This window comes from Pseudomonas sp. 9.1(2019), from assembly GCF_009910445.1.
GTDB classification, from domain to species: Bacteria; Pseudomonadota; Gammaproteobacteria; order Pseudomonadales; family Pseudomonadaceae; genus Aquipseudomonas; species Aquipseudomonas paraversuta.
In genome coordinates, this window is record NZ_VBWF01000002.1 from 1 (window position 1) to 56,635 (window position 56,635).

The 56,635-nt window shown below is 58.8% G+C and carries 53 protein-coding genes and 1 pseudogene (1 of these 54 cut by a window edge); 25 read left to right on the top strand and 29 right to left on the bottom strand.

Annotated elements, in window-relative coordinates; genetic code table 11:
• Positions 1 to 195 (top strand): annotated as a pseudogene (locus FEZ21_RS22565) (hypothetical protein); the annotation flags it as partial.
• A gap of 173 nt (positions 196 to 368) precedes the next feature.
• Here FEZ21_RS22565 and FEZ21_RS00750 read toward each other — a convergent pair.
• Positions 369 to 1,862 carry a CoA-acylating methylmalonate-semialdehyde dehydrogenase gene (locus tag FEZ21_RS00750; RefSeq protein ID WP_003439341.1) on the bottom strand — a complete coding sequence of 498 codons (1,494 nt, stop codon included), beginning with the start codon at positions 1,860 to 1,862 and terminating at the stop codon, positions 369 to 371.
• 85 nt (positions 1,863 to 1,947) lie between these two features.
• Positions 1,948 to 3,297: an aspartate aminotransferase family protein gene (locus tag FEZ21_RS00755; protein WP_003439338.1), complete on the bottom strand. Its 1,350-nt coding sequence runs from the start codon at positions 3,295 to 3,297 to the stop codon at positions 1,948 to 1,950.
• 123 nt (positions 3,298 to 3,420) lie between these two features.
• Here FEZ21_RS00755 and FEZ21_RS00760 point away from each other — a divergent pair, with 123 nt between their 5' ends.
• From FEZ21_RS00760 to FEZ21_RS00775, 4 genes are all read left to right on the top strand, one after another.
• On the top strand, positions 3,421 to 4,341 hold the full coding sequence (locus FEZ21_RS00760) for a LysR family transcriptional regulator (protein ID WP_003439335.1): 921 nt from the start codon (positions 3,421 to 3,423) through the stop codon (positions 4,339 to 4,341).
• Between the two features lie 47 nt (positions 4,342 to 4,388).
• A complete protein-coding gene (locus tag FEZ21_RS00765) occupies positions 4,389 to 5,039 on the top strand; it encodes a TetR/AcrR family transcriptional regulator (RefSeq protein ID WP_003439332.1) in 651 nt (216 codons plus the stop codon).
• A 13-nt stretch (positions 5,040 to 5,052) separates the two neighbouring features.
• Positions 5,053 to 5,655 carry a YigZ family protein gene (locus FEZ21_RS00770; RefSeq protein ID WP_003439329.1) on the top strand — a complete coding sequence of 201 codons (603 nt, stop codon included), beginning with the start codon at positions 5,053 to 5,055 and terminating at the stop codon, positions 5,653 to 5,655.
• 481 nt (positions 5,656 to 6,136) lie between these two features.
• The gene (locus FEZ21_RS00775) at positions 6,137 to 6,823 is read left to right on the top strand and encodes an SDR family oxidoreductase (RefSeq protein WP_003439327.1); all 687 of its coding nucleotides are present in this window, start codon (positions 6,137 to 6,139) and stop codon (positions 6,821 to 6,823) included.
• A gap of 43 nt (positions 6,824 to 6,866) precedes the next feature.
• Here the strand turns inward: FEZ21_RS00775 and FEZ21_RS00780 are convergent, their stop codons facing one another.
• Positions 6,867 to 7,952 (bottom strand): calcium:proton antiporter, encoded by a 1,086-nt coding sequence (locus FEZ21_RS00780; RefSeq protein ID WP_003439324.1) that lies wholly within the window; start codon positions 7,950 to 7,952, stop codon positions 6,867 to 6,869.
• 221 nt (positions 7,953 to 8,173) lie between these two features.
• Between FEZ21_RS00780 and FEZ21_RS00785 the strand changes: the two genes are divergently transcribed.
• Positions 8,174 to 9,127 carry an adenosine deaminase gene (locus FEZ21_RS00785; RefSeq protein ID WP_160626262.1) on the top strand — a complete coding sequence of 318 codons (954 nt, stop codon included), beginning with the start codon at positions 8,174 to 8,176 and terminating at the stop codon, positions 9,125 to 9,127.
• Between the two features lie 34 nt (positions 9,128 to 9,161).
• Here the strand turns inward: FEZ21_RS00785 and FEZ21_RS00790 are convergent, their stop codons facing one another.
• A complete protein-coding gene (locus FEZ21_RS00790; protein ID WP_003439319.1) occupies positions 9,162 to 10,079 on the bottom strand; it encodes a LysR family transcriptional regulator in 918 nt (305 codons plus the stop codon).
• 123 nt (positions 10,080 to 10,202) lie between these two features.
• Here FEZ21_RS00790 and FEZ21_RS00795 point away from each other — a divergent pair, with 123 nt between their 5' ends.
• Both FEZ21_RS00795 and FEZ21_RS22450 read left to right on the top strand, forming a co-directional pair.
• A complete protein-coding gene (locus FEZ21_RS00795; protein ID WP_003439317.1) occupies positions 10,203 to 11,216 on the top strand; it encodes a zinc-binding alcohol dehydrogenase family protein in 1,014 nt (337 codons plus the stop codon).
• 123 nt (positions 11,217 to 11,339) lie between these two features.
• Entirely contained in the window at positions 11,340 to 11,510 is a 171-nt protein-coding gene (locus tag FEZ21_RS22450) for a hypothetical protein (RefSeq protein ID WP_003439315.1), read from the top strand.
• A gap of 1 nt (position 11,511) precedes the next feature.
• Here FEZ21_RS22450 and FEZ21_RS00800 read toward each other — a convergent pair whose 3' ends face one another.
• Both FEZ21_RS00800 and FEZ21_RS00805 read right to left on the bottom strand, forming a co-directional pair.
• Positions 11,512 to 12,708 carry a multidrug effflux MFS transporter gene (locus FEZ21_RS00800; protein WP_010656213.1) on the bottom strand — a complete coding sequence of 399 codons (1,197 nt, stop codon included), beginning with the start codon at positions 12,706 to 12,708 and terminating at the stop codon, positions 11,512 to 11,514.
• 145 nt (positions 12,709 to 12,853) lie between these two features.
• Positions 12,854 to 13,054, bottom strand: a complete 201-nt coding sequence (locus tag FEZ21_RS00805) for a heavy-metal-associated domain-containing protein (protein WP_003439311.1) — start codon at positions 13,052 to 13,054, stop codon at positions 12,854 to 12,856.
• A gap of 145 nt (positions 13,055 to 13,199) precedes the next feature.
• On the opposite strand from FEZ21_RS00805, the gene FEZ21_RS00810 reads away from it, so the two are divergent.
• Both FEZ21_RS00810 and cueR read left to right on the top strand, forming a co-directional pair.
• Positions 13,200 to 13,580 (top strand): hypothetical protein, encoded by a 381-nt coding sequence (locus FEZ21_RS00810; RefSeq protein ID WP_003439309.1) that lies wholly within the window; start codon positions 13,200 to 13,202, stop codon positions 13,578 to 13,580.
• A 43-nt stretch (positions 13,581 to 13,623) separates the two neighbouring features.
• Complete coding sequence (gene cueR, locus FEZ21_RS00815; protein ID WP_003439306.1) at positions 13,624 to 14,028, top strand: Cu(I)-responsive transcriptional regulator; 405 nt, start codon at positions 13,624 to 13,626, stop codon at positions 14,026 to 14,028.
• Positions 14,029 to 14,101: 73 nt separating this feature from the next.
• On the opposite strand, the gene FEZ21_RS00820 is transcribed toward cueR, so the two are convergent.
• The 3 genes from FEZ21_RS00820 to FEZ21_RS00830 are packed head-to-tail and all read right to left on the bottom strand — an operon-like array spanning position 14,102 to position 16,860.
• Complete coding sequence (locus FEZ21_RS00820; protein ID WP_003439305.1) at positions 14,102 to 14,905, bottom strand: sulfite exporter TauE/SafE family protein; 804 nt, start codon at positions 14,903 to 14,905, stop codon at positions 14,102 to 14,104.
• 8 nt (positions 14,906 to 14,913) lie between these two features.
• Complete coding sequence (locus tag FEZ21_RS00825; protein ID WP_010656214.1) at positions 14,914 to 16,479, bottom strand: bifunctional protein tyrosine phosphatase family protein/NAD(P)/FAD-dependent oxidoreductase; 1,566 nt, start codon at positions 16,477 to 16,479, stop codon at positions 14,914 to 14,916.
• A 51-nt stretch (positions 16,480 to 16,530) separates the two neighbouring features.
• Positions 16,531 to 16,860, bottom strand: coding sequence for a metalloregulator ArsR/SmtB family transcription factor (locus FEZ21_RS00830; protein ID WP_003439303.1), 330 nt, complete (start codon positions 16,858 to 16,860; stop codon positions 16,531 to 16,533).
• A gap of 92 nt (positions 16,861 to 16,952) precedes the next feature.
• Between FEZ21_RS00830 and FEZ21_RS00835 the strand changes: the two genes are divergently transcribed.
• Positions 16,953 to 17,816 carry an MBL fold metallo-hydrolase gene (locus FEZ21_RS00835; protein ID WP_003439302.1) on the top strand — a complete coding sequence of 288 codons (864 nt, stop codon included), beginning with the start codon at positions 16,953 to 16,955 and terminating at the stop codon, positions 17,814 to 17,816.
• Between the two features lie 86 nt (positions 17,817 to 17,902).
• Here the strand turns inward: FEZ21_RS00835 and FEZ21_RS00840 are convergent, their stop codons facing one another.
• Together FEZ21_RS00840 and FEZ21_RS00845 are read right to left on the bottom strand one after the other, a co-directional pair.
• Positions 17,903 to 18,796, bottom strand: a complete 894-nt coding sequence (locus FEZ21_RS00840; RefSeq protein WP_003439301.1) for a PA4780 family RIO1-like protein kinase — start codon at positions 18,794 to 18,796, stop codon at positions 17,903 to 17,905.
• 270 nt (positions 18,797 to 19,066) lie between these two features.
• Complete coding sequence (locus FEZ21_RS00845; RefSeq protein ID WP_003439300.1) at positions 19,067 to 19,858, bottom strand: helix-turn-helix domain-containing protein; 792 nt, start codon at positions 19,856 to 19,858, stop codon at positions 19,067 to 19,069.
• An 82-nt stretch (positions 19,859 to 19,940) separates the two neighbouring features.
• Between FEZ21_RS00845 and FEZ21_RS00850 the strand changes: the two genes are divergently transcribed.
• On the top strand, positions 19,941 to 20,969 hold the full coding sequence (locus FEZ21_RS00850; protein WP_010656215.1) for a bile acid:sodium symporter family protein: 1,029 nt from the start codon (positions 19,941 to 19,943) through the stop codon (positions 20,967 to 20,969).
• Between the two features lie 48 nt (positions 20,970 to 21,017).
• Here FEZ21_RS00850 and FEZ21_RS00855 read toward each other — a convergent pair whose 3' ends face one another.
• On the bottom strand, positions 21,018 to 22,292 hold the full coding sequence (locus tag FEZ21_RS00855) for an acetyl-CoA C-acetyltransferase (protein ID WP_003439295.1): 1,275 nt from the start codon (positions 22,290 to 22,292) through the stop codon (positions 21,018 to 21,020).
• 122 nt (positions 22,293 to 22,414) lie between these two features.
• On the opposite strand from FEZ21_RS00855, the gene FEZ21_RS00860 reads away from it, so the two are divergent.
• The 7 genes from FEZ21_RS00860 (at position 22,415) to FEZ21_RS00890 (ending at position 29,250) form a co-directional block, all read left to right on the top strand.
• Positions 22,415 to 23,767, top strand: coding sequence for a 3-oxoacyl-ACP reductase (locus tag FEZ21_RS00860; protein ID WP_160626263.1), 1,353 nt, complete (start codon positions 22,415 to 22,417; stop codon positions 23,765 to 23,767).
• 3 nt (positions 23,768 to 23,770) lie between these two features.
• Positions 23,771 to 24,625 (top strand): MaoC/PaaZ C-terminal domain-containing protein, encoded by an 855-nt coding sequence (locus FEZ21_RS00865; RefSeq protein ID WP_010656216.1) that lies wholly within the window; start codon positions 23,771 to 23,773, stop codon positions 24,623 to 24,625.
• 96 nt (positions 24,626 to 24,721) lie between these two features.
• Entirely contained in the window at positions 24,722 to 25,027 is a 306-nt protein-coding gene (locus FEZ21_RS00870; protein WP_003439290.1) for a MazG-like family protein, read from the top strand.
• The gene (locus FEZ21_RS00875) at positions 25,024 to 25,773 is read left to right on the top strand and encodes a methyltransferase (RefSeq protein WP_003439288.1); all 750 of its coding nucleotides are present in this window, start codon (positions 25,024 to 25,026) and stop codon (positions 25,771 to 25,773) included. The genes FEZ21_RS00870 and FEZ21_RS00875 overlap by 4 nt, the downstream gene beginning before the upstream one ends.
• A 22-nt stretch (positions 25,774 to 25,795) precedes the next feature.
• Positions 25,796 to 26,410, top strand: coding sequence for a DUF4136 domain-containing protein (locus tag FEZ21_RS00880; RefSeq protein ID WP_003439287.1), 615 nt, complete (start codon positions 25,796 to 25,798; stop codon positions 26,408 to 26,410).
• A gap of 28 nt (positions 26,411 to 26,438) precedes the next feature.
• Entirely contained in the window at positions 26,439 to 27,023 is a 585-nt protein-coding gene (locus FEZ21_RS00885; protein WP_003439285.1) for a DUF4136 domain-containing protein, read from the top strand.
• 241 nt (positions 27,024 to 27,264) lie between these two features.
• Entirely contained in the window at positions 27,265 to 29,250 is a 1,986-nt protein-coding gene (locus tag FEZ21_RS00890) for a pilus assembly protein TadG-related protein (RefSeq protein WP_127195769.1), read from the top strand.
• 94 nt (positions 29,251 to 29,344) lie between these two features.
• On the opposite strand, the gene FEZ21_RS00895 is transcribed toward FEZ21_RS00890, so the two are convergent.
• Positions 29,345 to 32,101 (bottom strand): ATP-binding protein, encoded by a 2,757-nt coding sequence (locus FEZ21_RS00895; RefSeq protein WP_160626264.1) that lies wholly within the window; start codon positions 32,099 to 32,101, stop codon positions 29,345 to 29,347.
• The gene (locus tag FEZ21_RS00900) at positions 32,098 to 32,541 is read right to left on the bottom strand and encodes a TadE/TadG family type IV pilus assembly protein (RefSeq protein ID WP_010656221.1); all 444 of its coding nucleotides are present in this window, start codon (positions 32,539 to 32,541) and stop codon (positions 32,098 to 32,100) included. The genes FEZ21_RS00895 and FEZ21_RS00900 overlap by 4 nt, the downstream gene beginning before the upstream one ends.
• Positions 32,542 to 32,611: 70 nt before the next feature.
• Between FEZ21_RS00900 and FEZ21_RS00905 the strand changes: the two genes are divergently transcribed.
• Together FEZ21_RS00905 and FEZ21_RS00910 are read left to right on the top strand one after the other, a co-directional pair.
• Complete coding sequence (locus tag FEZ21_RS00905) at positions 32,612 to 33,094, top strand: prepilin peptidase (RefSeq protein ID WP_003439276.1); 483 nt, start codon at positions 32,612 to 32,614, stop codon at positions 33,092 to 33,094.
• A gap of 108 nt (positions 33,095 to 33,202) precedes the next feature.
• A complete protein-coding gene (locus FEZ21_RS00910; RefSeq protein WP_003439273.1) occupies positions 33,203 to 33,991 on the top strand; it encodes a response regulator transcription factor in 789 nt (262 codons plus the stop codon).
• 64 nt (positions 33,992 to 34,055) lie between these two features.
• On the opposite strand, the gene FEZ21_RS00915 is transcribed toward FEZ21_RS00910, so the two are convergent.
• Genes FEZ21_RS00915 through cpaB form a run of 8 tightly spaced genes read right to left on the bottom strand, consistent with a single transcriptional unit; the run spans position 34,056 to position 41,483 of the window.
• Positions 34,056 to 34,322 (bottom strand): DUF3613 domain-containing protein, encoded by a 267-nt coding sequence (locus FEZ21_RS00915; protein WP_003439272.1) that lies wholly within the window; start codon positions 34,320 to 34,322, stop codon positions 34,056 to 34,058.
• Between the two features lie 17 nt (positions 34,323 to 34,339).
• Positions 34,340 to 35,032, bottom strand: a complete 693-nt coding sequence (locus tag FEZ21_RS00920) for a tetratricopeptide repeat protein (protein ID WP_127195757.1) — start codon at positions 35,030 to 35,032, stop codon at positions 34,340 to 34,342.
• 14 nt (positions 35,033 to 35,046) lie between these two features.
• Entirely contained in the window at positions 35,047 to 35,931 is an 885-nt protein-coding gene (locus FEZ21_RS00925) for a type II secretion system F family protein (protein WP_003439262.1), read from the bottom strand.
• A gap of 1 nt (position 35,932) precedes the next feature.
• Positions 35,933 to 36,817, bottom strand: coding sequence for a type II secretion system F family protein (locus tag FEZ21_RS00930; protein WP_127195756.1), 885 nt, complete (start codon positions 36,815 to 36,817; stop codon positions 35,933 to 35,935).
• Between the two features lie 9 nt (positions 36,818 to 36,826).
• Positions 36,827 to 38,101 carry a CpaF family protein gene (locus tag FEZ21_RS00935; RefSeq protein ID WP_003439258.1) on the bottom strand — a complete coding sequence of 425 codons (1,275 nt, stop codon included), beginning with the start codon at positions 38,099 to 38,101 and terminating at the stop codon, positions 36,827 to 36,829.
• Complete coding sequence (locus tag FEZ21_RS00940) at positions 38,098 to 39,297, bottom strand: pilus assembly protein CpaE (RefSeq protein ID WP_003439255.1); 1,200 nt, start codon at positions 39,295 to 39,297, stop codon at positions 38,098 to 38,100. The genes FEZ21_RS00935 and FEZ21_RS00940 overlap by 4 nt, the downstream gene beginning before the upstream one ends.
• Positions 39,294 to 40,520, bottom strand: coding sequence for a type II and III secretion system protein family protein (locus FEZ21_RS00945; protein ID WP_003439253.1), 1,227 nt, complete (start codon positions 40,518 to 40,520; stop codon positions 39,294 to 39,296). Before FEZ21_RS00945 ends, FEZ21_RS00940 begins: the two co-directional genes overlap by 4 nt.
• Before the next feature lie 27 nt (positions 40,521 to 40,547).
• On the bottom strand, positions 40,548 to 41,483 hold the full coding sequence (gene cpaB, locus FEZ21_RS00950) for a Flp pilus assembly protein CpaB (protein ID WP_010656224.1): 936 nt from the start codon (positions 41,481 to 41,483) through the stop codon (positions 40,548 to 40,550).
• A gap of 334 nt (positions 41,484 to 41,817) precedes the next feature.
• Between cpaB and FEZ21_RS00955 the strand changes: the two genes are divergently transcribed.
• Positions 41,818 to 42,042, top strand: coding sequence for a Flp family type IVb pilin (locus FEZ21_RS00955; RefSeq protein WP_003439249.1), 225 nt, complete (start codon positions 41,818 to 41,820; stop codon positions 42,040 to 42,042).
• Between the two features lie 5 nt (positions 42,043 to 42,047).
• A complete protein-coding gene (locus FEZ21_RS00960; protein ID WP_191985160.1) occupies positions 42,048 to 42,437 on the top strand; it encodes a response regulator in 390 nt (129 codons plus the stop codon).
• Positions 42,438 to 42,934: 497 nt separating this feature from the next.
• On the opposite strand, the gene pbpC is transcribed toward FEZ21_RS00960, so the two are convergent.
• Entirely contained in the window at positions 42,935 to 45,250 is a 2,316-nt protein-coding gene (pbpC, locus tag FEZ21_RS00965) for a peptidoglycan glycosyltransferase PbpC (RefSeq protein WP_373683711.1), read from the bottom strand.
• A gap of 113 nt (positions 45,251 to 45,363) precedes the next feature.
• On the opposite strand from pbpC, the gene FEZ21_RS00970 reads away from it, so the two are divergent.
• A complete protein-coding gene (locus FEZ21_RS00970) occupies positions 45,364 to 45,657 on the top strand; it encodes a hypothetical protein (protein ID WP_003439243.1) in 294 nt (97 codons plus the stop codon).
• Positions 45,658 to 45,785: 128 nt separating this feature from the next.
• Here FEZ21_RS00970 and FEZ21_RS00975 read toward each other — a convergent pair whose 3' ends face one another.
• Positions 45,786 to 50,669: an alpha-2-macroglobulin gene (locus tag FEZ21_RS00975; RefSeq protein ID WP_160626266.1), complete on the bottom strand. Its 4,884-nt coding sequence runs from the start codon at positions 50,667 to 50,669 to the stop codon at positions 45,786 to 45,788.
• Between the two features lie 288 nt (positions 50,670 to 50,957).
• Here FEZ21_RS00975 and FEZ21_RS00980 point away from each other — a divergent pair, with 288 nt between their 5' ends.
• Positions 50,958 to 52,304, top strand: a complete 1,347-nt coding sequence (locus FEZ21_RS00980) for an MATE family efflux transporter (RefSeq protein WP_010656227.1) — start codon at positions 50,958 to 50,960, stop codon at positions 52,302 to 52,304.
• A gap of 6 nt (positions 52,305 to 52,310) precedes the next feature.
• Here FEZ21_RS00980 and FEZ21_RS00985 read toward each other — a convergent pair whose 3' ends face one another.
• From FEZ21_RS00985 to FEZ21_RS01005, 5 genes are all read right to left on the bottom strand, one after another.
• Entirely contained in the window at positions 52,311 to 53,177 is an 867-nt protein-coding gene (locus FEZ21_RS00985; protein WP_127195752.1) for an alpha/beta hydrolase, read from the bottom strand.
• 88 nt (positions 53,178 to 53,265) lie between these two features.
• Positions 53,266 to 55,182 (bottom strand): arginine decarboxylase, encoded by a 1,917-nt coding sequence (speA, locus tag FEZ21_RS00990; RefSeq protein ID WP_003439236.1) that lies wholly within the window; start codon positions 55,180 to 55,182, stop codon positions 53,266 to 53,268.
• 195 nt (positions 55,183 to 55,377) lie between these two features.
• Entirely contained in the window at positions 55,378 to 55,749 is a 372-nt protein-coding gene (locus FEZ21_RS00995) for a translation initiation factor Sui1 (RefSeq protein WP_003439233.1), read from the bottom strand.
• Positions 55,750 to 56,007: 258 nt separating this feature from the next.
• Positions 56,008 to 56,547 (bottom strand): NUDIX hydrolase, encoded by a 540-nt coding sequence (locus FEZ21_RS01000; protein WP_160626267.1) that lies wholly within the window; start codon positions 56,545 to 56,547, stop codon positions 56,008 to 56,010.
• A 3-nt stretch (positions 56,548 to 56,550) separates the two neighbouring features.
• Positions 56,551 to 56,635, bottom strand: the 3' end of a protein-coding gene (locus tag FEZ21_RS01005) for a DUF2333 family protein (RefSeq protein ID WP_003439227.1). 986 nt of this gene lie beyond the right edge of the window; only the last 85 of its 1,071 coding nucleotides appear in the window; its start codon lies beyond the right edge, outside the window — the gene reads right to left on this strand; the stop codon is at positions 56,551 to 56,553.

Below are 56,635 nucleotides of genomic sequence, written 5' to 3' on the forward strand. Positions count from 1 at the left end.
ACAGCAGCCTCTGTTGCTGTCAAGTGGTTATTTTCAGATGTTTTCAAAGTTTCCTTTGTAACATCAACCACTTGCGCTTTCGATCTCTCGTTAGCGGGAGGCGAATTCTACAGCGTTACACGCTGCTGTCAACACCTCATTTCCTGCTTCGATGACTTGAAGCTGACACTGCCGAAGAACCGTCCAACTCATTGAAACTCAAGGAGTTTTCCGTTTCGACTGCGCCGGAAGTGGGCGAATTATAGGCCGTTGGAATTCTGGGTCAAGGACTAATTTCACATTAGTGTCATATTGCCTTTAATGCCCCCAAAAGCAGAGGCCAGCCTGGCGGCTGGCCTCTCTTCATCTATATAGCGCTTTCGCGAGTCTTAGAGACTCGGAAATGCAAACTGCGATGCCTCATGGCTAGCGCGTTGCGGCCAACGCTGGGTGATTGCCTTGCGGCGCGTGTAAAAGCGCACACCATCCGGCCCGTACGCATGCAGGTCGCCAAACAGCGAACGTTTCCAGCCGCCAAAGCTGTGGTAAGCCACCGGCACCGGCAGCGGAACGTTAACGCCCACCATCCCCACTTCAATCTCGTCGCAAAACAGACGCGCCGCTTCACCATCACGGGTGAAGATACACGTACCGTTGCCATATTCATGATCGTTGATCAGCTGCATTGCCGCTTCCAGGCTATTAACCCGCACGATGCAAAGTACCGGACCAAAAATCTCTTCTTTATAGATGCGCATCTCGGGGGTCACGCGGTCAAACAGGCAACCACCCAGGAAGAAGCCATCTTCGTGATCCTTGACGCTTAACCCGCGCCCATCAACCACCAGCTCAGCACCTGCCGTCACACCGTCCTGGACATAGCCGCTGACCTTGTCACGGGCCTGACCGGAAACCAGTGGGCCCATATCCAGACCGCACGAAGTACCTGCGCCAATTTTCAACGCCTTGATTTGCGGAACCAACTTGGCCACCAGTGCATCGGCCACCTGATCGCCTACACACACTGCAACCGAAATCGCCATGCAACGCTCGCCGCACGAACCATAGGCAGCGCCCATCAAAGCATTGACCGCGTTATCCAGATCGGCATCCGGCATCAATACCGCATGGTTCTTGGCACCGCCCAAAGCCTGAACGCGCTTGCCGCGCTTAGTGCCCTCGGCATAGATGTATTCGGCAATCGGCGTCGACCCGACAAAACTCAAGGCCTTCACTTCTGGCGCTTCGATCAATGCATCCACAGCGGTCTTGTCACCATGGACCACGTTCATTACGCCTTTAGGCAAACCGGCTTCCTGCAACAACTGGGCAATCAACAGTGTCGAGCTCGGGTCACGTTCCGACGGCTTCAGAATGAAACAGTTACCGCACACAATGGCCAGCGGATACATCCACAGCGGCACCATGGCCGGGAAGTTGAAAGGCGTAATCCCCGCCACCACACCCAATGGCTGGAAGTCCGACCAGGCATCAATGTTCGGTCCTACGTTACGGCTGTATTCGCCCTTCAGGATTTCAGGAGCAGAGCAGGCGTACTCGACGTTCTCGATTCCACGCTTCAACTCACCGGCTGCGTCTTCCAGCGTCTTGCCATGCTCTTCACTGATCAACTGCGAGATGCGTGCTTCGTTCTGTTCCAGAAGTTGCTTGAAACGGAACATCACTTGAGCGCGTTTGGCCGCAGGCGTATTACGCCACACCGGGAATGCAGCTTTGGCGGCATCGATAGCTTGTTGAATAGTCTCGCGACTGGCCAGTGGCACCTGATGAATCACTTTACCGGTCGACGGGTTGTACACATCGGCAGTGCGGCCAGAATCACTTACCATCTCGCCATTGATCAAATGTTGAATCGTGCTCATTGGAGCTCCAAAAAGTTGTCCACAGGCGCGAACAGTGCGCGCCTGTCAAAATTCAAAAAAGTCCCTTCTATATAGATAGAAGAAATCAGTCGATCTGATTCAGCGCTTCGCCGACCGCATCGAACAGGCGATCCAGTTCCTGCGGCTTGCTATTGAAAGTCGGCCCGAATTGCAGAGTGTCACCGCCGTAACGCACGTAGAAGCCGGCCTTCCACAACTTCATCGCGGCATCGAACGGGCGCACAATCGCATCGCCATCGCGCGGAGCAATCTGAATCGCACCGGCCAGGCCGTAGTTGCGAATATCGATGACGTTCTTCACGCCCTTCAGACCATGCAACGCATTCTCGAAATGCGGTGCAACTTGCGCCACGCTCTGCACCAGGTTTTCTTTTTGCAAAAGATCCAGGGCCGCCAGACCCGCAGCACACGCCACCGGATGAGCCGAATAGGTATACCCGTGCGGGAATTCAACCGCGTACTCAGGCGTCGGTTGATTCATGAAGGTGTGATAGATCTCGCTGGTAGCAATCACTGCGCCCATAGGGATCGCACCGTTAGTGACCTGCTTGGCAATACACATCAAGTCTGGCGTCACACCGAAGCTGTCGGCACCGAACATCGAGCCTGTGCGACCAAACCCGGTAATCACCTCATCAAAGACCAGCAGGATGTTGTGCTGATCACAGATTTCACGCAGACGTTTCAGATAACCCTGTGGCGGCACCAGCACACCGGCAGAGCCTGCCATCGGTTCCACAAACACGGCAGCGATGTTCGAAGCGTCATGCAGCTCGATCAACTTGAGCAGTTCATCGGCCAATGCAATCCCGCCCAACTCGGGCATACCGCGAGAGAACGCGTTGCTGGCCAGCAGTGTGTGCGGCAGATGATCAACATCCATCATCGCCTGACCAAACATCTTACGGTTGCCGTTCACACCGCCCAGACTGGTACCCGCGATGTTCACCCCGTGATAACCACGAGCACGACCAATCATCTTGGTTTTGCTCGACTGGCCTTTCAAGCGCCAGTAAGCGCGGACCATTTTCACTGCGGTATCCGCGCACTCCGAACCCGAGTCAGTGAAGAACACGTGATTCAGGTTGCCCGGCGTCAGCTCAGTGATCTTCTCGGCCAGCTGGAACGACAGTGGATGCCCGTACTGGAACGCCGGCGAGTAATCGAGGGTGCCCAACTGCTTTGAAACAGCTTCCTGAATTTCTTTGCGGGTATGCCCTGCGCCACAGGTCCATAGACCTGACAGTGAATCGTAAATTTGCCGACCCTTATCGTCCGTCAAATAGCTCCCTTTGGCCCCCACGATAAAACGCGGGTCACGATGGAAGTTACGGTTAGCGGTGTAAGGCATCCAGTGGGCATCCAGCTTGAGCTGGCTAGTCACTGTTATTTCGGCGTTTTCAGGCATGTTCATGGGCAAAACCTCGCAGAGCAGAAAGCGGCGTGGGATTGAAAGCGTTGTTGCAGCTAAATTGCCATGGCTATAAAGTCGGTGAAATCCAACTCTTCTAACCTTTAGTCAGGCCTCCACTAAACTATGAGCAGCCGTCGTCCCGATGCACTGGCCCAAGTCAGCGATTTTGATATTCGATTGCTGCGTATTTTCCGCAGCGTGGTGGAATGCGGCGGGTTCTCGGCGGCAGAAACGGTGCTCGGCATTGGCCGCTCGGCCATCAGTCAGCAGATGAGTGACCTGGAACAACGACTGGGTTTACGCCTGTGTCAGCGTGGGCGGGCGGGATTTTCTCTGACAGAAGAAGGCCGCGAGGTTTATCAGTCATCACTCCAGTTGCTGGGGGCACTCGAAAGTTTTCGTACCGAGGTCAACGGCCTGCATCACCACCTGCGTGGTGAACTGACGATTGGGCTAACCGACAACCTGGTCACCCTGCCCCACATGCGTATCACCCATGCCCTGTCCCAACTCAAAGAGCGCGGGCCCGATGTACAAATTCACATTCGAATGATCGCCCCCAATGAAGTAGAGCAAGGGGTTCTCGACGGCCGCTTGCATGTAGGCGTCGTACCCCAGGCCAGTGCGCTGTCGGGTCTTGAGTACCAACCGTTGTACAGCGAGCGCTCACTGCTCTATTGCGCTGTGGGCCACCCGTTGTTTTATGTCGATGATCGGCAACTGGCCGACCAGCGTCTCAACGAACAGGATGCCATTGCCCCGACTTTCCGCCTGCCTTCCGAGATCCAGGCGCACTACCAGGCACTTAATTGCACCGCCAGCGCGTCAGATCGCGAAGGCATGGCCTTTCTGATTCTGACCGGGCGCTACATCGGCTACCTGCCCGATCATTACGCCAGCCTGTGGGTGCAACAAGGCCGCCTGCGGGCCTTGAAAGCCAAAACCCGCTTTTATGACTTGAGTCTGGCCTCGGTCACACGTAAAGGTCGACGTCCGCATCTGGTGCTGGAAAGTTTCCTTGAGAGCCTGGAAGCGACGCGCTAACGTGAAACTGCAGCGAAAGCTCCCACAAAGATTGCTCTGGAAAACCTATGACCTTTGAAATCCCCGCCCACGATGGCAAGCCGGCTGGCCGTATTCGTCAAAAGAACGAAGAGGTCATTCTCAAGGCCGCAGAGGATGAATTTGCCCGTCATGGGTTCAAAGGCACCAGCATGAACACCATCGCGCTCAAGGCCGGCCTGCCAAAAGCCAACCTGCACTACTACTTCACCAACAAGCTGGGGCTCTATATTGCGGTATTGAGCAATATCATCGAATTGTGGGACCGCACCTTCAATACCCTGACCGCCGCAGACGATCCGGCCCAGGCACTCAGCCGTTACATCCGCGCCAAGATGGAGTTCTCACGCCAACAGCCACAGGCCTCCCGTGTATTTGCAATGGAAATCATCAGCGGTGGCGCCTGTCTGACCGAATACTTCACCCAGGACTACCGCATTTGGTTCCAGGGTCGTGCGGCCGTGTTTCAAGCCTGGATAGATGCCGGAAAAATGGACCCGGTCGACCCGGTACACCTGATTTTCCTGTTATGGGGCAGCACCCAGCATTACGCCGACTTCGCGACCCAAATCTGCCGCGTATCGGGGCGCTCGCGTTTGACCAGGCAAGACATGCAAGACGCCAGCGACAACCTGATCCGTATCATCCTCAAAGGCTGCGGCCTGACGCCTACCGTCTAAGTCTGGAACCGACATGCCTTCGACCCTCCTGGGTCTTTGCGAATACCGCGAAGAAATCCGAAAAAGCCGCTTTATCACCCTCGCCGCGCCGATCACCAATGCTCAACAGGCACAGGACTTTATCGAGCAACATAGCGACCTGAATGCCTCGCACAATTGCTGGGCCTGGAAACACGGTGATCAATATCGCAGCAGTGATGATGGCGAACCCGGCGGCACCGCTGGCCGGCCGATACTGTCAGCTATCGAGGCCCAGGACTGCGATCAGGTCGTGGTACTGGTCATTCGCTGGTATGGCGGCATCCAGCTGGGAACCGGCGGGCTGGCACGGGCTTACGGCGGCGGCGCCAACAAATGCCTGCAGGGCGCAGAAAAGCTGAGGTTGATTAGCCGTGTTGCGCTGGACTGCTCGTGCAACTTCAGCGAACTGGCACTGATTAAACTGCGGGTGGCCGAATCAGGAGGTTTGCTGATCAATGAAACCTTCACCGCCAATGGCGTTGACCTGCAACTGGCACTGGCCGAAGAACAGATCGCCCCTCTACAGCAACAACTGGCCAGTATCAGTCGCGGCAGGATTTTGCTGCACCGGCGCGAGCCCGGCACAGAGGAGTAAATACGCCATATCCTTCCCCCGGACTTGCCCACAGTCACTGTGCACCCAACTGTGGATAACCTGAGTACACAAGGCTGCAGCCCTTGTGTCACGGGCATTGCACAGGTTTGTACGTTTTTTGACCTGCTTTCTTCAAAACAAAGAAAATCTATTTAAAAACAGTCATTTAGACAAGGTTATCGCGGTTAGAACAAAGCAGCCCGGTGCTTATACCCCTCAACCGAAGTTGCACACAGTTACTGTGGAACAACCTGTGGATAACCCGTGCAAATACCCCGCGAATTCAATCTGCGTAACGCCTGCTTATCTTTGTACGTTTTTTAACCAAATCGACATTTAAACAACCATAGCCTGACGCGCCCTGAAACTCTCTCCTACCTGAACAAAGGAACAGGCCCACACCTCAAAGCTGGGCACTCGCACAGCGATGGAGTAAAAACCTTTACGGTGAATTCCCTTTAGCTCTAGAAGGACGCTACTCATGACAGCAAAACATGCACTGATTATCGGAGCTTCACGCGGATTGGGACTGGGCCTGGTCAAAGAGTTACTCAAGGACGGCTGGCAAGTCACCGCGACTGTCCGCGATCCCAATAAAGCCGACGCATTGAAATCACTGGGCCAAGTGAGCATTGAGCAACTGGACATCGACAACCACCAGGCCATCAAGGCATTGAGCAACAGGTTGAACAACCAGGTCTTCGACCTGCTGTTCATCAATGCCGGCATCAAAGGCCCGGATGATCAATGGTCGGGCAACGCAACCCTGGCTGAGGTTGGCCAGTTGTTTTATACCAACAGCGTGGCGCCAATTAATCTGGCGAAAGCGTTTGTCAGTAAAGTCCGAAAAGACAGCGGCGTACTGGCCTTCATGAGTTCGGTGCTGGGCAGCATCACTGTGCCGGACGCGCCTGAAATGGCGCTCTATAAAGCCAGCAAGGCTGCACTCAACTCCATGACCACGACCTTTGTGCATCAGGAACTGGGGGACAACAATCCCACCGTTCTCTCCATGCATCCGGGCTGGGTAAAAACCGACATGGGCGGCGAAGGTGCCGAGATCGATGTCGAAACCAGCACCCGGGGCCTCGTTGAACAAGTCAAAGCCTACGCAGGTAAAGGCGGCCATCACTTTATCGACTACAAAGGCCAGACAATTCCCTGGTAACCAACCACTGAGCCCGCTCCCGACGGACCGGGCTCAGCTGTGGTTAAAGCCCCAGCAACGACAGCATGATAAAAGTCGCAAACAGCACGAAGTGGGTCATGCCCTCGATGGCATTGGTTTCGCCGTCATTGAGGTTGATGGCACAGACCACCAGGGTAATCAGCACCATCACTGTCTGCACCGGGGTCATGGCCATCTGAAACGGCTGCCCGGTATACAGTGCCATTGCCTCCATCACCGGCACCGTCAGAATCACCGTGGACAATGAAGCGCCCAACGCCACGTTAACCACCGACTGCATGCGATTGGCCAATGCGGCACGCAGGGCCGTGAGGATTTCCGGCGCGGCCGAAATTGCGGCCACCACAATGGCCGTGATCACCGGCGGTGCGCCCGTGCCCTCAAGACCAAGGTCCAGGGTTTTGGACATCACCTCTGCCAGCGCACCAATCACGATAACCCCCAGTGCCAGCACGGTTACCGACAGTTTGAGGTTCGCCGGCTCTTCTTTGTGCTCACCCTTGCGGCGTTTCTTGTCCGGGTAGCTGTAACTGAAGAAGTAACTGTGCGGCCCGACCTGCATCCGCAAAAACAGGGTGTAGAGCAATACCATCGCGCCGATGGTGAAGGCCGAGTAAATTTTCCAGTCAGCCTCGGGGATAAACTCCGGCACCACCATGGACACCCCCATGGCAGTAAGAATCATCACCGTGTAGGTGCGGGCCGAATCATCGTTGTAGGACTGCTCGCCATGTTTGATCCCGCCCATCAGTGCCGCCAGGCCGAGAATGCCATTGATGTCGAGCATGACCGCAGAGTAAATCGTGTCCCGTACCAGGGTCGGTGATGCTTCGTTGCTCATCATGATGGCCAGGATCACCACCTCGACCAAAACGGCGGACAAGGTAAGGATCATCGTGCCATAGGGATCGCCGACTTTTTCTGCCAGTACCTCGGCGTGATGGGCCACGCGCATCGAGGCACACACAATCGCAGCCACAAGCACAACCCCTGCTGCCAGGGCGGTAATCTGGCCGTTGCTCAGTAGCCAATGCTCCAGCGGGTAAGCCAGCGCCACCATCACGATCGCCAGCAACAGCAGTTTTTCGTCTTTCAATAGAGTCAGCATTGCGGGCCTTTTGCCAGTAAACAAACACAGGTTGATGGGTTACAGACTTCCACAACTTGCTAACGTTTCGTTACATGTTAGTTCACAGGCCCGCCCGTCCAGGCCTCTGTCACCCCTGGCAACCGTACGCTGCGACAAATAGCTTGGTCGGGTTTTACCAAATGTGTAGCAGCACGCCTGTAGAATGCTGGGATCTGCACCTGATTTAATGAGAATTTTTTATGTACGACTGGCTCAACGCCCTGCCAAAAGCTGAACTGCACATGCATCTTGAGGGATCCCTGGAACCCGAACTGCTGTTCGCTCTGGCTGAGCGCAACAAGATTGCCCTGCCCTGGAACGACGTTGAAACCTTGCGCAAAGCGTATGCCTTCAACAACCTGCAAGAGTTCCTCGACCTGTATTACAAGGGTGCAGACGTATTGCGTACGTCCCAGGATTTCTACGACCTGACCTGGGCCTACCTGCTGCGTTGCAAGGCGCAGAATGTGATTCACACTGAACCCTTCTTCGACCCGCAAACCCACACTGACCGCGGGATTCCCTTCGAAGTGGTGCTCAACGGCATCGCCAGCGCACTCAAGGACGGCGAGCAGCAACTGGGTATCACCAGCGGTCTGATCCTGAGTTTTCTGCGTCACTTGAGTGAAGAAGAAGCGGAAAAAACCCTCGATCAGGCACTGCCATTTCGCGAAACATTTGTCGCCGTTGGCCTCGACAGCTCAGAAATGGGCCACCCGCCGAGCAAGTTCCAGCGCGTCTTCGATCGCGCCCGTCACGAAGGCTTTCTCACCGTCGCACACGCCGGCGAAGAGGGCCCGCCGGAGTACATCTGGGAGGCGCTCGATCTGCTCAAAATCCAGCGCATCGACCACGGTGTACGGGCTATTGAAGACGAGCGTCTGATGCAGCGCATTATCGACGAGCAAATCCCGCTGACCGTGTGCCCGCTCTCGAATACCAAACTCTGCGTGTTTGATCACATGTCGCAGCACAACATTCTCGACATGCTCGAGCGCGGCGTGAAGGTGACCGTCAATTCCGATGACCCGGCCTATTTCGGTGGTTACATGACCGAAAACTTCCACGCCCTGTACACCGACCTGGGCATGACCCAGGATCAGGCCAAGCGTCTGGCGCAAAACAGCCTGGATGCACGCTTGATCAAGCCGTAAACCTGTTGTGGGAGCTGGCTGCCGGCTCCCACAGTCAGCCTTGACGGCCTCGGTCGCGGGCCAACCCCGCGCACCGCTCAACCAGCATGTCGTGTAATAACCTCACCGGTTTGCTCAGTTGCGCACGATGGCCGCACAGCAGGTTCAACGGCGCCCGCTCACAGGTCAGCTCGGGCAACAGCACCTTGAGCCGGCCCGAAGTCACATCCCCCGCTACATCCAGCCAGGACTTGTAGGCAATCCCGGCCCCGGCCAACGCCCACAAGCGCACCACATCGGCATCGTCACTGAACCGGTCGCCACTGACCGTCAGCCCAAGCTCACGCTTGCCATCATTGAATTGCCAATAGTCGTGGACTCGCGTGCCGAGCATGTACAGCAGGCAATTGTGTTGCAACAGCTGTTCGAGCTGACGCGGCTCGCCCTTGCGCACCAGGTAGTCAGGGGACGCACACAGCACCCGGCGATTGTCTGCCGCCACCGGCAAGGCCACCAGGCTGGAGTCTTCAGGCTCACCGTAGCGCAAGGCGATATCTACCGGCTGACGGAACAGGTCGGCAATTCGGTCCCCCAGCAACAAACGCACCGTGAGCTTCGGGTGCTCACGCTGAAACTGATCCAGCCAGGGCAGCAGTAAATTACGCCCGAAGTCCGAGGGGGCCGACAGCTGCAGCACCCCACTGACCTGATCTTGCCCACGAGCCAGCAAGCGCCGTCCTTCATCCAGACTGCTTAATGCCGTACGCGCATATTCGAGAAAACCTTCACCTTCTGCAGTCAGCCGCAAACTCCGGGTGGAGCGGGCCAGCAGCCGGGTATTCAGCTGCGCCTCGATGCGCTTGAGCGCCGCACTGGCCACCGCCGGCGACATGTCCATTACCCGTGCTGCCGCCGACAAACTGCCCAGGTCTGCGGCGCGAACAAACAGTTGCAGGTCATCGAAACGCAGCATTGAAAACACACCCGGGAATTATCAATAAAATATTGAAAGAGACTGCTGTTTTAGCCGGTTTTATCATTCCACGAAATAGCTAATCATGGTTCTACTTTCTTAATCTCCTTCAGGACTTGTCCCATGAAAGCTATCGCCTATTACCAGTCGCTACCGATTCAAGACCCCCAAGCCCTGCAAGACATCGAACTGCCAGAGCCGATTGCCGGCCCCCGCGACCTGCTGGTTGAAGTAAAAGCCATTTCCGTGAACCCGGTGGACACCAAAGTCCGGCAGAACGTACAACCGCAAGACGGCGAAGCCAAAGTGCTGGGATGGGACGTCGCCGGTGTGGTCAAGGCGGTTGGCAGTGAGGCGAGCCTGTTCAAGGTTGGCGACAAGGTGTTCTATGCAGGCTCCATCGCCCGCGCCGGCGCCAACAGCGAACGTCATGTGGTGGATGAGCGGATCGTCGGTCACATGCCCAAGAGCCTCGGTTTCGCCGAAGCCGCGGCGCTGCCACTGACCGCAATCACCGCCTGGGAACTGTTGTTTGAACGGCTTGGCATTAATGAGGGCAAGGTCGACCAGCAACAGAGCCTGTTGATTGTCGGCGCGGCCGGAGGCGTCGGCTCGATCCTGACTCAACTGGCCAGCCAGCTCACGGCACTCAAGGTAATTGGCAGCGCATCGCGCCCCGAGACCCAAGCCTGGGTACGGGAGTTGGGCGCGGACCTCATTGTCGATCATCGTCAGCCCCTGAGCGAAGCGCTCAAACACCAGGGCATCAACAGCGTTACCCACGTCGCCAGCCTGACCCAGACCGATCAGCACCTGGATCAACTGGTCGAAGCACTGGCTCCCCAGGGCAAACTGGCCCTGATCGACGACCCCAAGGCCCTCGACATTACCAAGCTCAAGCGCAAGAGCCTGTCGCTGCACTGGGAGTTCATGTACACCCGTTCGCTGTTCGAAACGCCGGACATGATCGAGCAACATCATCTGCTCAACCGGGTGGCCGAACTGATCGATGCCGGCACTTTGCGCACCACCGTTGGCGAGCACTTCGGCACCATCAACGCGGCCAACCTGCGCCGCGCCCATACGCTGCTGGAAAGCGGCAAGTCCAAAGGCAAGATTGTGCTCGAAGGGTTCTGATCTGGCATGACGCGAGGCTGAAAGCGCCAGTTTCAACCGTCAGTCAGAGACTTGATCCCTGACATATTTCACCGGCGATTCGGTAATACACTGGCCTCCTTTGCGAACCAAGGGAGGCCAGTAATGAAAATCCTGATAAAAGCGTTAGCAAGATCCCGTGACTGCCAATGGCAGGTTCAACTCGACCAGCAAGCCGTCAATTTTCGCAGCGAGGCCGAGGCTCGCGCCTTTGTCGACAAGCTGCAGTCCCGCCTGCAAGCCCCGCATGTACTGCCCGCACCTTTGGCGGGCTGATTCAGACCGGCTCTTGAGCGGCGATCCGGGCGCTATAGACACGCCGGGTCGCCATCCCGATAGCCACCGCCAGTACCCCGCACAAGGTGATCACCATCGCCATTGGCAGCGCCGTGCCATCGTGCAACACGCCGACCAATGAAGCTGCGGCTGCGGCCACACTGAACTGCAAACAGCCGAGCATGGCCGAAGCACTGCCGGCCCGCGCGCCCTGCCCGCTCATGGCGCAGGCAGAAGCGTTGGGGATGATGCAGCCCAGGCTGGCAATACAGATAAACAACGGGATCAGCAACGGCCACAGCTGCTCTGTGTGCAAGGCACTAATGCCCAGCAACACCAGACCGGCCGCCAGATAAACCCACACCGTACGCGCCAGCAAAAAGGCCGGCCCGCGTCTGGCCAGCAACCGGGCATTGACCTGCGCCACCAAAATAAAGCCCGCGGCATTGCTGCCAAACAGCCAGCCGTAATGCTCTGCCGGTACACCGTAGAGTTTGATAAATACGAAAGGTGAACCCGCAATGTAGGCAAACATCCCGGCCATCGCGATCCCGCCGGTGAGTGCATGCCCCAGGAATTCACGGTCCTTGAGCAGGCGGCCATATTGACGCAAGGCCCCCGACAAAGGCTGGCGCGGCACATTGGCGGGCAGGCTTTCCGGCAGACCCAGCGCCACGGCCAGGGCCGCCAGAGCACTGAACACCGTCAACACGATAAAGATCGACTGCCAGCCATGCAGATTGACCAGCAGACCACCGAGCATCGGCGCCAGAATCGGTGCCAGTCCCATTACCAGCATCAGTTGCGAAAACACCTTGGCCGAACCTACCGCGTCGCATTTATCACTGACAATCGCCCGCGATAGCACCATGCCCGCGCAACCGCCCAGCGCCTGAACGAATCGGGCACCAATCAACCATTCCAGGGTGGGGGCAAATGCACAGGCCAGGGAGGCCGCAGTGAACAGGCCGACACCCACCAGCAGCGGAATGCGTCGACCAAAACGGTCTGCGATCGGCCCATAGGCCAGCTGGCCGATGGACAAGCCCAGGAAGTAAACCGCCAGCGTTAGCTGGATATGTTGTTCATCTGTTGCAAAAGCCTGTGCCATCGCCGGGAAGCCCGGCAGATAGAAGTCGATTGCCAAAGGACCGAAGGCGCTCAGGGCGCCTAAAATCAGGATTGTTCTAAAGTTCATCAGGTATCCAAATCGAGCTGCGGTTGGCGCAGCCCGATAGTCTAGCTGTGGTTACAGAACTTGAACATAACGATAGCCAGCTAGCTAATAAACTAGACTGACCCAAGCGTTGCAGGCGCCACTGCGCGCCAGCAGAGGGCCTGCATTAATGGGCGGTACGCGCCTCGAATCCGGCATTGGTAATGGCGTCGATGATTTCCAGTGACGGCAGCACGCTCTCGACTTTTACGGTCTTGGTCTCCAGATCGACCTCAACTTTCGAATTCGGATCGATCCGCTGAATGGCGTTGGTTACCCCACGCACACAGCCACCACAGGTCATTCCGTCTACTTTGAATGTTTGCAAGATAATTGCTCCTTGGTTTGAGAGGCCTGCAGCTTTCACCTTCCCACCATGGCAAGGTCAAGCCCCGTGTTGCTTTCGCGCGCTGGCAATCTGTCCCCCGCTCGGCCAAGCTGCAGCCATGGGATTTAACACAGGATACTTAGCCATGCGCTGGTCCGCTTTGAGCCTAGTCAGCCTTTTGGGTCTTGTCAGTGTGCCGCTATGGGCACATGCCGATCAGGACTACGGGGTTTTGATCATCTCCCGTGAGCGCCTTGAAGTACCGACCAGCTGCGAAGTCGGGGTGTATATAGATGACCAGTTGGCAGGGCGTTTGTTTCAGGAACAAACCCTGGCGTTCAATCTGCCGCCAGCCACTGTGGGTATCCGCCTCAAGCTTTTACCGGGCCAGGCGCCGGGCTGCTTGCCGGGCATGCTGGTACCGCCGGCCCAGCAATTCTCTTTAAAAGCCGGGGATGTGCGCAAATACCGCATCGCCCTGGGCAAGGACGGCATGTACCTCAAGCCCGCCAGGCTGGAATACTGATTGCGGTGCACACCCGGGAATCTTGAGTAATGAGGCGAGCGTCATGAATATCGGCCAGGCCGCAAGGCACAGTGGCTTGAGTGCCAAGATGATTCGTTATTACGAGTCCATCGGGCTGCTCAAACCCGCGAACCGCAGCGATAGCGGATACCGTCTTTACAGCGACGATGACCTGCACACACTGGCGTTTATCAAACGCTCCCGTGATCTGGGCTTTTCACTGGATGAGGTCGGCAAACTGCTGGCCCTCTGGCAAGACCGCCAGCGCGCCAGCGGCGATGTTAAAGCCCTGGCCCGTCAGCACATTGATGAGTTGAATCAAAAAATCCGCGAGCTGACCAGCCTGCGCGACACCTTGCATGAGCTGGTCGAAAGCTGCCAGGGCGACCACCGCCCCGACTGCCCGATCCTCAAGGATCTGGAATCGGGCGCCTGTTGTACTCACTGAAAACAGCCAGCCCCGGTGGGAGACGCCGCTGTTGCTCCCGTCGCCAGTAATCCGGGCACCGAGATAGTACGGCTCAAAACACTGTCATCAGCACTTTGCCGATCATCATGACGCTGACCAGCGCGCAGAGCACTGCAAACCCTTGCTGCATCAGGCGCTCGGAGACCTTCGGCGCAATCATCCGTCCGGCGATCATCCCGCCAAGGGTCGCACCGATAAACAGCGCCGCATCCCCCGAAAGACTGAAGCCCTGATACAACAGATGCCCCACAGTGCCCAGCGACACCAGCGCCACGACCATCAGCGACGTAGCAACAATGCCGTGCATAGGTACATCACTGAATTTCCGGAAGGCCGGGACAATCAAAAAACCGCCGCCTACCCCCAGCAATCCGGTGAGCCAGCCCGACACCGCACCAATGGCGGCCAGGGTGGTGGAGCACTTTACATCCCACTCCAGTCGCCCGGTGGAAGGGTTCACCCGACAGTTCTTGTGAGGCGCAGCCTCAGCCACGTGGGCGCAATCCGTTCTGGCCTGCATGAACATGCGCCCACTGACGAATACCATTACACAACCAAACATCGCCATCAGCGCGGTGCCCGGCAACAGCTTGGCCAGGTGCAGTCCGAACGGGGACGCCAGCCAGCCGGCACTTGCCATCAGCCCGGCCGCCTTGTAACGCACCAGCCCCTTGCGCAGACCGTCCAGCGCGCCCACTGCCGCCGCAATACCCACGGCCAGCAGCGCCACCGGAGTCGCCTCGAGCAGAGACCAGCCCAGGCCCAGCGTCAGCGCCGGGATGGCCAGAATCCCCCCGCCTGCTCCCGTCAGCCCGAGCAACAAGCCCACCAGCACACCCAACACGATGATCAACATAATCTGGCTCAGTCCGCCTTGCAGTCAGTGAACCACTCGCGCCCCTTGAGCATGCCGTTCCAGTAGAACCAGGGGAGCAAGGTTGCCTTCAGCAACCAGGCCGACTTGCGGGCCACCGTCGGGTCCAGCGGGAACGTCGGCAGCAGTTTGCCGCCATAACCGAACTCGGCCAGAATCACTTTGCCTTTCTCCACCGTCAGCGGGCAGGAACCGTAGCCATCGTAGCGCTTGGGCAAGACGGCCCCATTGCGCAAGGCGATCAGGTTGTCAGCCACTACCACCACCTGTTTGCGGGCTGCTGCGGCAGTCTTGGCATTGGATGTGCCGCACACATCGCCCAGGGCGAATATGTCTGGATAACGCGGATGCTGCAGGGTCGCCGGGTCGGTCTCAAACCAGCCGGCTTTATCCGCCAGCTCACTGCGCCGGATAACATCGGGGGCCTGTTGCGGTGGCACCACATGCAGCATGTCGAACTTCTTCTCGACCCGCGTCACGTTGCCGTCTGCGCCCGTCACATCAAACCAGGCGGTCCTGTTCGGGCCATCGACCTTGACCAGATTGGACTGAAAGGCCAATTGGGCGTTGTAGGCTTCAACGTATTTCATCAGCGCCGGGACAAACGCCGGGACGCCGAACAGCGCTGCTCCCGCCAGATTGAATTGCACCTCGATCGAATCCAGCACCCCCTGTTTACGCCAATGATCACAGGACAGGTACATGGCTTTTTGCGGAGCACCGGCACACTTGATCGGCATGCCCGGCTGGGTAAACAGCGCTTTGCCGCCACGCAGGGTGCGCACCAGTTCCCAGGTGTAAGGCGCCAGATCGTGGCGATAATTGGAGGTGACCGCGTTTTTGCCCAAAGTCTCTTCCAGGCCCTCGATGTTCTCCCAGGCCAACTGCAACCCGGGGCACACGATCAATTGCTGATAGCCAAGCTCGGAGCCATCACTGAGCAACACCACCTTGCGTTGCGGGGCAAAAGCGCTCAGTGACGCTTTAATCCATACAACCTGTTTGGGCATCACTGTCGCGGTGGGGCGAACCGTGTCCTTGACCTCGTAGGCACCACCGCCGACCAGTGTCCACGCTGGCTGATAATAGTGTTCGGTATTGGGCTCGATCACCGCGATGCGCAGGGACGAGTCGCGCTTCAACAGGCTTGCCGACACCGAGATGCCCGCCGAGCCACCGCCGACCACAACCACGTCGTACTGCTTGATTTCCGGGGTACCCAGAGTGGCCGCTTGGTAGAGCTTCGAAGAGCGGTTACCGGTGCGACAGTAGGCCAGAACAGGGGTTGCCAGTTCGCCAAGCAGATGCTGCAACTGCTGCGCTTGCTCCGGTGTTGCGCCAGTGGTCTGTACCGGCAGGTAAACAAAGCTCAGGCCCAGGGCTTCGGCGGCTTGCTGCATCGAAGTGTGCCCGGGTTGTTCTGGCCCGCCTTCATGATCCGGCCGGTTGCAGATCACACTGCGAAACCCCAGCGCGGCTAAAGTATGGAGATCAGACTGCTCGATCTGACCCGTCACAGAAAATGACTCGTCGATTCGCTTGATGCTTTGCTCCATTGAGCACTCCAGGCACAACAAAAATGAATGGAATAGGCAGGTGAGTAACCGTCACTTTTTAAGCGCTTGCCCACAGTACAAGCCTGACAGGGTTTGCATCACCGAGACCACTTCGAAGCTGGCGAGCGAGTAGAAAATATACTTCCCCATGCGACGGGTATTGACCATGCCTTCATCACGCAACACCCCGAGTTGCTGCGACAGCGTTGGCTGCCTGATGCCCGTCAGCGCCTCAAGCTCGCCGACATTGCGTTCGCCCTGGGTCAATTGGCAAAGCAGCAGCAGCCGGTCTTCGTTGGCCAGGGCTTTGAGTAGCGTGCAGGCTTTGGACGCAGAGTCGCGCAGAAGTCCGATTTCTTCGCTGGTTAGCTGAGCAGACATGGAAAGCTCCGGGACGTGATGATCGACAGTCTACGACCCGATAATATATGTTTCAATATATTGAGTATTTACTGATCCATGGGAGGACCTTCATGCACACCGAAATTCAAGGTTTCTTCGACGCCGTAACGTCGACCGTGAGCTACGTGGTCTATGAGGCTGACGGTGGCGAGTGCGCAATCATTGACCCGGTACTCGACTACGATGCCGCTGCCGGGCGTATCAGCACGACAGGCGCCGACACGATCGCCGCCTTCGTCCAGGCCCATGACCTGAAGGTGCAGTGGTTGCTGGAGACTCACGCCCATGCCGATCATCTGTCTGCCAGCGCCTACCTCAAGCGTACCCTGGGAGGCCGGATCGGCATCGGCGCGCCGATCACCCAGGTCCAGAGTGTGTTCCGTGACATCTACAACCTTGAGCCGGCATTCAAACTGGACGGTTCGCAGTTCGACCATTTGTTCCAGCCCGATGAGGAGTTCCGCATTGGCCGCCTGCACGTACGGGCACTGCACGTGCCGGGGCACACCCCGGCCGACATGGCCTATCAGGTAGAACACAGCAACCTGTTTGTGGGCGACACCCTGTTCATGCCCGATGTCGGCACCGCCCGCTGCGACTTCCCCGGGGGCGATGCGCAACAGTTGTATCAATCGATCAGGAGGTTGCTGGCCCTGGCGCCAGAGACCCGACTATTCATGTGCCATGACTACCCGCCGGCAGGACGCGAAGCCACATGGTCAACCACCGTCGGCGAACAGCGCGCCAGCAATATCCATGTCAACGACAGCGTTGATCTGGCGGGTTTCGTCGACATGCGCACCGCACGCGACGCGACGCTCGGGGTTCCGGCACTCTTGATTCCGGCCATTCAGATCAACATTCGGGCCGGTAACCTGCCGCCCGCCGATGACAGCGGTTTGTGCAGTCTGAAGATTCCCCTGAACCGGTTTTAAACCAGCCCGCCCCCTCATCCGCTCCGGCGGGGTTTGGGCCGCGCCCATAAAAAATCCGGCCTGGGCCGGATTTTTTATTCATCGAATTACTGCATCCAGGGTGGAGGCGGCTCTTCGGCTTTGCTCGGTGGCGCATCGTCCGCAGCACGTACGGCCTGACGGAACGCTTCGTCCAGACGCGCAGCTTCAATCTCGCGCATCACACCGCCAACATCGGCCAGCTCGTCCGGCTCGTCAAACTCACCGGTCAGCACGCTGCCCGGGTGCAACGTAGCCGCTTCGTAAAGCGCCCACATTTCCTTGGCGTACTTGGTGGTCTTGAGCTCCGGGGCAAAACGTCCGAAGTAGGAAGCCATGTTGCCCACGTCACGCTCCAGCATGCTGAACGCGTGGTTGTTGCCCGCAGCATCGACCGCTTGCGGCAGGTCGATGATTACCGGCCCGGTAGGCGTCAGCAATACGTTGAATTCGGACAAGTCACCGTGGACCAGACCGGTGCACAACATCAGCACTATCTGTTGAATCAGAAACCCGTGGAACTCGCGGGCCTGATCCGGCTCCAGCACCACGTCATTCAGACGCGGCGCAGCATCACCGTACTCATCGGCCACCAGCTCCATCAACAGCACGCCTTCCAGGAAGTCGTACGGCTTGGGAACCCGGACTCCGGCACCCGCCAAACGGAACAGTGCTGCCACTTCGGCATTCTGCCAGGCATCTTCGGTTTCTTTACGACCGAACTTCGAGCCCTTGGCCATCGCTCGGGCCTGACGGCTGTTGCGAACCTTGCGACCCTCCTGATATTCGGCGGCCTGGCGAAAACTACGTTTGTTAGCCTCCTTATAAACCTTGGCGCATCGCAGCTCATTGCCGCAGCGGACTACGTACACAGCTGCTTCTTTGCCACTCATGAGTGGGCGCAGCACCTCGTCGATCAGACCGTCTTCGATCAGGGGTTCTAAGCGTTTTGGAGTCTTCATCAGCTTTTATTGTGGGTCCTTTATTACCAAACACGCGAATGTCACTCGTTATACGGCAATCCACTCACCACGGGGAGAGGGGGGCCGTGTTAAGAGTCGCTTGTGTGCACTCCATGTGCCAACAAATCCGGAAAGTCGCTTCCTGCGCCAGCCGTCCCGAATGATAGACGAGCGCAAACTTTAGAGCATCGTCTAATCCAACCAGCGGTCATGCCGCCCCCGCCGGGAGCGCTTTTGTCCTTTGCAGGAGCATCCCGCATAACGGGCGAATCAATGCCTGAACAACTCGCCCGGAGTAAAGCCGAACATTTTTTTGAATGCAGCAATAAAGGCCGACGTCGAGTCATAGCCACAGGACAACGCGGCGCCCGTCACACTGCCACCCTCCTCCAGCACCCTGAGCGAGGACAGCAAACGCATGCGCTGACGCCAACGGCGAAAACTCATCCCGGTTTCACGGGCAAACAAACGCATCAGGGTTTTCTGCGAAGTTCCCAGGCGCTCAGCCCACAGGCTCAGGCTGACCTCGGCATCCGGGCATGCGATCAGCTCATTGCACAGGCCCAGCAACCGCACATGCCGGGGCAATGGCAGCGAGAAGCCGACCTGATTCAAGGCCGCCAGTTGATCAAGCAACACCTGCACCAGGCGCTGCTCGGGGCTGCCGCCTTCGGGGTACTCCACCGGCAACTCGCAGAAGTGCTTGATCAACTCCCGGGCCAGCGGCGTTACCTCCAGGACCCGGCAATGCTCAGGCGCCCACAGGCAATCCTGCCGGCGTATATACAGACTGCGCATTTCAGCCCGGGTCGAGGTGACTACCTCATGCTCCAGCCCTGCCGGTATCCAGATCCCCCACTGCGGCGGGGCAAAGAAACTGCCTTCATCCGTGTGCACCCCCAGTACGCCACTGATCGCGTACGAAAACTGCACCCAGTCATGCCGGTGACGCGGCGTCCACGAACCTGCCCCCAGACTTTCGGCACGGGCATACAGCGGCCGCGGCAAAACATCGAGCACCGGAATGGCACGCTGGGCGCTAGCTTGTCCGTTTGGCGGCATTGGTTGGCCTTATATCGCAAGACGTCAGATAAATCCGACGTTAGGCTAAGTCATCATTTCTTACAATATCGCGGTGCCCGGAATGCCTGTGCTCAAACATCTCAAACGAATGTTCACCGACTGGTTTCTGTGCGGGATGCTGCTAGCGACATTTCTGGCCTATGTATTCCCCCATTTCGGCAGCACCGGCGGCGCCATGCATGCCGAGTGGGTGATCAATATCGGCGTGTTCCTGGTGTTTTTCCTGCACGGGGTCAATCTGTCCAGTGAACAGATCAGCCACGGCCTGAAAAACATTCGCCTGCACTTCATGGTGCAAGGCTTCACCTTTATTGCCTTTCCGCTGATCTGGGTGGTGGCCAACAAACTGTTGGGCGCCCATATCCCGCCCTTGCTGATGCTGGGGTTCTTCTACCTGTGCGCGTTGCCCTCGACCATTTCATCCTCCGTGGCACTCACCGGGAGCGCGGGCGGCAACGTGCCGGCAGCGATTCTCAATGCCAGCCTGTCCAGCGTTCTGGGGATATTCCTGACCCCGTTACTGGTCAGCTTTGTGGTCGGCAGCGGCGCCGGAGGGATCGATCTGGGCTCAACCTTGCTCGATCTGTGCGCCATGCTGTTATTACCACTGGTATTGGGCCAACTACTGCGCCCGCTGATTGGACGCTTCTTCGCCCGCCACAAGCGCTATACCAACATCGCCGACAAAGTGGTGATTCTGCTGCTGGTGTACGCCGCGTTCTGCAACTCGATGGTCTCCGGCATGTGGCAACAACAGGGTACTTCGGTGATATTCAGCGCCCTGGCCGGCAGTGCGCTATTGCTCGCGGTTATCCTGTGGCTGACCACCCGCACCGCTCGGGCCCTGAAATTCAGCACTGCAGATGAAATTGCCGCCGTGTTCTGCGCCAGCAAAAAATCCCTGGCCGCCGGCGCCCCCATGGCAGCGCTGATCTTTGGAGCCAACCCGGGGCTGGGCCTGATTCTGCTGCCGATCATGATCTACCACCCGCTGCAACTGATCGTCTGCTCGGTGATGGCTGAAAGCTACGCCACCCGTAACCGAGAACAAGCCGCCGCTCAAAACCAGGCCATCGCGCCCGCCCGCTAACCTGCACAATGCTCCGGGAGCTGGCTTGCCAGCTCCACTGGGTTCGGCTCAGCGCTCAATAATTGCCGTCACCCCCTGGCCGCCTGCGGCGCAAATCGAGATCAGACCCCGGCCTTTGCCGGCGGTGGCGAGCAGCTTGGACATGTTGGTGAGGATCCGTCCGCCCGTCGCGGCAAACGGATGCCCCGCTGCCAGTGAACTGCCCTTGACGTTGAGCTTGCTGCGATCAATAGAACCCAGCGGGGCATCAAGGCCAAGCCGGGTTTTGCAATAGTCTGCGTCTTCCCAGGCCTTCAGGGTACAGAGCACCTGTGCCGCAAAGGCCTCATGAATTTCGTAGTAGTCAAAGTCCTGCAATGTCAGACCATTGCGCGCCAGCAGTCGTGGGACGGCATACACCGGGGCCATCAGCAAACCCTCCGCGCCATGCACAAAATCCACCGCTGCCGTTTCGCCGTCGCGAAAATACGCCAGAATCGGCAGACCACGTGCCCGGGCCCACTCTTCACTGGCCAATAACACCACAGAAGCGCCGTCGGTCAGCGGTGTCGAGTTGCCGGCCGTCAGCGTGCCCTTGGCGCTTCGCTCGAATACCGGTTTAAGGGCCGCCAGCTTCTCCAGGGTCAGGTCCGGACGCAGATTGTTATCGCGGCTCAAGCCCAGAAACGGCGTAATCAAATCGTCTTCCCAGCCCGCGTGATAGGCCGCCGTCAATGCCTGGTGACTGTGCAGGGCCAGCTCATCCTGCTCGATGCGGGGGATGTTCCAGGTTTGCGCCATCAGCTCGCAGTGCTGGCCCATCGACAGCCCGGTACGCGGTTCACCGTTACGCGGAAACTCGGGCTTCAAAAAGTGCGGCCGTAATTGCAGCAAGGTTTTGAACTTGTCCACAGGTGCCTTGGTGCGATTGAACTGCAGCAGCCATTTACGCAGCCCGTCATTCAGGCCGATCGGCGCGTCAGATGTGGTGTCGACGCCACCGGCAATCGCGCATTCGATCTGCCCCAAGGCAATTTTATTGGCCACCAGCAATGCAGCTTCAAGGCCCGTGCCGCAGGCCTGCTGCACGTCATAGGCCGGGGTTTGCGGCGACAGCCGGGAGCCCAGCACGCACTCGCGGGTCAGGCTGAAGTCGCGGGAATCCTTGAGCACCGCCCCGGCCACCACCTCCCCCATCCGTAGCCCGTGCAAGCTGTACCGCTCGATCAGACCTTCCAGAGCGGCGGTCAGCATGTCCTGATTACTGGCATTCGCATAAGGCCCATTGGAACGGGCAAACGGGATTCGGTTACCGCCAATAATGGCTACACGACGCAGACTCATACGATTCACCCTATTCTCTTACGGTCAATGTTCGTAACAAGCGTAGGTCTTATCGCTGATAACGAACGACCCACCCGTGTTTGTGGTCAACCCTTTGAACCCAATCTGTCGGAGAGTGTTCCATGTCAGACCGTTATATCGACTTCGTCAACTCATCCCTCGGCCAGCGTCTGGTCGGCGCGTTGGGGCTGCCGTCACCGGTGCGACTGGAACGCTGGCAGGCTGGACGGCTACGCCCCATCGAGGGGCCGCTCTTGATTGGCGGCGGTAGCCTGGCCGCAGAGGTCAACAGCTTTGCTTCCAAACTGACCGACGCTGCATTCAGTTACGGGCCTGAACCCCTGGTCGCCACACCCTGGATTCCAGGTACCGGCCCCAAACTCAAGGCGGTGGTGTTCGACGCCAGCGAGCTCTTGCACACCGACCAACTCAAACAGTTGCGCGAGTTCTTTCAGCCCTTGCTGCGCAGCCTTGAGCACAGTGCCCATCTGCTAATTTTGGGCCGGGCGCCTGAAACATTGAGCGATCCATTCGCTGCCAGTGCCCAGCGCGCCCTTGAAGGCTTCAGTCGCTCACTGGCCAAGGAATTGCGCAACGGCGGCACCTTGCAGCTGCTGTATGTCGGCCAGGGTGCCGAAGACCAGCTTGAAGGCGCCCTGCGGTTCTTCCTGTCACCCAAAAGTGCTTATGTCAGCGGTCAGGTCATACGCCTTGGCACCTGCGCCACCCGGGTTCAGGACTGGACCCGGCCGCTGGCAGGACGCAAGGCACTGGTCACCGGCGCCGCCCGTGGCATTGGCGCGTCCATTGCCGAAACCCTGGCCAGGGACGGCGCCGAAGTGATCCTGCTGGATGTACCACCGGCCAAGACTGACCTCGACGCCTTGGCTGCACGCCTGGACGGACGCAGTATCACTCTGGATATATGTGCCGCTGACGCCGCCGCCCAACTTATCCAGCAGTTGCCGGATGGCATCGACATCGTGGTGCATAACGCCGGCATCACCCGTGACAAAACCCTGGCCAACATGACCCCCGAATTCTGGGACGCAGTGCTCGCGGTCAACCTCAACGCACCGCAAGTGCTGACCAAAGCCCTGCTCGACAGCGGCACCCTGCGCGATAACGGCCGGGTCATTTTGCTCGCCTCCATCAGCGGCATTGCCGGCAATCGCGGCCAGACCAACTACGCCGCCAGCAAAGCCGGGCTGATTGGCCTGGCGCAGGCCTGGGCGCCGCTGCTGAGTGAGCGCGGCATCAGCATCAATGCCGTGGCGCCGGGGTTTATCGAAACCCAAATGACCGCCCACATTCCGTTTGCCCTGCGCGAAGCAGGCCGGCGCATGAGCTCGCTGGGCCAGGGTGGCCTGCCCCAGGACGTTGCCGAAGCCGTAGCCTGGCTCAGCCAGCCGGGTTCGGGGGCCGTCAGCGGGCAAGCGCTGCGGGTATGCGGTCAAAGTATTCTGGGGGCATAAACCATGAGCGTGAATTGGCTGGATCTCGGTAACCCTCCGCATTTACCCGCGCTGTACGCCCATGCGGCGGCCAAACGTAAAATCACCGGCAACACCCTGCCAGAACAGGGTTTGCGCTGCTGGGTAGAGGTCCAGGCCAGACCGCTGGCCGCGTTCCGTGACGTCTGCGCGCTGGCGCCAGGGCCGCTGCTGCCGCCGACCTATCCCCATGTTCTGGCGTTCGGTCTGCAAATGCAGTTGCTGACCGACAAGAGCTTTCCCTTCCCCCTGCTGGGCTTGATTCACCTGACCAATCGCATTCGCGTGTTGCGCCCGATGGGCGGGGTAACGCAATTGCGCATCGGGGTATTTGTCCACAACCTGCAAAAACACGCCAAGGGCGCCACCTTCGATGTGGTCACCCAGGTTGACGACTTGATCGGGCCATTGTGGGAGGCCGACAGCACTTTGCTGTGCAAAGGCGTCGAGCTGCCGGGCGACGTAGCGCAACCCGGTGCACAGCAACCGGTGGCGATGAACGAACTGACCCGCTGGTTCGCCCCGGCCAATATCGGCCGCCGCTATGCCAGGGTCTCCGGCGACTACAACCCCATTCACCTGAGTGCCGCCAGCGCCAGACTGTTCGGCCTTCCCAGCGCCATCGCCCATGGTTTGTGGCTCGAGGCCCGGGCCCTGGCGGCCCTCGACTCGCACCTGCCCAAGGCCAACGTCGAGATCAGCGTGGCCTTCAAAAAGCCGGTACGTCTGCCCAGTGAGGTGATCCTGCTCAGTAGCGCGGCGGGCTCCAGCGGCGACTTCCAGCTCAACGGCCACGGCGATCTGCTGCACATGTCCGGCAACTGGCGGCCGATCAGCTAGCGCCCACAGGGTATAGCCACCGGCTAGTAGCGCCTTTCACTTGCGCCAACTTCTGTTCGGCCGCAAGCTTTGCGCCTTCTGGAGAGCACACCCTCGATGAACCTCGACGAACTGACCAAACGCCTGCACCGCATCCGCGATAACAATCACTGGAAACAGTTCCACAGCCCGAAAAACCTGGCCATGGCGGCCAGTGTTGAAATGGCCGAGCTGGTGGAAATTTTTCAGTGGCTAAGCGAAGACCAATCGCGCCAGCTCCCCGCCGACCAACTGGCCCACGCCGGGCAGGAGGTGGGGGACATCGTGCTGTACTTGCTGTTGCTGTGCAGCGAACTCGGACTGGACATGAACGAAGTGGTGCGCAACAAACTGGCCGACAGCGAAAGGCGTTTCAGCAAATGAGTGACCGTCACTTCGATCAACTGGCGACCCGCTTCGCCGAAAAAATCTACGGTGGCGCCAAGGGTGCCATTCGTCTGGCCGTACTTCAGGCCGACCTTACAGAGTCACTGCCCGCCCGCCCCCTGCGCGTGCTGGATATCGGCGCCGGGCTGGGCCATATGTCGCTATGGCTGGCCCAGCAGGGGCACGACGTAACCCTGGCCGAGCCGGCAGCGCCCATGCTCGAAGGTGCGCGCCAGCGCTTTGCCGACGCGGGCCAGAACGGCACGTTCATTCAGGCGCCGTGGCAAGAGCTGCTGGGCCAGCTGACCGAGCCTTACGACCTGGTGTTGTGTCATGCGGTGCTGGAATGGCTGGCCGAACCCCACGCCATTCTGCCCGTACTGCACCAGCTCACGGCCAGGGACGGCTGGCTGTCGCTGGCGTTCTACAACCGCGACGCACTGATCTATCGCAACCTGCTCAAAGGCCACTTCCGCAAAATGCGCAAGAACGATATGGCCGGCGAAAAACAAAGCCTCACCCCGCAACAACCCCTGGACCCACGGGAACTGGCCACTGCGCTCGAAGGCTTGTGGCAGGTCGAAACCCAAAGCGGTGTGCGGGTATTTCACGACTACATGCCCGTGGAGTTCCAGGCCCGCGCCGAGCTGCAAGCGCTGGTAGAAATGGAGCTGGCCCACCGTCGCCACCCAGCCTTTGCCGGGTTGGGACGTTATCTGCATTGGGTGTGCCGCCCGGTTTGAACCGCCCGTTCGGGAGAACAACATGTATCGCCGTTTCGCCTTAGTTGTCTTGAGCCTCGGGCTGGTGGCTTGCCAGAGCCCGAACCCTTATACCCCGAGTGCACTGCCGATGCCGCCCGCTCCGGCCCAGACAGCCAACACCCTGGACTTGAGCGCCTACCCTGCGCCGCCACGGGATTACGGGCGCTATCAAAGCTGGGCCTGGCTCAATGGCCGCCTGCCGGCCGGCACGGCCTGGGCTGACCCGGCACAAATCGCCGAGGCGGTAAATAACGCCCTCGACCAGCGCGGCTTGCGCCCTGCCCAGCCGGGCCGCCCGGCAGACTTGTGGGTGAGCGCTGATTTACATACAGAAAAACGTCTGCGTCAGGTGCAGGACGACTATGGTTATGGAGCCGGTTACGGCAACAGTTATGGCCGTTACGGCAATCAGTACGGGATGTACAACTCGTTCCCCGTGGTACGCACCTACGAAGTTGAAGTCATGGTGGTGCGACTCAATTTCTACGACGGCAAAACCGGTCAACCCGTATGGAGTTCAAGTGCAGAAACCAGCAGCAAAGGCAGCCTGAGCGAACGTAGTGACGCCCTGCGCGAATCACTGAAAAAGGCAGTGCAGGCTTACCCACCTCAGTAAGTTTGAATGTTGAAGCGGAGATATCATCATGCTACGTCGCATTGCACTATTGGGCCTGGCCCTGCTGCTCAGCGCCTGCGAGTCCATGCAGGTCACCAGCGACTACAACCCTTCTGTCGATTTTGCCAGGTTTCAGACCTGGGCCTGGAAAGACCCGGCGCTGCAATACCAGCCCAATAGCCTGATGCTAAAAAGCGACCTGACCGAGCAACGGATCATGCAGGCCGTGAGCAGTGGCCTCGACCAGCGTGGCCTGCGCCCTGTGACGGCGGGCAACAAGCCGGACCTGCTGGTGCAAACCTATCTGATCGTGGCCAACCGCCAGGAACAAATTGTCACCAACTACGGCTATGGCGGCCCATGGGGCGGACCTTGGGGCTATGCCGGTGGCCCGTGGGAAGGTTACTGGGGCGCACCGATGTACAACGAAACCCGTAATGTGGTTTATCAGGTGGGCACCCTGCAAATCGACTTGATCGATGCCAAAGACGGCAGACTGGTATGGCGTGGCAGCGCAGAAAAAATCGTCGACAACAGCCCGACCCCTGCCGAGCGCAGCGCTGCCATCCATGAAGCGGTGAATAAAATTCTCGGCAACTATCCGCCCAAGTAAGGTTTGAGGCGTATCATTAATAACTTGCTCGCGATGTATACAAGTAAGAATGGATTAATACTTTCGCGAGCAAGTTAGCTGCTACACGTTTTATCTCTTCAGATATCAATGACTTTTGCACAGTTGTTCACATCACCCATATAAAACTGGCAACTGGCCAGCGCTTCGTCGACTTTTTGGCTACACTCGGTAAACTTTGGAGAGTTAGCGCTGGACCATGTTCCAGTATCAGGAGTGCTCGATGTCTCCCCGTCTAAGTGGTATTCGTTTTTCTGGCCCCCGACAGCAGCGCGGCGCAATCGGCTTGATGGCCGTAGTCGTCCTCGGCATGGTGCTGATTTTCATGTTGTTGGTGGTCGACAGCGGACGGCTTTACCTGGAGCAACGCAAATTGCAACGGGTGGCGGACATGGCGGTGCTGGAGACAATCAGCCGGGGAGGCTCGTGCGTGACCGGTACCGCACTGACCTACGCCAAGGACAGTGCAACCCGCAACAGCTTCATACCCGGGGCTGTTCAGCAAGTAAGCACCACCTGCGGCACCCTGGTGACGGGAAGCGACAACCTGCGCACTTTCAAGGCAGACAACAGCCAAACCGAGGCCATCCGCGTTATCGCCACCACCACCGTCCCCACCAGTGTCGCCGGCGGGTTGTGGAGCATGTTTTCCACGGGCAAGTTTAATTTCGATACCCATTTAACTGCGAGTGCAGTGGGGGCTGCACCAAAGGGGTTACTGGCTCAACTTACGATTCGCAGCACTGCCGTAAACATTGACTCTGCAAAATCCCAGGTACTTAACGCACTATGGGGCGGGCTGCTGGGAGGCTCGCTCAATCTAAGCGCTGCGGGCTGGCAAGGTCTGGTCGACAGCAAGATCAACTTGCTGAGTTATCTGGATCAGTTAGCCATTGATTTAAACATCAATGCCGGCAGTTATACCGATGTCTTGAACACTAAAATACAACTCACAAAACTTATCGACACGGCCATTAAAGTGCTGACGCTTAATGGCAATACCACCAGTGTGGCCGTTGACGGGCTCCTCGGACTTAAAGCTGCGGTGGGCAGTATTCAGGTCAAACTGGCCGATATATTGAAACTGCAAACGGGTACAAGTGGCGCGGGGCTGGACACCAACTTGAATGTCTTCCAGTTAGTAGAGGCTTTTGTCCAGCTCGCCAACATCAATAATGGCGTAGTGGCTACCGTCCCGCTGAACGTTCCGGGCGTGATCAATGGCGTGGTGAAATTAAAAGTCATCGAGCCACCTCAGCTTTCAGCCATTGGTGATCCGGCAAAGGCCAAGGCCAACCCTACCGATCCTGCGTCCCGGATCTACGTGCGTACTGCACAACTGCGGGCGGGGGTAAGCATCAGCCTGCCAGTGCTCGATACCCCGGCAGTCGCGTACGTTCTCAATAACCTGGTCGGCCCCCTGACCAATACGCTGAACAGTTTACTAAGCCTCAATCTGGCTGCCACCCTTGAGTCGGTCCTGTGCCTGGTGATACTTCCTTGCAAGCAAACCGACCTCAAAGTACTTCCTGCCTCCAAGATCGACATTATCCTTGAGCTCGCCAGCGCCAACTCCTATGTCACTGATTACTCATGCCCCAGTACGACCACAAAAAGCCTGACTGTCGCGAACAATGCAGCCCTGGTAAAGGTCAAGTTCGGAAGTATTGACATGACCAATGCCTTCTCTTCAACCGGCGATGTCACCATCAAGCCATTGCCCATCGTTGATATTGGTTCCGTCACCTGCTCGGGGCTGGTTCTATTCAAAGTATGCGACCCTAAAACCCGGGTACCTTTTTATGGTGGCGGGATTGGTCTAATGGTAGACACCAGTATTGGCAGCCTTACCGCTCCCTACCAGACCCATACTTACAATCAACCACCCGAAGTAAAACAGGAGCCGCTTTTTTTCACCGTAGAAGCAAAAGATCTGGTGGGCACGCTTAAAACCACGCTGCAAGGTATAAAGCTGGCGGTCTATAAACCCACAGGCACCAGCGCCCTGGGCAATCTGCTCGTGGGTATCGGCAATATATTGAACGGTTTAATTACGGCCATCAGTAATATCATCGGTACTTTGCTTAGCCCGATTGTCGACCCGCTTTTAAACAACATCCTTAATGTGCTGGGGATAACCATCGACAAGGTCGACATTGGCGCCAACCTCTCCTGCGGCCAGGGCGGACGCGCCCAACTGGTGCTCTGACCCGCGACACCTATAGCCGCACGGGGAGCAAAGATGCGATGGGCAACCAAGTCCATCACATCTTCTGTCGCACCTCGTCAGCGGCGGCTGGCCTCTAGCCTTCTGACACCGGCAACTCTACGCAAAACCGGGCCCCGGTTGCGCTGTTGCTCACGCTCAACCGCCCGCCCATGTTGTCGATAATGCCGTAGCTCACCGACAAGCCCAGGCCAGTGCCAATGCCGACGGGCTTGGTGGTAAAGAACGGTTCGAAGATGCGCTCCAGCAAACGCGGGTCGATACCGTCGCCGTTATCCTGGACCCAAAGGCGTACATGGCTGCTGTCTGCTTCGGCGCTCAGGGTTATCAGGGGCTGGAAGTCGTGGTCCGTCTCGCGTTTGCTCAACAAGGCATCACGCCCATTGACCAGCAGGTTGATCAGCACTTGCTCCAGCTGATCAGCGTGGCCGCGCACCTGCACGCTACACACCAGCTCTTCAGTGCGAACTTCGACCCCTTTGCTACGCAGGCCTTCGCCCAGCAAGGCCAAAGTGCCTTCCAGTGCCTGCACCGGGTTGAATACTTGCTGCTCGATTTCGGAGCGCCGGCCGAACACCCGCATATGGTCCACCACCCGCGCAGCACGCTGGATTTGCGAATCGATGCGGGTGAGTTTTTCCGTCAGGTAATCAATCTGCACATCGCCGTTACCCAGGCGCTTGAGCACGTTGACGATCGCCATGCGCATCACATTCAGCGGCTGGTTGATCTCATGGGCCAGGCCGGTGGCCATTTCACCGAGGGTGGCCATCTTCGCGCCATGGGTCAGTTGCTGTTGCGAGCGCCGTACTTCGGTGTTGTCGCGACCTACCGCCTGGATTTCGAGCAACTGGCCCTGGGCATCGAACACCCCGCGATCCGACCAGACCCACCACGCGTGTTCACGCCCGGGCAGTTGCAGGCTGATTTCAGCCGTGCTGACCGGAAACTCCGGGCTCAAGCTGGCAATCCGCCGGGCAAACAACTGACGCTGCTCCGATGAGAGCCAATCCCCCAGGCTGATCCCCGGCAATTGCTCCGGGGTGCATTCCAGATAAGTGGCCAGTGGCCGGTTGCCGAAAGTCAGGGTCAGGTCCGGCAAGTAGCGGCAAATCATCGCCGGGGAATCTTCGACCAGTATCCGGTAACGCTCCTCGCTGTGCTTGACCCGATCGGCCGCTTCGGTGGTCTCGGTGATATCCAGCCATAAACCCACCGCCTCGACGGGCAGCCCCAGGTCATCGCGTAATAGTTTGGCCTCATCCAGCAACCAGTGATACTCGCCACTGCGGTCGCGCAGGCGATAGCGGCTGCGGCTGCTGCCTTGGCGCAGCAGCTGGCGGGTACGTTCAAAATACTGCTCGCGGTCGTCGGGGTGAATCTTCTCGATCAAGGCGCCGCCTGCGCAGTCGTCCAGACTCCAGCCCAGCAAAGGCTGCAAGCTGTCGCTGAAGAAAGCGGGGAGCAAGGCGCCTTCGTCGTAGCGCTGTACGTAAATCACCGCGGGCGAGCTGGCAATCAGGTTGTCCAGTCGCGCATGGGCGGCAGCGGCTTGCAGTTGCTGGTTTTTAATGTCGCTGATATCGAGCATGTAACCCACTATGCGCCGACCTGCGCCAGCCCCCAGCACCTGGCCCTGTATCCGGTACCACCGCGCAGGCTGCCCGCCCTGGGGTTGATGCACCCGCGCGCACAACAGCAATGCTTTGCCGTGCTCCAGCAGCGCATTGAAACCGCTGCTGATTTCATCCCGGTCCGCTGGGTGAAACAGCGCCAGCCACGCCTCGCGGGTCAATGCCGCAGGCTCCAGCTCGGGCAACAGACTGGCGCTCAATTGTGCTGCCAGCTGAATCTGCCGGGAAGGCTGCAACCACTCCCACCAGCCCGTACCCAGCAGCTCTTGCAGCGCGACCATGCGTTCCTGTTGCGCAGTGTGCTGCTGATCGCGCATACGGTCCTGCAAAGGCCCGGCCATCGCCGCACACACCAGCAACCAGTCGCTGTCGCTCATCAACCGGCGCTGCTGCGCCGCCGGGTAAAAACCCAGCAGCAACCAGACAGACTGCCCGCGTTGATCACGGTATGGCACCAACAAACCGTCGGCATTGCCAAACAGGCTGTTGAGCAAAGGGCTACGGCTCCTCTCAAGATCCGCATTTATGTGCCGGGGCGCTGTTGCGTCAAGATCATCGAGAACCTCGCCAACGGTCTGCCCGGACGTCCACAACAGCGGCGCATCAAAAGCGTGGTAAGCACTGTAAAGACGCCAGCCGAGGGCGGTATCACTGCGCACGGCCAGCGCCACGCAGGGCACACGCCACTGCTGGGCCACACACCGCAGGGCTTCATGGATCACTTCAGGCAGGCGGGCAGCGCTGCACTGGCGCAGCTGCTGAGTGATGCTGAGGGCCAGTTGCATGCATTGTTCGCGGCTGCCGGCTTGCTGACTGTGGCGCCGTAAATCGCTGATATCCAGCAGCTGCAACAGCCAGTGATCGCCCTGGGGCTGCACCCAGCCCCGGGTGTTCAGCACGTTCAGGCCCGGCCCTTGAAAGTCCAGATCAAGGCTGTGCCCGGTCCAGTCTGCCGGCACACCTTCAAGGGCCTGGGTGCTGCCCGGCACCAGATAGTCCAGCAACAGACGCGGCGTTCCTTCACCTGTAGCCAGCCCCAGGCCAAAGCGCTGCAGACCATGGGCGTCAATCACCCGCCCCTGCGGATCGAGCACCAGCTGTATGCCCGCATCGGTTCGCCACTGCAGGCCAGGGGATTCAGGCGCCTGCTCGCCGAAGCCGCCGAGCAGGCGCCCGAAGAATCGTTCACCGTGAATCAAAATTTCATACTCGATGTCACCGTCAAGGAGCTCGGCAGATCAGGTACGGTAATAGTTCCAAATTTAAGTACCGGCATGATGCTGCGCAACGCAACGGACGGCAGACTGACAGTCGCAGTCAGTACCCCTTTGGTGGCGTCATAAGTTGCAGTTTTGACCAGGCTTGTAGCCACGGTTTTAGGGACCCAGCTCAGTTTGTCGTTCAGCACGCTGGTGGCCAATGCCTCAACCGTGGATTTATAAGTCGCCGCCGTCAGCGAAGGATCGACCGCCACACTGCGGCGCACCGCCTCGGCGGTGGCGTTATTGAATGACTGCATCAGCAACAACGGCAAGCTGTAACTTAGTACGCCATAAAGCACCGCAAAAAAAACAACAAATACCAGCGCGAACTCAATGGCAGCGGCGCCTTTTTGTTTTTTAGGAAGGCCTGTTTTCATGACTGCGTCCACCCTGTCAATCTAAAGTAATATCATCATAGAATCATTGGTAAAAAGGGATGTTAATTACGTGATCCATTTATCCGTTGTGTTTGTTTGGTTCTTCGCCTGCGCCACCCAAGACCTTATCCAGCGCCAGATTGCCAATATCCTGACCTTTGGGGGTGCGGCGCTGGCGTTGTTGTATCTGCTCTGGACGGGTAGCACCTGGCTTGGCGCCAGCGCCGGTGAAGGCGGCTGGGCGCTATTGATCGCTTTGTTACTGACACTTCCCGGCTATGCCCTGAACAAGCTGGGCGCCGGTGATGTAAAGCTGCTGATTGCCCTGGCACTGGCAACCGACCGTCTGACAATTTTAGGTACCGTGATCGGCGCCAGTTTATGTACTGCCCTGTGGTGGCTGGTAGCGTCAAAAATTCTGCCTGTTGTGAATCAACGATTTAAGTCAGACGCCAATAACGACAAAACCGCACTGTCAAAAAAACTTCCGTACGCACCCTTCTTGTTAGGTGGTTTCACCCTGACAGTGATGTTACTGCCATCGTCAGTTTGAGGGATTAACACCTTGTACATAGTCGTAAAGTAGGTCTACGTTTAAACCAGACACCTCAAGCGGGTGCCCAAGATGTCGATGCAAGATGTCCATGATTGGTTTACCAGGATGGAGAACCGTGTGAAAACACCAACGTTCAAAATAAAAATACTCGTCGTCGATGATGAACCATTAATTGTCGAAGAGCTATGCGAGTTCCTGGAAAGCAGCGGCTATGGTTGCGTACCTTGCCAATCCAGTCGTGATGCCATAAGTGCTTTCACCGCCGACTCGAATATCAACCTGGTGCTGTGCGACTTGCACATGCCCGACATGGATGGAATCGAACTCACTCAACACTTGCAAAAAGTTGCCGGAAAACAGCGCGCCTTTGAAAGCATTTTATTGACTGGTCGTTCAGATAAAAAAGACGTGATCAAAGCGCTGCGTATTGGCATCGCCGATTACTATCAAAAGCCCGTCGATCTAAGTGAGTTACTTGAAGGTATTCAGCGTCAGGAAGAAATTCTTCGCGAACAGCACAAGAGTTACCAGTTGGGGCATCTGAACCAGAAGTTGCAATATCTGGCCGAGTCCATCGACGACCTCTATCAAGATATGGCGGCAGCTCGCCGCCCCTCCCAAATAACGTCTCCATCTTCGGGCGACAGTTCCGGGGTTCAGATCCCCTCCATTTTCAAACAACTGTCGCCACGCCAACTGGACGTTGCCAAGCTGGTGAGCAAAGGCCAGACCAACTACCAGATCGCCTGTGATCTGGGCATTACCGAAAACACCGTAAAACTCTACGTGTCGCAAGTGCTGCGCCTGACCCACATGAACAACCGCACCCAACTGGCCCTTGCCCTGTCCCCCAACTCCTCCGGCCAACACCATCGGCAGATGGTTGACGGCTGATCAGTTATCCAGGCTATGCCCCCCTGTCCCGCACTGGATGGAACAGGGGCCTTGACCACATTGATCAATCCGACTTGCCGCTACCGCCTTCATCCTGTTTGTAATACTCAGGAATAGGGTGGGTGTAGCTGTCCAGCCAGCGTTGCAGGCTGAGCTCGCGCTCTTGCGGGGTGGCTGTCTGGGGGATCGGTGACTGGGCACGGCCACTGACCTGAAGCTGCAGCCAGTTTTCGGTGTCCTGCTGGGCTCTGGACACAGGTCCCGGCCCGATGGCAAAGGCGCCAAGCGGCAGCACGGCCAACAACACACCGACTCGAATATAAAGACTCATGGCACACCTCCAACGCATTATTTGATCGCAGCCACTTGATTGCTGGCTGTCTTGGCTTGGGTTTTCAGGGCTTGCGCCCTGGCCTGGGCATCACCCACTTGCGCAGGGGTCAATTCGGCACGGTTCGCAAGTTCTGCGGCCTGGTTCCACTGATCCTGATAAATCAGCAAGGTCACCAGGTTCAGCGCCGCCAGCGAATCCGTCTGCTTGAGCTCCAGAGCGGTCAAAAACTCAAAGCGCGCTTCGTCTAGGCGCAGTTGATTGAGATACACCACCCCCAGATCGTTACGCACCTTGTCATCGGTCGGTGCCATGCGTGCCGCACGCTCCAGATAAGTGGTCGCCAGCGCGTTATCACCCCGCCCTGCTGCCAGCTGACCCAGGCCATGCTCACCTTCGGCCGCCAGACAGGAGCCCAGCAACCCGCGATACAAAGGCTCGGCTTCACTGCGACCCAGTTGCCGGTAGATTCTGGCCTTGCGCAGTTGCACCTGGGCGTAACGCTCCGGCAGACCTTGCAGGTTGGCCAGGCTGGCGTGCAGCTTGCCCTCCTTGGCCATGTCGTCGGCCAGGCTCATCGACAGTTCCTGATCATCACTCAACTTGGCGCAACTGCTGCCGGTCAGACTCGACCACGGCGAATTACCCTGCCCCCCTGTCGCACAACCGCCCAACATCAGCAGCGCACACGCGGCAATGACAGCTTTCATACTCATACTCCTGATCAAGAGGTAAAGGCCCTTGCGATAGCCATCAAACTCGGCCCGGCCAATACAATCATCAGCGCCGGAAACAGAAACACCATCATGACCACCGACATCTTGGCCGACATTTTCGAGATGTATTCCTCCAGACTCGTCATGCGCCGGTCATCGAGCAGCTCTTTAAGCGCCTGCAACGATTTCATCGCCCCGCCGCCCTGTTGAATCAATTGCTGCAGGATCACGCAGGTGTCGTTGAATTCGTCCACATCCAGCAAGGCTGCGGTTTTGTTGAGCTCCTGGCTCAACTCCAGGCCCGAGTCCACCCTGGCCAGCATCACCCGCAACTCTGCAGTAAGTACCGGCAGCAATTGCCGCCCCTCCAGGCTCAACACCCGCAGCGCCTGCTCGACTGCCATGCCGGATTCAAACAGGATGCGCAGTAACGGAATGAAGGTTGAAACCTCCACCGCCACTTCTTGCTGCCGCTTTTTCGCCACGTAGGCCAACATTCGCTTGGGAATCAGATACCCCAGGGCAAGCGCAAACAGCAGTACAAGCATCAGATTTCCCGAACCGGGAAAGAACAATTCATGCCCCAGAAAGATCAGCCCGGCAAAGGCAACCGGAGTACCGATCTGGAACGCGGCAAACAATGACCGCTGACTGGCGGTGCGCCAGCCCACGCGGTTGAGCAGGACCTGGGTTTCGCTGTCCATCGAAACCGAGCGCTGGCCAAACTTGCTGCTACCCACTGCCCGCATCCACAGGCTTAGTTTGCCGGGACCGGTCCTGTCACCCTCCAGACGCTGCATCACCCGCTGCTGGCTCAGCCGCTCCTGGATCACATGGTTAATTACCAGCCCCAGAGCGCCGATCAATAAAATCAAACAAATCAGCAAGGCCATGTCATACGCTCCGCACCATGCGCCACAGTCCCAGGCTACCGATAGCCTGCATTGCAAAGGCGGTGAGCAGCATGTGCTGACCGCTCGGATCCTGCCACACCTTGGTCAGGTAACTGGGGTTGGTGATCATGAAATAGCCCCCCACCAACAGTGGCAACACCGCCAGAACCACTGCCGTGATGCGGGTTTCACCGGTCAGGGCCTTGAGTTTCCGGGCACCTTGTTCACGCTCGCGAATCAGCACAATCAGGTTTTCCAGCAACTCGCTGGCGCTGCCGCCGTAGCGATGGTTGACCTTCAATCCGAGGGCAAACATACGAAATTCATTGCGTTCATACAGCTCGGCAAAATCCTCCACCGCATCGGGCAGACTCACCCCCAGGTGCACGTTGCGCGCCACCCGGCTGATGGCGCTTTTAAGCGGATCATTCGACGCCTCAATCGCGTGCAGCACCGCATCGGACAAGGTGCGGCCCGCCTTCAGGCTGCGCACACAGTGATCAAGTAACTGCGGCAATTGTTCGACCATACGCCGCACCCGACGGTGGTATCGCCAGCTGACATAGAGTTTTAAAAGCAACGGCGGCAGCAGCAACAAAAGGAGGAAAAAACCCCAGCCGCCCATCAGCCCGGCCAACACTGCGACAGCGCCCCATATCGCCAACCACAACCCCAGACGTTCCGAAGGACGGCCCATACCGGCCTGCAAAAAGGCCCGGTCCAGCCATGCCACACTCAGAGGTGTTTCCAGCGGTCGCGGCTGACCCTCACCCAAGCGGTCCAGCACCCTGTTGGTTGCCGGGTCTCGCAATGCGCGGTAGACCAGCGTCAATGACATCACGAACATCAAAAAGCTGATCAGAAAAAGTATCAAGGCCGGGATCATGGGCGCGCCTCAGCCGTTTGCATTCAAAATGGGGTCACGACGCAACTTGTCACCTGCCGGGTTCAAGGCTTCGCGCATAAAGCCAAAACCGGTGCGTTTATCCAGCCGGAACAGGGTGTTGGTGACATAAACATCGTCACGTACCCCGACCACTTCCAGTACCTCACTGACGCAGCGCCGGCCATCCGGCATGCGGGTCAGTTGAATGATCACGTCCAGCGCGGCACAGATCATCTGACGCAAGGTTTTTTCCGCCACCGTACGCCCTGTGAGACCCACCAGGGTTTCCAGGCGCAGCAACGCATCTTGTGCGGTGTTGGCGTGCACAGTACTCATGGAACCGTCGTGACCGGTGTTCATCGCGGTCAGTACGTCGAGCACTTCAACACCCCGAATTTCGCCAAGGATGATGCGGTCCGGGCGCATCCGCAGGGCGTTGCGGATCAGGTCGCTGGATTTGACTTCACCGTGGCCTTCAGCATTTGGCGGCCGGGTTTCAAGACGCACCACATGGGGATGGCCGAGCTGCAACTCCGCCACGTCTTCGATGGTGACCAGACGTTCGTGGGGGTTGATCAACTGGCTCAGAATATTGAGCAGCGTGGTTTTACCGGTGCCGGTACCGCCGCTGATCAAGATGTTGCAGCGCTTGCCTACCGCTTCCTGGAAAAACTCGTAGATCGGCTGATCAATGGTCTGCATCGCCACCAGGTCGCTGCTTTTGAGCATGTCCTTGCGAAATTTCCGGATCGACAGGCAAGGACCGTCCAAAGCAATGGGCGGAATGATGGCGTTGACCCGGCTGCCGTCAGGCATGCGCGCATCGACCATCGGCGAGGACTCGTCAAGGCGCCGGCCCAGCGGCGCCAGAATGCGCTGCATCACCCGCTCGACGTGATGATCGTCGATAAAGCGCAGATCACTTTGACTGAGCAACCCCTCGCGTTCGACAAACACCCGGTGCGGTCCGTTGACCAGAATCTCGGTCACCGCCGGGTCACGCAGCAGCACTTCCAGGGGACCGAAACCGGTCAGTTCGTCGACGATTTCTTCAGCCAGGCGCTCCATCTCGTAACGGGAAATGGCCAGATGCAGGCGCAACACGTATTCCGCGACCCGCTCGGTGACAAACTGCGACAGGACCTGGCGTGAATCTTCCAGCAGGTTCTTCCCGGTCTCCTCGATGGCATCAATGATATAGCGATGCAGTACCAGCTTCAGACCGTCATGGTCCGCACGCCCGTCCTTGTACAGGCCCGAGCCGAACAACTGTTCCCCGGTCATTTCGGCCCCCACAGGCGGTTGAGCCAACTAGCGGATTTGGCCGGTGACTTGCCCGGCAGTTGCGAACGCCTGGCCAGCCGCTCACCGAGTTTTTGCAGACCCTGGCTCAGGGCTTCCCGCGGGCCCAGCTCAAACAGAGTGATGCCCTGGTTTTTCGCATTGATCCGTAATTCGGGACTCGCCGGTAATGTGGCCAGTACTGGCAAGCCAAAGCTTTTGGCCAGTGCATCGGCATCGGGAGCCACGCCACGCATATAGCGGTCGACCAGTAACCCCGCGTGTTCGAGCTTCATGCCCTTGGTGCGCCAGACACCCAGTACCTCCAGGTTACGCCGGCAATCGAGTACGTTTTGATCGGTGTAAAACAGCAACTTGTCGCAATGGCTGACAAAGGTGCGCAGTGCTTCGCTGTCAGGCTGGCCCGTCAGATTGACCACGATATGCTGGAAGTGCTGCCGCAAGGCGCTGAGCAACATATACAACTCGGCGGCGCTGGTCTGCTCCAGAGGCTCGTCGTTGTCGCTGTGCACCAGGATTCGCAAGCCTTCCGGCGTTTTGGTAAATGCACTGTCGATCAAGGTGCTGTCCAGGCGGCGTAGATGACGCAGGGCATCCCCAAAGAAAAACGAGCTCTCAAGGCTCAACTGCGTCAGGCCATCGCCACGGGGCACACCCAGATCGAGGAACAGGGTTTTTTGATCATGCTTTTGCACCACCAGCCCCAGGTGGCAGGCGAGCAATGCACCGTCGGCATTGCATTGGGCACTGAACAGTACGGTCAGCCCCCCAAGCTCCGTGTTCGGAGTGACTGGCGGCAAGCGCTTGCTCAAGCGCCGTACCAGCCCGGCCACTTCACTGGAGCGCGAACCGTAGGCAACAAAGTCCCGCGCCCCGGCACGCATGGCATTGAGCACCAGCTGGTTATCCATGCCATCGCCCAGGGCAACCACGGCCAGCATCGGCTTGGCTTCCAGCAGGCCCTCGATCAAGGCGCACTGAGACACGACTTTCTCGCGGTCCAGTCCTACAAAAACCAGGCCGGCGAAAGTGACATCAATCAATGCCAGCAACTCATCGAGACTGCTGGTGCCTGCGCCCACGACCTGGCCAAGTGGCGCCAGGGCGCCCTGCAGCCATTCAAGATCGGTATTGCTGCGCGTCAGCGCGAGAAAGGTCTGGCTCAGGCTTTGGCTCATTGTGACAACCCGCTACGGGTATTGAATTTACCGTTCTCAAGGAAATACAGGCGGTACCAGTTAGGGTCGTAGTTACGCAGCTTTTCGCCGGGCATGGCTGGCAATTGCGCATTCACGGCAAGCGGCTGGACCAGATGCGGGGTCACAATCATCAACAGTTCCTTTTCTTCACTGCTGGTGTTGGAGTCGCGGAAAAATGCACCCAGGATGGGGATATCCCCCAGCCCCGGGAATTTGTTCACCTGGGCACTGTTACGCGAACTGATCAGGCCGCTGATCACAAAGCTCTCGCCATCGGCCAGGGAAATACTGGTGTCGGTACGGCGAACGTTAAGACCCGGTACTAGCGTGCCGGCGATATTCACCGCATTGGTGTAGTCCAGCTCACTCACTTCGGGTGCGACTTTGAGCATGATGCGGTCACGTCCGACCACGGTCGGGGTCAACGTCAGGCGGATACCGAATTCCTTGTACTCAATCGACACGTTGTCGCTGCCGCTGCTCGGGACCGGGATAGGCACTTCGCCACCCGCGAGGAAGGTTGCACTCTGGCCGCTTAACGCCACCAGGCTCGGACGCGCCAGGGTGTAGGCAAAACCGCTGCCCTCCAGCGCGTTAATCATCGCCTTGACCCGGCCACCGCCGAAGCCGATGTTGAAATACTTGCCGTTAGCCACCGGGCCGCCGGTAATGATGTTTTCCGCACTGGAGATAAACGAACCGGGCGAGCCAAACAAAAAGTCTTTACCCATGCCAAAGATCTGGGTGCTGGCTTCCTGCATTTTGGTGCGATTGACTTCGACAAAGCGAATATCGGTCTGTACCTGGCTGGGCAGGGTCGGATCTGCCGAAGGCGGCAACGAAGCGCTGGTATAGCCGGTGGCGGCTTTGCCCTTGACGAACACCATGCTCTGACGCGGCGCCTTGGAGCAGGCGGTCCAGACCATCAGGCTGGTGGTTCCCGGCGCAACACCGGTGAGCAAAAAGGCGTTGCTGCCATTGGCGAGCACATCAGCCACGGCCGGGTCACCTACCGCAATACGGGTAATACTGACCGGCGAGTCCAGGGCTTGCTGGGCCCCCTGGGCCACTTCCAGTACCGAGGGTAACTGGCCGAGTGCAGCGCAATTATTTGAAGCAGCCAGTGCCATTTCAAATGGCAGGCTGCTTAAGATCAGCGTCCAGAAAGCTCGTTTGTACAGCGGAACGCAACGGTATCTCATGCTGGGCTTCCCTTGCAGATCATATTTTTATTGAGCGGGCCGTTGGGTGTTCTGACTGCCGCGAATGATTTCAATACCGCGCTCGCGCTGGGCCACGGGGTTACCTGCAACAGGTGCTCGCACCGGGCTGGCCATGGCTAACTGGTTAAACCGGTACAGGCTGCGCTTGGCGTTCTCAATATTGCTGGGCGACTCCTGCTGCCCTGCCCAGTACTTGCTCAAGCGCTTTTCCTCGGCGCTGCGTACGGCCAGACGCAAGGTACCTGCCTGAGTGGCAAGCATCAGTTGATTGATCAAGGGTTCTGGAACCGCCAGCACCGCGGTGCGCGCAGTGGCACGGCGTTGCGCTTGCTTGAGGGCTTCTTCGGCATTCAGCGGTGGACTGGCCAGTTGGCCATCGTTGGTCAGGCCCAACTCATCGCCCACGCTCAACACCCGTACGGCTGGCAGGACGATTTGCGCGGACTGTTGCGGATTGGCGGTGTCCTCACGCAAAAACAGCAGGATATCGACGTAATCACCCGGGGTTAACTGCCCTCCCGCGCCGGTCACTTCATCAATGGCCACGGCCAGTGCACGCTCATCAGGGCGAATCATGCGAGCCAGGGGCCCGCCCACTTCAAAACTCTGCTTGCTCAACCAGGTGCCCGCAGCAAGCGCTCGCCACGGGGTAAGGCCCACAGCCTGATCGATAGACGTCAGGCTGCCAACGGGTGCAGTCTGAAGTTTTTCCAGGGTCAGATCTTCGGCCGTCAAGGCCACATGGGGGGGAACATCACGGGCTAATACCACCACTGGCTGGCGGGTTGTATCCTCAACTGCGGCAACCTTCTGCTCGACCAGCTGGGTCACCGGCACTTCGGCAACCGGCTGCTGACGGGTCAATACCAGCCCCCAATAACCGGCCGCGATGGCACCGATAAACAAAATGGCCGCCAATACCAGACTGCGTCGATTGTTCATTAATAAACTCCCTTTACAACTGCACACCGCAGGTCAAAAATAAATCATTCGCAATCAGGCAGCCGAACCCAATAACGCTGTTTGAACCATTTCGCTATTTGAACGTAGCGCAGGCAAAGCAAAATGCCATTACCGGCTTTAAAAATCTCTATTTAATTGCGAATAGTTTGATTTACCACACATTTTCAGCGTTCTCATTTGGATTAATACTTTATGATTAGTGCTTTTTTACAGTTGCTTGAAAGTTATTTATTGCCAATGCTGTACTGGCAGATGGAAATCACGCAACTTTGAAGTTAAGCGGTGCCCGACCGGTGCACTAAGGAGATATCAGATGTTTTTAAATACTGTTCTGAAAGTGTACGTGCCGACCCAACTTTTCGTGGCGCGCCAGGTCAAATTATTTGCACAACGCACCGAGGGCGCTTCAGGTATTGAATACGCACTTATCGCGGGCATGGTCGCCGTGGCAATCATCACCTTCGTCACGCCTATCAAAACGGCAGTGACATCGATCTTCCAGGCTATCTCTACTGAACTGACTTCTGTCGCCGGCTAAAGAGTGTGAGTATTTCTTCTTCCCGCCAACAGCTTCTCCTAGTGGATGACGAAGAAGATGCACTGCTGGAGTTGACCGAACTGCTAGAGGGCGAGGGCTTTTGTTGCTATACCGCAACATCAGTCAAACTCGCCCTTTTGCAGTTGACCCGACATCCGGACATTGCGCTGGTCATCACCGACCTGCGCATGCCGGAAGAGAGCGGTATTGAACTGATCAAACGTCTGCGTGAACACACTTCGCGCCAGCACTTACCGGTGATTGTCATTTCCGGACATGCCGACATGGACGACGTAAGCGACCTGTTACGTTTGCAGGTACTGGATCTGTTCCGTAAACCCATCTACCACGTGCGCCTGCTCGACACCCTCGACAACCTCTTCCCGAAGCTCTAGCCGGCTGCGGCCAGCTGTGGCTCCTTGCCCAAGAATCTGTGGTTGTCTGATTGGCCACGGTTTGTGTATGTCACTCATACTCTTTGCAGCACAGACAATGCAGCTCACTCTAGTGAACTGCATTGCCCACTGGTCAGCGGGCATTTAATGTCCATGCACCTGGAACGCCTGGATTCGAAAGCGCTCTGCTCTGATGTCAGAGATACATTTCATTGGTCCAGACATCACAACCCCACAGGATTTCATGAACAATCTGTCACTTGGTATTAACGCCTTATATAACAACCTCCACAAAACTAAAAACAGGCATGAAAACAAACAAGATATATAAAATAAAAAGCCCCGCGAACAGGGCTTCTCACTAAAGTTATTACACTATTTAATATACTTTAGCTTCTTCCAGGCATTCTCCCGAATCTTGTAACCTCGGGCGTTTTGCATAAACAGCCCCGCCGCCCCTCGTATTTCCCCCATAGCCGCAGCCCTTGTTGCTCGCATCACTGCACCACGCTGAACTCAACGCGCGCGGTTTGTCCGCTTTGGTCAAGCACGCTCAGCTCATAACGGCCCACGTGTTCAAGTGTGGTGTTGAGCGCAGCCTGATGCTCGCTGTCCCCCAAGGGTGCGCCATTGAGGAACCACCAGCGCCGACCGTCGCCACCCAGGGCAGAAACGCTGAGCCGCAGCGCAGCCTGACTTGCTGCTGGACGTCGCAGCCGGTCGCCATCGCGAACCCCTGCAATCGACAGCTCTGTTACCGAGCTCAAGGGCGGCGGCGGGCATTGCGTCGAGGCCATCGGCAGCCGTGCTTCACGCCGCTCAATGCGGGGCAACCAAGGCTCAAGCGGTGCTGGCCAGAGCGCCACTTCACGCATCTGCGCGGTGCTGCATTGCGGGCCGACCCGCAAGCCCCGGGCATCGACCCAGATTTTCTCCCGCAACCCCACGCCCAACGGCTGATCGGCGGCAAGCAACGTCGGCGGCGTGGTGTGATCCAGGGTCCAGGCAAAGCGCTGACGCCGGCAATCGGGGTCCCTTTTGCTCAATGGCTGGCCCAGCGGCCAGCAAATAGCGGCCACTGCGACTGTATCCGGCACCGGCTCCACGGGGGTAACAATGCCGCGCTGGCTGTCGCGATTGCTCAGCACATCGTGGACTTGCAACATCAACGGCGCCGCCGACGCCAGGCCAAACTGTCCGGGCACCGGCGTGCCATCCGGGCGCCCGACCCATACCCCGATCAAGTAACGCGGCCCGACCCCAATGGCCAGCGCATCACGAAAGCCATAGCTGGTGCCTGTCTTCCAGGCCAGCGACGGACGCTGTACCAGTTCGGCATGGGGGTCGCGATCCGGTCGCGCTTGCCCGCTGAGAATGCGCCGGATGATCCACGCCGAACCGGGGGACAGCATGCGCCGCTCGCGCAGTTCATCCTGGGGCTGCAACCGCAGTCGGGCGCTTTTGCCGCCACGGGCCAGTGCGCTATAGCCGCTCACCAGGTCCTCCAGGCGGCTCCCGGCGCCGCCCAGAATCAGCGCCAGACTGGGCTCGGCCAACGCCGGCAGGCTCAGCGGCACGCCGCCGTTGCGCATGTCTGCGGCAAAGCGTTTGGGCCCATAGGCCTCAAGTAACTGCACCGCCGGCAGGTTCAGCGACAGGGCTAACGCCGAGCTGGCCGATACCGGGCCACTGAACCCCATGGAAAAGTTGCCCGGCCGGTAATCGCCATAACGCCGGGGTACATCCTGCAACAGAGACTCGGAGTGAATCAGCCCGGCGTCCATCGCCATGCCGTACAGGAACGGCTTGAGCGTGGAGCCTGGCGAGCGCATGGCGCTGATCATGTCGACATGGCCAAAGCGTCGCGCATCGTTGATATCGACCGAGCCCAGATAGGCCCGCACGGCCATGTTGCCGGTTTCGACAACCACAATGGCGGCCGAGGTGTGCTCGGGCAAACGGGCGCGCCAGCCCAGGAGCAAGTCTTCAAGGCGACGCTGCAAACTGGCGTCAATGGTGGTACGAATCAGCGGCGGGCTATGGGGCCGGTTTAGCCGTCGCGCCAGCAGCGGGGCCAGACTCGGTTCCAGCCGCGGGGCCAACAACAGAGGTTCTTCAAGCGCCTCGTTGACCGCCGACTGTGGCCACACCTGATACTCGGCCAGACGCCGCAGTACCTTGTCCCGCGCCACTTGCGCCCGCCCCGGGTGACGGTCGGGGCGCAGCCGGCTGGGCGCCTGGGGCAGCACCGCCAGCAGCGCCGCCTCGGAGCGCGTGAGCTGCTGCGGCGATTTGCCAAGGTAAGCCCAACTGGCCGCGGCCACCCCTTGCAGCGTGCCGCCGAAGGGCGCGCGGTTGAGGTACAGATTGAGGATCTGATCCTTGGACAGATGCCATTCCAGCTGTGCCGTGCGCCACAACTGCCGAGACTTGCCAAGCAAGGTGCGCTCATGGGGATCGAGCAGGCGTGCCACTTGCATCGACAGCGTGCTGCCGCCCGACAACACCCGGCCACCGCTGAGGTTCTGCCAGACGGCGCGGCCCAGGGCCAGCGGATTGACCCCTGGATGCTGATAAAACCAGCGGTCTTCGTAGGTCAGCAACGCCTCGAGGTAATACGCCGACACCTCCCCCGTCTGCACCGGGTAACGCCACACCCCATCGGCGTCGGCAAAACGCCACAGGGGCGTGCCGTCTTCGGCCAGCACCACACGGGCCAGGCCATCTTCAGGCAAGGGCAACGGCCAGATCCGGTCTGCCAGCCACAGCAACGCGCACACCAGCACCACACTGGCGATGCTCCAGCCCAGTATTTTTCCAGTTCTAGAACCCACTAACATTCACTCGCTACGCAACTTTGCATCATGACTGGTTGCCCAATGGGTATCTCTGGCACAGTTGCCATCTTATTGATCGGGACATACCCATGCACGTCGAAAGCTTTGTTGGAAACCTGGGCCTGTGGCTAGGTACTTTTGTCCGTTTTATCGTAGAGAGCCTGAACGGCCTGTTCACTGCCATCACCCAGGCTGGCAGTAACTTCATCGACGGCATGGCCCGCGCGCTGGGCATGGACACATCGATCGTGAGCATTGCCGTGCTGGTGATCGGCCTGCTGTTTTTGTACAGCGCCGTACGCGCGTTCATGCGTGCCTCGATCATTGCCGGGGTGATCTGGTTACTGCTGGGGTTGTGGGTGCTGAGCTGGATTATCAGCTAAGTACCCAACCCTTGCAGGAGCAGCCGGTCGACGCTCGATGGCCTCGCGATCTTTTGATCTTGAAAAGCTCGCGAGGCAATCGAGCGTCGACCGGCTGCTCCTACAGGTCAGGTCAGGTCAGGTCAGGGTCAGCGGCCCTTGATCACCATCTCCCCCGGGGTCTCGCCCACGGCTTGCCAGTTGGGGCGATACATCGACTCCACTTGCGGCGGCGGTACCCGGTAGGTCCCCGGGGTCACGGCGCGGGCCAGGTACAACAGGTGCGTGGTGCCGGAACCTTCCAGCTTCAGCGCAGCCACGTAGCGATCATCCCGATACTCCTGATGTTGCACATTGGCGTTCTGCATCGACTCGCGCCATTGCTTGACCTGGGTACTGGCATTTTCAAGACTCGCGGCACTTTGCCCAAGGTTCTGGTTTTCCAGCTCCAGACCCGCAGGCAGCAAATCCACCACCAGCGCGTCAGGTACCTGCTGCCTGGCCGTCACCGCCAGATGCACCAGCACCAGATCGCCACTTGCCAGGCTGTCGATATTCAACGGCTCGCCATTCATGCCCAGGTAGTCGCGACGAATGCTCATGTTCTCGCCACCCGCCAGCGGCGCCTGCTGTGGATAACCGGAAATCGTCAGCTGTTGATAAACCGCTTCGCTACCTTCATTGCGCAGGGTCAGCGGCGTGTCCAGCAACGCCCCGTCCAGCTTGAGCCCCGGCTGGCTGTTGTTCAGCTCTCGAGTCTGGCTACCGCTGGCCAGCGTGGCCGTCCAGCTGGCTTCAGGTTTGCCCAGCAAATTACGTCCCGCCAGGAACAGGGAATTACTCTCCTGAGTCGACAACCATTGGCTGGCCGCCAGTTGATCTGACAAATCAAACAAGCGCTGTTCACGCTGGCCGCCGAGCAGATTGTTCTCTTCCAGCAGCGCCAGTATCAGCGCCTGATCACGCAGCGGACTGCCATAATCCCCCAGCCACTGATCGCCCTTACGGGTGGCCGCCAGACCGGCCACCAACGCCTGATCGGCCCGCGGCTGATCGCCCATCTTCTGCAGGGCAATGGACAGTTGCACCAGCGGCAACCCGGATCGGGCATCGCTGCGCCGCTCAAAGATGCCGCGTAACGCCCCCAATGGCGCCTGTTGGCTGCGGGCCAGTACCAGCGCGGCATAGGCTTGCACCGCAAAGCGGGTGTGATCGAGGTTGTCGCTGTAATCCGCCTCGATCAGGTTGCGCTCCTGCACGTAACGCAGCAGGCGCTCGCTGGCTTTTTTCAAGGCTTCAGCCGGCACCGCGTAGCCTTGGTCCCGGGCACGCAGCAGGAAGTCGGTGACGTAAGCGCTCAGCCAGTACTCTTCTTCACCGTCAGCCCCCCACAAACCAAAGCTGCCGTTAAAACGCTGCATCCCCAGCAGGCGCTCGATACCGAGTTCGATCTTGCGCTTGCGATCGGCATCCGGTTCGCCTTCAAGGCCCAGCCGCTTGAGCAACGCCGCATCCGCATACAGCGCCGGGTACAGGCCGCTGGTGGTTTGCTCCGAGCAGCCATACGGGTACGCCTTGAGTGCGCGGATTTGCTCACCCAGGTTCAGCGGCGGCCGGCTCGACAAACTCAGCAAGGCTTCACGCCCCGCCGGTTCAAAGGCTTGCAGCGCATCTTCCGGCAGGCTCCAGGGCTGATCCTTGAGTACCGCGCGGTAATGCTTGAGCATCGCCGGGTACGCCGGGCGAATACCCAGGGTCCATTCGCGGGTGAACGGCGCCAGTGTTTCCCCTGGCAGTTCGAGGCCATTGACCGTGACCTTGACCGCTCCGGTGCCGAAACCGCCCAGGGCCTTGACCGGGATCTGCAAGGTGCTGCGCTGGCCGGGGCTCAAGGTGACAGGTTGCGCGGCAGTGCCCGACAGGCTCAATTGGCCCCGGGTCTCGAGTTTGACCTCAAGTATCTGCGGCTTGTCGGTGAGGTTGGACAGGTCCAGCGCTAACCGGGTCTCATCCCCCGGGGCCAGAAAGCGTGGCGCCGCCAGCTCTGCCACCAGGGGTGCGGCGACCACGGTTTTACCTTCGGCCATGCCGTAGCTGTCATCGCTCCAGACTTGCGCCATCAGGCGCAGCTCGCCGTTAAAGTCGGGAATATTGACGCTGACTTCACCTTCACCCTGCTCATTCAGGGTCACAGGTACGCTTTGCAGCGCCACGATGTTCACGCTGGTGGCTGGCCGCTTGCCGCCTTTGGCCAGCGCCGCATCACCGCCGAACGCCAGGCTGGCCAGACGGCCCTGCCCGGCTTCGATCAACTGCCCGTAAATATCCAGCTGATCCGCGCCGTAGGCCTTGCGCCCGAACAGGCTGGTGTAGGGATCAGGGGTCGGGTAGCCGGTGATATTCAGCACCCCCACGTCCACCGCTGCCAGCAGTACATGGGCCTGTTCGGGAATGCTGCCATCGGCGTTTCTGGCGGTAAATTTCACGCTCAACGGCTGCTTGGGACGCATTTTTTCGGGCGCATCAAGGGTCAGCGCCAACTTGCGCGCCGTGCGGTCGAGCGGCAGATGCAGCACGCCCACGGCCCGCTTGGGAGTGATATTGGTCTTGCGCTCGCCCGGGCGGATAACCAGCGCGCTCACGTACAGATCGTGACGGGCCCACTTCGGATCGAGTTTGATATCGAAGGTTTTGCCTTCGGCCGGCACCTCGATTTCTTCCCACCACAGCGGGCCATCACTGCCTTCAAGCAGTAGGTAACCCTTACCGGCTGCGGGCGGCGTAACCGTTACCCTCGCGGTGTCACCATCGGCATAGGCGGCCTTGTCCAGCGCCAGCTTGACCTGATCGGGGCGCACGGCGCCGCCTTCGGCATTGTCCTGGGCGCGATAGCCGGCCCAGAAACGCAAGCTGCTGATCAGCCCGGTTTGCGGGTCTTCAACTTCAACCCGGTATGGGCCCCACTCCACCGGGAAACTGACCTTAGCCGTTTCTCCGGCTTTAACGCTGACGGTTTCCTCGTTGAGATTGAGAAATTTCTCGTTGTAGTGATAGCTCCAGCCGTCGTTGTCCGAGTAGTTCCAGTAGTAATCGCGGCGCTCACGCACCAGCCTTACCTTGAGGTTTTCAGCGGCCAGTTTGTGCCCTTCGCTGTCAGCCACCAGTAACTCGAACTCCGCCGGGCCATCGCCATCGGTTTCAGTGCCGGCAAACAGACCGCGCACCCCCGGCAAGCGCTCGGCGGGCCACACGGGTTGCACCAGACGCCGGGTAATCGGGCGCCCGCCCGACTCCTGCAAACTGGCTTGCACTATCAATTGCAGCGGCGATTTGGCATCGCTCCACTGGCTTTCCAGGCTGATGGTTTCCTGGCCTTCAGCGTTCAGCACGCTTTCGTCCAGCTCCAGATCCTGGGTCAGTTCCGGCTCTGTCACTGAGCCGAACTGATAACCCGGCAAGGCACTGACCGCATCACGCAATGGACGCACATAAACCTGGCCGCTAAGGCGATTACCTGACGCCGGGGCGCCGTACAAATAACGACCGCTGACTTGAATTTCTGCGGTCTGATCAGGGCGCAGCGGTGCGTCACTGCCCTTGAGTTCCAGCGCCAGGCGCTCGGGCAGGAAGTCTTCAACCTGAAAGTCATACCACAGCGGCTGGCCGTCCCCCAGATCAAAGATCAGTAGCCAGCGCCCGGTCGGCGCCTCCTCGGCCAGTTGCAACGGGTACTGATATAAACCGGAAGCATCGGGCGACCAGACAAACTTGCGGCTGACCTCATTACCCGGACGACGCACCTCAACACTCACCGGCTGCGGCTTGACCGGTCTGCCGTCGCGGTCGCGCAACAAGGCATTGAGCAGCACGGTTTCGCCGGGGCGATACAGATCACGCGGGCCAAACACAAAAAATTGCAGCGGGTGAGCCTGCGGACCGCCAATGTCGAATTCGGCCAGATCCAGCGCCGCGCTGTTCAAACGCAGCAAACTGGTCTGGTCGCCCTGACGCGCCACCAGCACTTCAGCGTCGGACGGCAACGCCAGTTCCGCGTGCCCTTGTTTATCTGTCTTGCCCTGGGCCAGCATCTTGCCCTTGCGGTCGAGCAACTCCAGCTCCACATTGGCCAGTGCACTGCCACCTTCCAGCGCCTGGGTGAACACATCCAGACGCTTCTGATAACGATGTACGGAAAGGCCGATATCGCTGAGGGTGAACAACGTTGCAGGTGTCGAATAGTTGTAACTGCCGGACGCCTTCATCACCGCCAGGTAAACCCCCGGCTGCTGCAAAGGCTTGACCCCGGAAATCGGCAGGATCAACGTCTCACGGGTATTGCGTGCCGGGTTCAGGTCAAAGCGAGCGCTGTAAACCAGATCGGCCATGCTCAGCAGATCCTTGGCGTCGTAGCTTTGCAGGCTGCTGTTGCCGCCCCAGCGGCTAAGAAAGTTCGGTAACGATTCGGGTTTGACCCGGAAGAATTCGACATCCACCTTGTCGACGTTCAACGCGATCACCGGCAAGCCTTCAGCCAGGCGGGTGGGTAACAGGTTGCCACGGCTGGCGAAGCCGACAGTGGGCTGCAAGTCACGGGTTTCCAGGCGGCTGACGTACTCGGCGGCGAGCCTGGTGTCGTTGACACCGCGCAGGCCGGGATCGACGGTAAGGATCAACTTGCGCTGCGGCTCCAGGTGCCGCAAACGCAGTTCCATCAGGTTGTCCGACAGCTCCCAGGCGCCATCGACCTTGCCGGATTTAGCGTCAACCAGATGCAATTTTTCGGCGAAGTTCTGCTCCGGGTCCAGAGGCACCGAAAAACTCACGGACAAGGTGCTGGCGCCGTCCAGTTGTACTTCGGAAACATCCACCACACTCAACTCGCGTCCGGCATAGCGCTCGGCCAGTACCTTGACGTCCGGTTTGGCCGCCTGGACGCTGACAGCCGGTGGCGCCCCGGGCTTGTCGGTTGACGATGAATCACAGGCGCTCAGCAGTGCCAGCGCACAAGCCAGGAACAGTCCTTTGTTAAGCATGGTGTACTCGTTGACTAGGCATTGAAGGGAATGACTATATATCAGCGCGCCATGAACAACTTACGCACCGGTCAGATTGACCGGTAAACGGGCGATTGGTTGCGCTGCCCCATGAGCAACACAAAAACGCTGGGAGCTGGCTCGCCAGCGATGCAGGCGCCCCGGTTTGCCGGGTGTTGATGCCATCGCCGGCAAGCCGGCTCCCACGGTGGAACTGCCCTGAACTGAAACCCGGCTACCACACAAATTCTGCGGCCCCGCTACAATGCACTCCCCCAAGGAGCCTGCATGTCTTCCCTATTAGCTGACTGGCGTGACCGTCCTACCCATCGCCGGGTGTGGGCGCTAGCAGCACCGATGATTTTGTCGAACATCTCGGTGCCGCTGGTGGCGCTGGTCGACAGCACTGTAATCGGCCATTTGCCCCACGCCCATCAACTGGGTGCCGTGGCCGTAGGCGCCAGCCTGTATATCTTTCTGGCCTGGATGATGGGCTTTTTGCGCATGGGCACCACCGGCTTCGCCGCGCAGGCCGCCGGGCGTGACGATGGCACCGCGCTGCGGCAAATCCTGGTGCAAGGCTTGCTGCTCAGTGTGCTGTTGTCGATGCTGCTGGGGGCGATAGCTGTCCCCTTCAGCGGCCTGGCCTTGAGCGTGATGCAACCGTCCGCCGAGTTGCATGCCCTGACCCTGGATTTCTTCCATACCCGCCTGTTTGGCCTGCCCGCAGCTTTGGCAAGCTATGCGCTGGTGGGCTGGTTTCTGGGCACGCAAAACGCACGGGCGCCGCTGGCCATTCTGCTGACCACCAACCTGGTCAACATAGCCCTTAACCTGTGGTTTGTCCTCGGTCTGGACTGGGGCGTAGTCGGGTCGGCCCGGGCCTCGGTGATTGCCGAGTGGAGCGGCGCGCTACTCGGCCTGTGGCTGACCCGCGGCGCCCTGGGCAAATTCCCGGGCACGGTCATGTGGGCCGCCTTGCGGGTATGGCACAACTGGAAGCCGCTGCTGGGGGTCAACCGCGACATTTTCATTCGCAGCCTGATGCTGCAACTGGTGTTTTTTTCCATCACCTTGCAGGGCGCCCGGCTGGGGGATGCCACCGTGGCGGCCAATGCGCTGTTGCTCAATGGCTTGCTGCTGGCCGCCCATGCGCTGGATGGCCTGGCCCATGCCGTGGAGGCACTGTGCGGGCATGCCATCGGCGCCCGTGATCGCCTCGCGCTGCGCCGTTCGATGGTGGTTGCATGCGGCTGGTCATTGATGGCCAGTACCGCGTTTGCGCTGCTGTTCCTGTTTGGCGGGCATCTGTTTGTCGAGATGCAAACCGACATTGCCAGCGTGCGGGAAACCGCCTTCCAGTACTTGCCGTATCTGGCGTTGTTGCCGCTGATTGCGGTGTGGAGCTACTTGCTCGACGGGCTGTTTATCGGTGCCACCCGCGCCCGGGAAATGCGCAATGCGATGCTGATCAGCGTCGTTATCGCCTTCCCCGCAGCCTGGGCGCTGCACGGTTATGGCAACCATGGCCTGTGGATAAGTTTTCTGCTGTTTATGGTGCTGCGCAGCCTGACCCTGGGGGTGTATGCGTGGAAGATGCAGCGCAAGGATGAGTGGTTTACTCCAAGAGCGTGATCCGGATCAGTGATCACTGACGAACTCGCCAATGTTATCCAGCACCGGGGCCAACCAACGTAACGGACGTGAAAGCGCCGCCACCAGGGTTACGTGGCTGGTGCGCGTGAAATAGAGTTCCTGGACCGGCACCCCGGCGCCCCGCAACGCAGTCGCCAGCCCCCCGGTATTGCGCGTCGGGTTGACCAGCGTGTCCGTCCTGGCGGCCATCAACAAGGTCGGCGGCGCCTGGCGGCTCACGTGCCGCACAGGCTGCGACTCGGGTGGGGAGTCCGGGTAGAAAAATACTGGCCGCACCGCTTCGTCCTTGATCGGCAAAAAGTCATAGGGCCCGGCCAGGCCAATCCAACCGCGCAAACTGGCAGGACTCATGCCTACAGCCCGTAACCATTGCGGATCAAGGGCAAGCATTGCTGCGTTGTACGCCCCGGCGCTGTGGCCCATCAAAAACAGACGCTGCGGGTTGCCGCCATATTGTGCGATGTGTTGATAAGTCCAGCCTGTGGCCTGGGCGCTATCTTGCAGAAACTGCGGATAACGCACCTGTGGATAAAGTCGGTAATCGGCGATAACCGTGGTTATCCCCCGCGAAGCCAATGCTTCACCGACAAACAGGTAATCGCTGCGCGAGCCGCTGTTCCAGCTGCCGCCATAGAAAAAAATCACCACGGGGGCTCCAGGGGCAGGCTGCCTGGGGCGATAGATATCGAGGGCCTGCCGCGGGTCTGCGCCGTAGGCAATATCACGGGTCATGTCGAAGCTGGAGGTCGGGGTCAGGCCGTTGATGATGCGTACCGGCGAGCAGGCGCTGAGCACCCAGCCCATCAGCCCGGCGCAAGCCAGTCCCGCTGCCCCCTTGAAGCTGATCGACATGGGGTACGACCTCCAGGCAAAAAAAACGCTAACCTGCACACATGGCACAGATCAGCGTAGTTCAGTCACCAGAGACCTGGTCGGGCTATCAGTGGCTCGACAGGTACGACGAACGGGTCAGGCCAAGACGCAGTGCATCGAGGTACTGGGTACGCTCTTTGGCACTGATGTTGGCGCTGGCCACTTTGTCGCGGTAGTGGTTCATCAACTCTTCCGGCGACAAGTGCACGTAGCGCAGCATGTCCTCGATAGTGTCGTGGGTCTCGATCCCGGCGTGGTACACGCTGCCGTCGTCGTTCTGGTAGATGTTCACCGAGTCGGTATCACCGAACAGGTTGTGCATGTCACCCAGGATTTCCTGGTAAGCGCCCACCAGGAAGATACCCAGCAAGTAATCCTCGCCTTCATTCAGCCCGTGAACCGGCAGGCTGGTTTCGATGCTCTGCTCGTCCACGTACTGCTTGATCTTGCCGTCGGAGTCGCAGGTCAGGTCTTGCAGTACGGCGCGGCGCAGCGGCTCTTCATCAAGACGGTGCAACGGCAGAATCGGCAGTACCTGGCCAATCGCCCAGGTGTCCGGCAGGCTCTGGAAAACCGAGAAGTTGCAGATGTACTTGTCGGCCAGCTTGTCGTTGAGTTCGTCGAGCACCTGGCGATGGGAACGCTGACGCGCTTTCAACGAGTTGTGCAAACGACGGCACACGGCGAAGTAGCACTGCTCGGCCAGGGCTTTTTCAGCCAGGGTGATTTTGCCGTCGGCGTACTGGGCAGCGATGTCGCTCATGTAGTGCGTGGCGCGCCAGTAGGTTTCGGTGACCATTTCAATATCGGTCGGGCCCAGCAGGTCCACCAGCCATTGCACGGTCTCGGGCAGGATGTCCTTGTTCTCGATTACCGGTACGTCGTCGTTGTGCTTCTCGACGTCGGTCACCTGCACCACCAGCATGGCGTGGTGCGCGGTCAGGGAACGGCCGCTTTCCGAGAAAATGTTCGGGTGCGGCAGGTTTTGCGCATCGCAGAACTCTTTGAGCATGCCTACGACAACGCCGGCATAGTCGTCCATGTCGTAGTTGATCGAGCTGGCGTTGCGCGAGTGCGTGCCGTCGTAATCCACCCCCAGACCGCCGCCCACGTCGATGTGGTCAACCGGCAGGCCGAGGTTGCGCAGCTCGCCGTAGTAGCGGATCGCTTCCTTGAAACCATGCTGGTAGTCCGCCAGGTTGGCGATCTGCGAGCCCATATGGAAGTGCAACAGACGGATGCCCTGATCCAGACCGGCCACCCGGAAGCGCTCAACCACCGACAGCAACTGCGCGGCAGACAAACCGAACTTGGATTTCTCACCGCCGGTGTCAGCCCACTTGCTCGATGCCAGGGACGACAGGCGCACGCGCAGGCCAACCTGTGGCTTGACCTTGAGCGAGGCCGCTTCTTCGATCACCAGGTCTACTTCGGATTCTTTCTCGATCACGATAAACACGTTGTGACCGAGCTTCTGCCCCATAAGCGCCAGACGAATGAACTCGCGGTCCTTGTAACCGTTGCAAACGATGGTGCCACCCTTGGGGGCCAGCGCCAGCACGGCCAGCAGCTCAGGCTTGGAACCTGCTTCAAGGCCGATCGACACGTCTTTGGTGGCGATGATGTTTTCGATCACGGCTTCTTGCTGGTTAACCTTGATCGGGTACAGCGCGGTGTACTTGCTCTGGTATTCCAGACGCTCGATGTTGGCATCGAAAGCGCCGGTCAGCTGACGTACACGGTCTTGCAAAATATCGGGAAAACGCACCAGCAATGGCAAGGACAAGCCACTTTTGCGCAGTTCGTCGACTTGCTCGTACAGATCGATGGGCGAGCTGTTCGGGCCGTTCGGACGTACTTCTACGCGACCGGCTTCATTGATCGCGAAATACCCGGCCCCCCAATGGCGAATCCCGTAAACACTGCGGCTGTCCGCAACTGTCCATTGGCTGCCATCGTCTTTGCGTGTGCGTCGTACGGACATCGAAGTCCCCTATAAAGAAGTCAAATAGCCCAACCTGAAGGCAGGCTGGCGCAGTCTAAAGAGTAAATATGAAGATTAGTCTGCGCAGGGGTAGACCCTGACAACAGCGCGGAGTTTAGAAACCGGTCAGAACAGGCTCTGTGAAAACCATGGCGAGCGACAAAAAGCACTTGGCGGTGGTCTTCACAGAAGCTGCTAGCCGCCGGACTTCTTGGCTTTGAACCCGTGCTTGAGCAGTTCGGCCAACAGCAATTCGACGTGATCGCCCTGGATCTCGATGATGCCGTCTTTCAACGCACCACCGGTGCCACAGCGTTTTTTCAACGTCGTCGCCAAATCCTTGAGCGCGTCTTCCGCCAGCGGCACTCCGGTCACAGTGGTGACTGTCTTGCCGCCACGGCCCTTGCTTTCGCGACGTACGCGAGCAATGCCATCGCCATCGGGGATACGGGTTTGTTTGCAGGTACAGGCGTCCACCGGCTGACGACAGTCCGGACAGTGACGACCTGCGTCGGTGGAAAATACCAGGCCACCAAGGGCGGCGAAGGATGCGGCTTTTTTGGCCACCGGCAATCCTCATATGGAGGACAAAAAATTGGCCGGTGCCTGACACTGTTGCGCCAAGGAGTACCGACCGCGAAGCCCCACTCTGGCAGGGGCAGCGCAACTCAGGCGGGAAAACCGCTTGAGTCTGAAAAAGGTCGCGCAGTGTAACGACAAATGCGCTGCTGCCCAATAGCCAATCGGCGGCAATTTATAAACCAGTCAACCGTAACTTTGCAGGAGCGAGCTTGCTCGCAAGCTTTTAACCTCAACCGCTCGCCCCTACGGCTTGATCTGCGCCAGATAGCGCTTGAGGGCTGCCAGCGAATCCGGGCAAAAAAGCTGTTGCTGACTCAGGCGCAATGCCTCGGCCACCGACATGAAGCAGGCCTGCTGCACCTCTTCAGGCTGCACCTGCAACGGGCCATCCCACACGGCGGAAAAAACGGCGCACCACAGGTGATTTTGTTCGCCTTCGAAGTAAAAGCGTTCATGGGCCGTCAGCGATACGCCGCTCACCCCCAGCTCTTCTGCAAGTTCACGGGCTGCCGACTCGGCGTAGCTCTCATCAACCCCCACCATGCCACCCGCCGCCACATCCCAGAACCCGGGATACAGCGCTTTGCTCAGGGTGCGCTGATGCACGCACAATTCACCGGCAGAGTTGAACAGCAAAATGAAAGTGCCGCGCCCGATCAAGCCCTGCTCACGCAATTGTTGTCGGGGCAAGCCGCCCAGCAGCCGGTCTTGAGGATCAACCCAGGCCACCATTTCGAGATCAGAGGCCGCACGGTGTGCGGCCTCCAGCGCAGAAATCGGCATCACTCAGCCCTGGGACAGCAATTGTCGAAGGTCCATGACCGCCGCGTTGGCGCGGGAAATATAGTTGGCCATGACCAGCGAGTGGTTG

Excerpts from the sequence above, each read along its gene's own strand:
- FEZ21_RS00750 (WP_003439341.1), bottom strand. The coding sequence starts at position 1,862 with ATGAGCACGATTCAACATTTGATCAATGGCGAGATGGTAAGTGATTCT.
- FEZ21_RS00755 (WP_003439338.1), bottom strand. The coding sequence starts at position 3,297 with ATGAACATGCCTGAAAACGCCGAAATAACAGTGACTAGCCAGCTCAAG.
- FEZ21_RS00760 (WP_003439335.1), top strand. The coding sequence starts at position 3,421 with ATGAGCAGCCGTCGTCCCGATGCACTGGCCCAAGTCAGCGATTTTGAT.
- FEZ21_RS00765 (WP_003439332.1), top strand. The coding sequence starts at position 4,389 with ATGACCTTTGAAATCCCCGCCCACGATGGCAAGCCGGCTGGCCGTATT.
- FEZ21_RS00770 (WP_003439329.1), top strand. The coding sequence starts at position 5,053 with ATGCCTTCGACCCTCCTGGGTCTTTGCGAATACCGCGAAGAAATCCGA.
- FEZ21_RS00775 (WP_003439327.1), top strand. The coding sequence starts at position 6,137 with ATGACAGCAAAACATGCACTGATTATCGGAGCTTCACGCGGATTGGGA.
- FEZ21_RS00780 (WP_003439324.1), bottom strand. The coding sequence starts at position 7,952 with ATGCTGACTCTATTGAAAGACGAAAAACTGCTGTTGCTGGCGATCGTG.
- FEZ21_RS00785 (WP_160626262.1), top strand. The coding sequence starts at position 8,174 with ATGTACGACTGGCTCAACGCCCTGCCAAAAGCTGAACTGCACATGCAT.
- FEZ21_RS00790 (WP_003439319.1), bottom strand. The coding sequence starts at position 10,079 with ATGCTGCGTTTCGATGACCTGCAACTGTTTGTTCGCGCCGCAGACCTG.
- FEZ21_RS00795 (WP_003439317.1), top strand. The coding sequence starts at position 10,203 with ATGAAAGCTATCGCCTATTACCAGTCGCTACCGATTCAAGACCCCCAA.
- FEZ21_RS22450 (WP_003439315.1), top strand. The coding sequence starts at position 11,340 with ATGAAAATCCTGATAAAAGCGTTAGCAAGATCCCGTGACTGCCAATGG.
- FEZ21_RS00800 (WP_010656213.1), bottom strand. The coding sequence starts at position 12,708 with ATGAACTTTAGAACAATCCTGATTTTAGGCGCCCTGAGCGCCTTCGGT.
- FEZ21_RS00810 (WP_003439309.1), top strand. The coding sequence starts at position 13,200 with ATGCGCTGGTCCGCTTTGAGCCTAGTCAGCCTTTTGGGTCTTGTCAGT.
- cueR (WP_003439306.1), top strand. The coding sequence starts at position 13,624 with ATGAATATCGGCCAGGCCGCAAGGCACAGTGGCTTGAGTGCCAAGATG.
- FEZ21_RS00820 (WP_003439305.1), bottom strand. The coding sequence starts at position 14,905 with ATGTTGATCATCGTGTTGGGTGTGCTGGTGGGCTTGTTGCTCGGGCTG.
- FEZ21_RS00825 (WP_010656214.1), bottom strand. The coding sequence starts at position 16,479 with ATGGAGCAAAGCATCAAGCGAATCGACGAGTCATTTTCTGTGACGGGT.
- FEZ21_RS00830 (WP_003439303.1), bottom strand. The coding sequence starts at position 16,860 with ATGTCTGCTCAGCTAACCAGCGAAGAAATCGGACTTCTGCGCGACTCT.
- FEZ21_RS00835 (WP_003439302.1), top strand. The coding sequence starts at position 16,953 with ATGCACACCGAAATTCAAGGTTTCTTCGACGCCGTAACGTCGACCGTG.
- FEZ21_RS00840 (WP_003439301.1), bottom strand. The coding sequence starts at position 18,796 with ATGAAGACTCCAAAACGCTTAGAACCCCTGATCGAAGACGGTCTGATC.
- FEZ21_RS00845 (WP_003439300.1), bottom strand. The coding sequence starts at position 19,858 with ATGCCGCCAAACGGACAAGCTAGCGCCCAGCGTGCCATTCCGGTGCTC.
- FEZ21_RS00850 (WP_010656215.1), top strand. The coding sequence starts at position 19,941 with ATGCCTGTGCTCAAACATCTCAAACGAATGTTCACCGACTGGTTTCTG.
- FEZ21_RS00855 (WP_003439295.1), bottom strand. The coding sequence starts at position 22,292 with ATGAGTCTGCGTCGTGTAGCCATTATTGGCGGTAACCGAATCCCGTTT.
- FEZ21_RS00860 (WP_160626263.1), top strand. The coding sequence starts at position 22,415 with ATGTCAGACCGTTATATCGACTTCGTCAACTCATCCCTCGGCCAGCGT.
- FEZ21_RS00865 (WP_010656216.1), top strand. The coding sequence starts at position 23,771 with ATGAGCGTGAATTGGCTGGATCTCGGTAACCCTCCGCATTTACCCGCG.
- FEZ21_RS00870 (WP_003439290.1), top strand. The coding sequence starts at position 24,722 with ATGAACCTCGACGAACTGACCAAACGCCTGCACCGCATCCGCGATAAC.
- FEZ21_RS00875 (WP_003439288.1), top strand. The coding sequence starts at position 25,024 with ATGAGTGACCGTCACTTCGATCAACTGGCGACCCGCTTCGCCGAAAAA.
- FEZ21_RS00880 (WP_003439287.1), top strand. The coding sequence starts at position 25,796 with ATGTATCGCCGTTTCGCCTTAGTTGTCTTGAGCCTCGGGCTGGTGGCT.
- FEZ21_RS00885 (WP_003439285.1), top strand. The coding sequence starts at position 26,439 with ATGCTACGTCGCATTGCACTATTGGGCCTGGCCCTGCTGCTCAGCGCC.
- FEZ21_RS00890 (WP_127195769.1), top strand. The coding sequence starts at position 27,265 with ATGTCTCCCCGTCTAAGTGGTATTCGTTTTTCTGGCCCCCGACAGCAG.
- FEZ21_RS00900 (WP_010656221.1), bottom strand. The coding sequence starts at position 32,541 with ATGAAAACAGGCCTTCCTAAAAAACAAAAAGGCGCCGCTGCCATTGAG.
- FEZ21_RS00910 (WP_003439273.1), top strand. The coding sequence starts at position 33,203 with ATGGAGAACCGTGTGAAAACACCAACGTTCAAAATAAAAATACTCGTC.
- FEZ21_RS00915 (WP_003439272.1), bottom strand. The coding sequence starts at position 34,322 with ATGAGTCTTTATATTCGAGTCGGTGTGTTGTTGGCCGTGCTGCCGCTT.
- FEZ21_RS00920 (WP_127195757.1), bottom strand. The coding sequence starts at position 35,032 with ATGAAAGCTGTCATTGCCGCGTGTGCGCTGCTGATGTTGGGCGGTTGT.
- FEZ21_RS00925 (WP_003439262.1), bottom strand. The coding sequence starts at position 35,931 with ATGGCCTTGCTGATTTGTTTGATTTTATTGATCGGCGCTCTGGGGCTG.
- FEZ21_RS00930 (WP_127195756.1), bottom strand. The coding sequence starts at position 36,817 with ATGATCCCGGCCTTGATACTTTTTCTGATCAGCTTTTTGATGTTCGTG.
- FEZ21_RS00935 (WP_003439258.1), bottom strand. The coding sequence starts at position 38,101 with ATGACCGGGGAACAGTTGTTCGGCTCGGGCCTGTACAAGGACGGGCGT.
- FEZ21_RS00940 (WP_003439255.1), bottom strand. The coding sequence starts at position 39,297 with ATGAGCCAAAGCCTGAGCCAGACCTTTCTCGCGCTGACGCGCAGCAAT.
- FEZ21_RS00945 (WP_003439253.1), bottom strand. The coding sequence starts at position 40,520 with ATGAGATACCGTTGCGTTCCGCTGTACAAACGAGCTTTCTGGACGCTG.
- cpaB (WP_010656224.1), bottom strand. The coding sequence starts at position 41,483 with ATGAACAATCGACGCAGTCTGGTATTGGCGGCCATTTTGTTTATCGGT.
- FEZ21_RS00955 (WP_003439249.1), top strand. The coding sequence starts at position 41,818 with ATGTTTTTAAATACTGTTCTGAAAGTGTACGTGCCGACCCAACTTTTC.
- FEZ21_RS00970 (WP_003439243.1), top strand. The coding sequence starts at position 45,364 with ATGCACGTCGAAAGCTTTGTTGGAAACCTGGGCCTGTGGCTAGGTACT.
- FEZ21_RS00975 (WP_160626266.1), bottom strand. The coding sequence starts at position 50,669 with ATGCTTAACAAAGGACTGTTCCTGGCTTGTGCGCTGGCACTGCTGAGC.
- FEZ21_RS00980 (WP_010656227.1), top strand. The coding sequence starts at position 50,958 with ATGTCTTCCCTATTAGCTGACTGGCGTGACCGTCCTACCCATCGCCGG.
- FEZ21_RS00985 (WP_127195752.1), bottom strand. The coding sequence starts at position 53,177 with ATGTCGATCAGCTTCAAGGGGGCAGCGGGACTGGCTTGCGCCGGGCTG.
- speA (WP_003439236.1), bottom strand. The coding sequence starts at position 55,182 with ATGTCCGTACGACGCACACGCAAAGACGATGGCAGCCAATGGACAGTT.
- FEZ21_RS01000 (WP_160626267.1), bottom strand. The coding sequence starts at position 56,547 with ATGCCGATTTCTGCGCTGGAGGCCGCACACCGTGCGGCCTCTGATCTC.